This is a genomic window from Amycolatopsis sp. NPDC003861 (assembly GCF_053605405.1).
The window spans coordinates 1-53,633 of the sequence record NZ_JBSGJD010000030.1; the positions used below are offsets into that span (position 1 = coordinate 1).

At 71.9% G+C, this 53,633-nt stretch carries 44 protein-coding genes; 19 read left to right on the top strand and 25 right to left on the bottom strand.

Annotated features, from left to right (window positions below):
- Positions 1-88 precede the first annotated feature (88 nt).
- The 4 genes from ACWEVN_RS10790 to ACWEVN_RS10805 all read right to left on the bottom strand — a co-directional run bounded on the left by ACWEVN_RS10790 (position 89) and on the right by ACWEVN_RS10805 (position 3,369).
- Positions 89-715 carry a response regulator transcription factor gene (locus ACWEVN_RS10790; RefSeq protein WP_043785945.1) on the bottom strand — a complete coding sequence of 209 codons (627 nt, stop codon included), beginning with the start codon at positions 713-715 and terminating at the stop codon, positions 89-91.
- 105 nt (positions 716-820) lie between these two features.
- Positions 821-1,471, bottom strand: a complete 651-nt coding sequence (locus ACWEVN_RS10795; protein ID WP_449687279.1) for a response regulator — start codon at positions 1,469-1,471, stop codon at positions 821-823.
- 3 nt (positions 1,472-1,474) lie between these two features.
- Positions 1,475-2,152, bottom strand: coding sequence for a sensor histidine kinase (locus tag ACWEVN_RS10800; RefSeq protein ID WP_449687278.1), 678 nt, complete (start codon positions 2,150-2,152; stop codon positions 1,475-1,477).
- A 428-nt stretch (positions 2,153-2,580) separates the two neighbouring features.
- Complete coding sequence (locus tag ACWEVN_RS10805; protein WP_452051074.1) at positions 2,581-3,369, bottom strand: alpha/beta fold hydrolase; 789 nt, start codon at positions 3,367-3,369, stop codon at positions 2,581-2,583.
- 88 nt (positions 3,370-3,457) lie between these two features.
- Between ACWEVN_RS10805 and ACWEVN_RS10810 the strand changes: the two genes are divergently transcribed.
- Together ACWEVN_RS10810 and ACWEVN_RS10815 are read left to right on the top strand one after the other, a co-directional pair.
- Positions 3,458-3,880 (top strand): MarR family winged helix-turn-helix transcriptional regulator, encoded by a 423-nt coding sequence (locus ACWEVN_RS10810; protein ID WP_452051075.1) that lies wholly within the window; start codon positions 3,458-3,460, stop codon positions 3,878-3,880.
- Between the two features lie 112 nt (positions 3,881-3,992).
- Positions 3,993-4,505, top strand: a complete 513-nt coding sequence (locus ACWEVN_RS10815) for a VOC family protein (protein ID WP_452051076.1) — start codon at positions 3,993-3,995, stop codon at positions 4,503-4,505.
- Positions 4,506-4,662: 157 nt separating this feature from the next.
- Here the strand turns inward: ACWEVN_RS10815 and ACWEVN_RS10820 are convergent, their stop codons facing one another.
- Positions 4,663-5,532 carry an NAD(P)H-binding protein gene (locus tag ACWEVN_RS10820; RefSeq protein ID WP_452051077.1) on the bottom strand — a complete coding sequence of 290 codons (870 nt, stop codon included), beginning with the start codon at positions 5,530-5,532 and terminating at the stop codon, positions 4,663-4,665.
- 79 nt (positions 5,533-5,611) lie between these two features.
- On the opposite strand from ACWEVN_RS10820, the gene ACWEVN_RS10825 reads away from it, so the two are divergent.
- Positions 5,612-6,166 carry a TetR/AcrR family transcriptional regulator gene (locus ACWEVN_RS10825; RefSeq protein ID WP_449687273.1) on the top strand — a complete coding sequence of 185 codons (555 nt, stop codon included), beginning with the start codon at positions 5,612-5,614 and terminating at the stop codon, positions 6,164-6,166.
- Positions 6,167-6,213: 47 nt separating this feature from the next.
- On the opposite strand, the gene ACWEVN_RS10830 is transcribed toward ACWEVN_RS10825, so the two are convergent.
- The 5 genes from ACWEVN_RS10830 to ACWEVN_RS10850 are packed head-to-tail and all read right to left on the bottom strand — an operon-like array spanning position 6,214 to position 10,109.
- Positions 6,214-6,492, bottom strand: coding sequence for an HPr family phosphocarrier protein (locus ACWEVN_RS10830; RefSeq protein WP_310972865.1), 279 nt, complete (start codon positions 6,490-6,492; stop codon positions 6,214-6,216).
- Between the two features lie 11 nt (positions 6,493-6,503).
- Entirely contained in the window at positions 6,504-7,955 is a 1,452-nt protein-coding gene (locus ACWEVN_RS10835; RefSeq protein ID WP_452051078.1) for a PTS fructose transporter subunit IIC, read from the bottom strand.
- Positions 7,952-8,410: a PTS sugar transporter subunit IIA gene (locus tag ACWEVN_RS10840; protein WP_449687272.1), complete on the bottom strand. Its 459-nt coding sequence runs from the start codon at positions 8,408-8,410 to the stop codon at positions 7,952-7,954. The genes ACWEVN_RS10835 and ACWEVN_RS10840 overlap by 4 nt, the downstream gene beginning before the upstream one ends.
- Positions 8,407-9,351, bottom strand: coding sequence for a 1-phosphofructokinase (gene pfkB / locus ACWEVN_RS10845; protein WP_452051079.1), 945 nt, complete (start codon positions 9,349-9,351; stop codon positions 8,407-8,409). Before pfkB ends, ACWEVN_RS10840 begins: the two co-directional genes overlap by 4 nt.
- On the bottom strand, positions 9,348-10,109 hold the full coding sequence (locus ACWEVN_RS10850; RefSeq protein WP_310972861.1) for a DeoR/GlpR family DNA-binding transcription regulator: 762 nt from the start codon (positions 10,107-10,109) through the stop codon (positions 9,348-9,350). The genes pfkB and ACWEVN_RS10850 overlap by 4 nt, the downstream gene beginning before the upstream one ends.
- A gap of 103 nt (positions 10,110-10,212) precedes the next feature.
- Here ACWEVN_RS10850 and ACWEVN_RS10855 point away from each other — a divergent pair, with 103 nt between their 5' ends.
- Positions 10,213-11,823 carry a phosphoenolpyruvate--protein phosphotransferase gene (locus tag ACWEVN_RS10855; protein WP_452051080.1) on the top strand — a complete coding sequence of 537 codons (1,611 nt, stop codon included), beginning with the start codon at positions 10,213-10,215 and terminating at the stop codon, positions 11,821-11,823.
- On the opposite strand, the gene ACWEVN_RS10860 is transcribed toward ACWEVN_RS10855, so the two are convergent.
- Entirely contained in the window at positions 11,765-12,736 is a 972-nt protein-coding gene (locus ACWEVN_RS10860) for an SEFIR domain-containing protein (protein WP_452051081.1), read from the bottom strand. The two genes, ACWEVN_RS10855 and ACWEVN_RS10860, sit on opposite strands and share 59 nt — an antisense overlap.
- A gap of 242 nt (positions 12,737-12,978) precedes the next feature.
- Here ACWEVN_RS10860 and ACWEVN_RS10865 point away from each other — a divergent pair, with 242 nt between their 5' ends.
- Genes ACWEVN_RS10865 through ACWEVN_RS10885 form a run of 5 tightly spaced genes read left to right on the top strand, consistent with a single transcriptional unit; the run spans position 12,979 to position 19,456 of the window.
- Entirely contained in the window at positions 12,979-13,548 is a 570-nt protein-coding gene (locus ACWEVN_RS10865; RefSeq protein ID WP_452051082.1) for a TIR domain-containing protein, read from the top strand.
- 3 nt (positions 13,549-13,551) lie between these two features.
- Positions 13,552-15,165, top strand: a complete 1,614-nt coding sequence (locus ACWEVN_RS10870; protein WP_452051083.1) for a CATRA system-associated protein — start codon at positions 13,552-13,554, stop codon at positions 15,163-15,165.
- Positions 15,162-15,791 (top strand): hypothetical protein, encoded by a 630-nt coding sequence (locus tag ACWEVN_RS10875; RefSeq protein WP_452051084.1) that lies wholly within the window; start codon positions 15,162-15,164, stop codon positions 15,789-15,791. The genes ACWEVN_RS10870 and ACWEVN_RS10875 overlap by 4 nt, the downstream gene beginning before the upstream one ends.
- Before the next feature lie 2 nt (positions 15,792-15,793).
- Positions 15,794-18,883 carry a helicase HerA domain-containing protein gene (locus ACWEVN_RS10880; protein WP_452051085.1) on the top strand — a complete coding sequence of 1,030 codons (3,090 nt, stop codon included), beginning with the start codon at positions 15,794-15,796 and terminating at the stop codon, positions 18,881-18,883.
- 24 nt (positions 18,884-18,907) lie between these two features.
- Complete coding sequence (locus ACWEVN_RS10885; RefSeq protein WP_452051086.1) at positions 18,908-19,456, top strand: dihydrofolate reductase family protein; 549 nt, start codon at positions 18,908-18,910, stop codon at positions 19,454-19,456.
- 40 nt (positions 19,457-19,496) lie between these two features.
- Here ACWEVN_RS10885 and ACWEVN_RS10890 read toward each other — a convergent pair whose 3' ends face one another.
- From ACWEVN_RS10890 to ACWEVN_RS10915, 6 genes are all read right to left on the bottom strand, one after another.
- Entirely contained in the window at positions 19,497-20,447 is a 951-nt protein-coding gene (locus tag ACWEVN_RS10890; protein ID WP_452051087.1) for a 3-oxoacyl-ACP synthase III family protein, read from the bottom strand.
- The gene (locus tag ACWEVN_RS10895) at positions 20,444-22,276 is read right to left on the bottom strand and encodes a ThiF family adenylyltransferase (RefSeq protein ID WP_452051088.1); all 1,833 of its coding nucleotides are present in this window, start codon (positions 22,274-22,276) and stop codon (positions 20,444-20,446) included. The genes ACWEVN_RS10890 and ACWEVN_RS10895 overlap by 4 nt, the downstream gene beginning before the upstream one ends.
- 383 nt (positions 22,277-22,659) lie before the next feature.
- Positions 22,660-23,496: an Asp23/Gls24 family envelope stress response protein gene (locus ACWEVN_RS10900; protein WP_452051089.1), complete on the bottom strand. Its 837-nt coding sequence runs from the start codon at positions 23,494-23,496 to the stop codon at positions 22,660-22,662.
- 227 nt (positions 23,497-23,723) lie between these two features.
- A complete protein-coding gene (locus ACWEVN_RS10905) occupies positions 23,724-24,947 on the bottom strand; it encodes an SGNH/GDSL hydrolase family protein (RefSeq protein WP_449687260.1) in 1,224 nt (407 codons plus the stop codon).
- Positions 24,944-27,241: a beta-xylosidase/alpha-l-arabinosidase gene (locus ACWEVN_RS10910; RefSeq protein ID WP_449687259.1), complete on the bottom strand. Its 2,298-nt coding sequence runs from the start codon at positions 27,239-27,241 to the stop codon at positions 24,944-24,946. Before ACWEVN_RS10910 ends, ACWEVN_RS10905 begins: the two co-directional genes overlap by 4 nt.
- A gap of 44 nt (positions 27,242-27,285) precedes the next feature.
- A complete protein-coding gene (locus ACWEVN_RS10915; protein ID WP_449687258.1) occupies positions 27,286-28,296 on the bottom strand; it encodes a LacI family DNA-binding transcriptional regulator in 1,011 nt (336 codons plus the stop codon).
- 135 nt (positions 28,297-28,431) lie between these two features.
- Between ACWEVN_RS10915 and ACWEVN_RS10920 the strand changes: the two genes are divergently transcribed.
- From ACWEVN_RS10920 to ACWEVN_RS10935, 4 genes are read left to right on the top strand one after another with little or no spacing between them, the layout of a single operon-like run.
- Positions 28,432-29,727: an extracellular solute-binding protein gene (locus tag ACWEVN_RS10920; RefSeq protein WP_449687257.1), complete on the top strand. Its 1,296-nt coding sequence runs from the start codon at positions 28,432-28,434 to the stop codon at positions 29,725-29,727.
- A complete protein-coding gene (locus tag ACWEVN_RS10925) occupies positions 29,724-30,695 on the top strand; it encodes a carbohydrate ABC transporter permease (protein WP_452051090.1) in 972 nt (323 codons plus the stop codon). Before ACWEVN_RS10920 ends, ACWEVN_RS10925 begins: the two co-directional genes overlap by 4 nt.
- Positions 30,695-31,519, top strand: a complete 825-nt coding sequence (locus tag ACWEVN_RS10930) for a carbohydrate ABC transporter permease (protein ID WP_449682576.1) — start codon at positions 30,695-30,697, stop codon at positions 31,517-31,519. The genes ACWEVN_RS10925 and ACWEVN_RS10930 overlap by 1 nt, the downstream gene beginning before the upstream one ends.
- A gap of 14 nt (positions 31,520-31,533) precedes the next feature.
- Positions 31,534-34,569: a glycosyl hydrolase 115 family protein gene (locus ACWEVN_RS10935; protein WP_452051091.1), complete on the top strand. Its 3,036-nt coding sequence runs from the start codon at positions 31,534-31,536 to the stop codon at positions 34,567-34,569.
- 176 nt (positions 34,570-34,745) lie between these two features.
- Here ACWEVN_RS10935 and ACWEVN_RS10940 read toward each other — a convergent pair whose 3' ends face one another.
- The gene (locus ACWEVN_RS10940) at positions 34,746-35,816 is read right to left on the bottom strand and encodes a LacI family DNA-binding transcriptional regulator (protein ID WP_449682574.1); all 1,071 of its coding nucleotides are present in this window, start codon (positions 35,814-35,816) and stop codon (positions 34,746-34,748) included.
- A gap of 173 nt (positions 35,817-35,989) precedes the next feature.
- Between ACWEVN_RS10940 and ACWEVN_RS10945 the strand changes: the two genes are divergently transcribed.
- Complete coding sequence (locus ACWEVN_RS10945; protein WP_449682573.1) at positions 35,990-36,913, top strand: endo-1,4-beta-xylanase; 924 nt, start codon at positions 35,990-35,992, stop codon at positions 36,911-36,913.
- A 55-nt stretch (positions 36,914-36,968) separates the two neighbouring features.
- Here the strand turns inward: ACWEVN_RS10945 and ACWEVN_RS10950 are convergent, their stop codons facing one another.
- The 7 genes from ACWEVN_RS10950 to ACWEVN_RS10980 form a co-directional block, all read right to left on the bottom strand.
- Positions 36,969-37,565, bottom strand: coding sequence for a polysaccharide deacetylase family protein (locus ACWEVN_RS10950; RefSeq protein ID WP_452051092.1), 597 nt, complete (start codon positions 37,563-37,565; stop codon positions 36,969-36,971).
- Entirely contained in the window at positions 37,514-38,446 is a 933-nt protein-coding gene (locus tag ACWEVN_RS10955) for an acyl-CoA desaturase (protein WP_310972845.1), read from the bottom strand. The genes ACWEVN_RS10950 and ACWEVN_RS10955 overlap by 52 nt, the downstream gene beginning before the upstream one ends.
- A gap of 289 nt (positions 38,447-38,735) precedes the next feature.
- Complete coding sequence (locus ACWEVN_RS10960) at positions 38,736-38,939, bottom strand: cold-shock protein (RefSeq protein ID WP_004558414.1); 204 nt, start codon at positions 38,937-38,939, stop codon at positions 38,736-38,738.
- Between the two features lie 101 nt (positions 38,940-39,040).
- The gene (locus tag ACWEVN_RS10965; protein ID WP_449682571.1) at positions 39,041-40,336 is read right to left on the bottom strand and encodes a class I SAM-dependent methyltransferase; all 1,296 of its coding nucleotides are present in this window, start codon (positions 40,334-40,336) and stop codon (positions 39,041-39,043) included.
- A complete protein-coding gene (locus tag ACWEVN_RS10970; protein WP_452051093.1) occupies positions 40,318-41,700 on the bottom strand; it encodes an FAD-binding oxidoreductase in 1,383 nt (460 codons plus the stop codon). The genes ACWEVN_RS10965 and ACWEVN_RS10970 overlap by 19 nt, the downstream gene beginning before the upstream one ends.
- Before the next feature lie 91 nt (positions 41,701-41,791).
- Positions 41,792-42,331 (bottom strand): hypothetical protein, encoded by a 540-nt coding sequence (locus ACWEVN_RS10975; RefSeq protein WP_449682569.1) that lies wholly within the window; start codon positions 42,329-42,331, stop codon positions 41,792-41,794.
- Positions 42,328-42,765 (bottom strand): DUF6292 family protein, encoded by a 438-nt coding sequence (locus tag ACWEVN_RS10980; RefSeq protein WP_452051094.1) that lies wholly within the window; start codon positions 42,763-42,765, stop codon positions 42,328-42,330. Before ACWEVN_RS10980 ends, ACWEVN_RS10975 begins: the two co-directional genes overlap by 4 nt.
- Before the next feature lie 197 nt (positions 42,766-42,962).
- Here ACWEVN_RS10980 and ACWEVN_RS10985 point away from each other — a divergent pair, with 197 nt between their 5' ends.
- The 5 genes from ACWEVN_RS10985 to ACWEVN_RS11005 all read left to right on the top strand — a co-directional run bounded on the left by ACWEVN_RS10985 (position 42,963) and on the right by ACWEVN_RS11005 (position 53,433).
- The gene (locus tag ACWEVN_RS10985; RefSeq protein ID WP_452051095.1) at positions 42,963-43,376 is read left to right on the top strand and encodes a DUF6292 family protein; all 414 of its coding nucleotides are present in this window, start codon (positions 42,963-42,965) and stop codon (positions 43,374-43,376) included.
- 24 nt (positions 43,377-43,400) lie between these two features.
- Entirely contained in the window at positions 43,401-45,239 is a 1,839-nt protein-coding gene (locus tag ACWEVN_RS10990; protein ID WP_452051096.1) for a S9 family peptidase, read from the top strand.
- 44 nt (positions 45,240-45,283) lie between these two features.
- Positions 45,284-46,240: a magnesium transporter CorA family protein gene (locus ACWEVN_RS10995; RefSeq protein ID WP_452051097.1), complete on the top strand. Its 957-nt coding sequence runs from the start codon at positions 45,284-45,286 to the stop codon at positions 46,238-46,240.
- A 327-nt stretch (positions 46,241-46,567) separates the two neighbouring features.
- Positions 46,568-51,112: a HAMP domain-containing protein gene (locus tag ACWEVN_RS11000; protein ID WP_449682583.1), complete on the top strand. Its 4,545-nt coding sequence runs from the start codon at positions 46,568-46,570 to the stop codon at positions 51,110-51,112.
- Positions 51,109-53,433 (top strand): SpoIIE family protein phosphatase, encoded by a 2,325-nt coding sequence (locus ACWEVN_RS11005; protein WP_449682565.1) that lies wholly within the window; start codon positions 51,109-51,111, stop codon positions 53,431-53,433. Before ACWEVN_RS11000 ends, ACWEVN_RS11005 begins: the two co-directional genes overlap by 4 nt.
- Positions 53,434-53,633: the final 200 nt, after the last annotated feature.

Below are 53,633 nucleotides of genomic sequence, written 5' to 3' on the forward strand. Positions count from 1 at the left end.
GGCGGGTTCTAACCCGCCTTACCACTCACGACCGGCCGCGGCGGACCACCTGGCCGGGCCGCGGTCGGTGCGGTTCGGCCACGCGGCGCTAGATGAGCCCTTCGCGCATCGCGAACGCCACCGCGTGGGCGCGGTTGCGGAGCTGGAAGCGGTTGGTGATGTCGTGCAGGATCGACTTCACCGTCCGCTCCGAGTAGCTCAGCTGGTCGGCGATCTCCTTGGTCTCGAAGCCGTCGGCGACCAGCCGCAGCACCCGGGTCTCCCGCTGGGACATCCCGGCGAGGTCCCACCCGTTGGGGCGCAGCACGTCCCGCTGCAGCCGGGACACCCGCGACAGCAGGCGGCCCAGCAGGTCGGGCGGCAGCGCGCCTTCGCCGACGGCCGCGGCCTTCACCAGCCGCACCAACGTGTCCGGGGTGGCGTCGGCGCGGCGGATGATCGCCGAGACACCGTTGCCCACGACGTCCAGCAGTTCCGAATCCTCCACCTCGCCGGCGACCAGGACGACACCCGCGTGGCCGGCGCACTGGAGGCTGCGCAGCAGCTGCCGGGCCTCTTCGTTGAGCCGCTCCACGATGACCAGCACCACCGCGGGCTCGCCGGAATCTTCGTCGGCGAACCGGATTTCGGGACGTGACCGCAGCGCGGCCGTGACGCCCGCGTGGGTGATGGTGTCGGTGGCGTGCAGCAGCACCGGAACCTGGTCGGTGATCATGGGTGTGGCCCTCCCTCGAACGACGTCGGATCGCTCCACCCCCAAGGATCGGGGTGCGGACGCTCGCCGAACAGGGACATGGAGTCCCGATTCGTCCCGCTTTCGCTACTCCGATCGGGCAATGCCGGCCTCTTTGGCCTTGGCGATGGCCTGGGTGCGGTCGGTGACCCGGAGCTTGCGGAAGATGTGGGACACGTGGTTGCGCACGGTCTTCTGGCTCAGCACCAATTCTTCGGCGATCGAGGCGTTGCCCATGCCCTGGGCGACGAGCCGCAGGATCTCCTTCTCCCGCAACGTCAGCCGCGGGAACGACTCGTCACGCGGGGTCGCCGTCCCGAGCAGCGACAGGACCCGGGTGGCGATCGCCGGGCTGAAGATGGCTTCGCCATCGCCGATCACCCGGACCGCGCGGATGATCTGCTCGTTGCGCGCGCCCTTGAGCAGGTAGCCGCGGGCGCCCGCGCGCATGGCGGCGAACACCGCGGCCTCGTTCTCGAACATGGTCAGCATGAGGACGCCGGTGTGCGGGCTCGCGCTCACGATCCGCCGCGTGGCCTCGACGCCGTCGAGGTCGGGCAGGTTGAGGTCCATCAGGATGACGTCGGGCTCCAGCCGGCCCGCATCGGCGACCGCGGTCAGGCCGTCGGCCGCCTCGCCGGCGACCTCCAGCCCGTCGGTGGCGTCGATCATCGCGCACAGCGCCGCCCGGAAGACCGGGTGGTCGTCCACCACGAGGACGCGCAGGGAACCGAACACGGCTCACTTCCCCGCGGCGAGCGGCAGCCAGGCGGCGATCCGCGTGCCCCCGGAGGAAACCGGCTCGACCCGGCAGCCGCCGCCGAGGTCGCCGGCGCGTTCCCGCATCGACCGCAGCCCGGTGCCGCCCACCGCGGGCAGGGCTTCGCCGTCGGTGCCGACGCCGTCGTCGACGATCTCCACGTGCAGGTCGCCGTCCCGCGGCCAGAGGTGCACGGTGCATTCGCGGGCTCCGGAGTGGCGGGCGACGTTCACCAGCGCCTCGCGGATGATCCGGTAGGCGGTGACCTCGACTTCGGCCGACAGCGGCGGCAGCTCGCCGCGCACCTCGACGGCCACCCGCAGCGGCCCGTGCTCGGCGGGCACCCGCCCGGTGAGCGTGGCGGCGTACCGGCGCACGGCCAGCACCAGCCCGGCCTCGTCGAGCGCGGGCGGCCGCGCGTCGGCCACGATCCGCCGCAGGTCGGTGATCGCGCCGTAGAGCTCGTCTTCGAGCCGGGCCAGCAGGTGCTCGGTGCCGGCCCGGTCCCGCGCGATCAGGTCCCGGGCGGCGCGCAGGCCGAGCACGGCGGCGGTGAGCGTCGGCCCGAGCCCGTCGTGCAGATCGTGGAGCACCCGTTTCAGCCGGTCTTCGTACCCCGCGGGACGACCGAAGTCGGCGACGACGAATGTCCGGCGCATTTTCTCCCCGTCCGCCAGAAATGGTCCGGAACCCCCTGGTGAACCGGGGGAACCAGGTCTCGTGCGGGTAGCCCAGCCGGCTGCTCCGTTGCGCGTAGCGGGATGGTCACCCGCTGTACTAATCGCCGCATGCGGCCCCGGTGTTTCAGCGGGGACCCCCGCCCCAGGTAACGGTATGGTTCCGATGCGGAAACCCTCGTAACGGCGCTGGTCGAGGTGATGATCCGTTCGGCTCAGCGGGTCCGGCCCGGGAAGAACGATTCATGAACTGCGCGGTGAACCGGTGGAAATTCGACAGAGCCGGGACGCTGCACTTTCGGGAAGTCGCACGGCGGATGGCGCAAAAGGCGGATGACAATTGGCGGAATGGCAACAGAGCCATTCGCTGTCGTCGTGGTTGAGCCCGTCGCGGGGAGTGTCGGCGTGGCTCAGGAGATCAGGTCGAGCAGGGCGCCGAGCAGGTCCCCGGGCGTTTCGACCTGCGGCAGGTGGCCGGTCCGGGGGAGCGGGGTGAACGTCGAGCGCGGAATCGCGGCGGCGTAGGCCTTCCCGTACTCCGGGCCGGCGATGCCGTCGCTCTCGCCCCAGAGCACGTGCACGGGGATCTCGATCCCGCCGAGCCGCCCGGCCAGGCCCGGGTCGGCCATCGTGGGGCCGGTGTAGCCGATCAGGGCGCGCACGTCCGGGCTCGGCCCGGTGCCCCCGCCGGCCGGCGGTACCGGAGCCCGGCCGGGGTCGTGAAAGGACAGTGCCCGGATCTCGGGGAGGGACATGCCGCTGATGTCGGTCATCGGGTGCCCCTCGACCTCGATGCCGATCCCGTCGACGATCACCGCGCCGCTGACGCGCGGGCTCTTCAGCAGGGCGATCTCGGCGGCCAGCCAGCCGCCGAAGGAGTTGCCGACCACCGTGACGTCCACGAGGTCGAGCCGGTCCAGCAGGTCGACGTACAACCGGGCCAGCGCGGTCACGTCGGTGAGCGTGTCGGCCTTCGGGGTGCCGGCGAAGCCCGGGTGGGTGGGCAGCAGGACCCGGGAGCGGGTGCGTTCGGCGAGCAGGTCGGCGAACCCGGCCATGGTCGCGACGCCGCCACCCCCGTGCAGGAGCAGGAAAGTGCGGGTGCGGTCGCGGTCGGCGACGGTCACCTCGGCGGCGCCGAGGGAGTGGGTTTCGGTGCGGGTGGGCCGGGGCGAGCCGGCGGCGGGGAGAGTCGTCATGGTTCCTTCTCGATCTCAGGCTACCTAAGAAACCTTATATAAGGATGTTTAGATAAGCAACCTGATTTCGATGGGTTAGGGTGACCGCATGAAGTACCGCCCCGGCGACGTCTCCTTGGCCGTGAAGCGCCTGCAGCACCGCCACCACCGGGCGCTCACCCGGGCGCTGGCGCCGCTGGGCCTTTCCCTGGTGCAGTGGGACACCCTGCGCCACCTGCACCGCAAGCCGGACGCCTCCCTGCACGAGCTGGCCGTGCTCACCTTCCAGACCGACCAGTCCTTCGGTTCGCTCGCGACCCGGATGGCCGAGCGCGGGCTGATCGAACGCGTCCCCGGTCCGGGGCGGGCCGTGCGGCACCGGCTGACCGAGGAAGGCGCGCGCCTGCGGGCCGAGGGCCAGGACCTCGTCGACGGCGTCGTCGAGTCGTCGTTCCGCGACCTGTCGGAGGCCCAGGTCGACCAGCTGGGCGAGCTGCTGGACCGCGCGCTGGGTCCCGATCCGACCGCATAGGACGAAAGCCGCGGCCCGGCGGACCGGCGGCTGAAGAAGCGTCGCCTTGCGGACAGGTCCTGGCCTATATCGCGGTTAGCGTGACGTCATCGACTCGCGAAAGGGACTCATGATGACTGCCACCCCCGACGGCTACACCTCGGTCGCCCCCTGGATCGTCACCAAGGACACCGGTGCGCTGCTGGACTTCGTCACCGCGGCCTTCGACGGCGTCGAACTGGGCCGGGTGCCGCTGGCGGACGGCAGCATCGGGCACGCCGAGATCCGGATCGGCGACACCGTCGTGCTCGCCTTCGACCAGCACGACGACTGGCCGGACCTGCCGTCGCTGCTGCGCGTCTTCGTGCCCGACGCCGACGTCGCGTTCACGGCCGCGCTGAAGGCGGGCGGCCGGGAGGTGACCGCGTTGTCGGACAACGCCTTCGGCCAGCGCGGCGGCCGGGTCCGCGACCCGTTCGGCAACATCTGGTGGATCACCGCGGCCGTCGAAACCGTGGCCCCGGAGGAAGGCCTGCGCCGGCTGGAGGAACCCCGGTACCAGGAACAGATGCGGTTCGCCCAGGAAACCCTCGACGCCGAACTCAGCGGCCGGGCGCGGGGACGGGCCAGCGCGGTGCTCCGGTAACGGCCCACCTCAGCGTGGACTGGGCGGCGCGGCCACCTCGACCCGGGCCACTGCGAGCGTCGACCAGCAAGGTGTCCCGGGTCTCGCCGCGGACGATCGCGGCCTGGATCGCCGCGCCGCAGCGGTGCCGTTGCTTCCCGGTTCTCGGCCGACCCGCTCAGAGGGCGGGCACCAGCACCTCCCGGCACCAGGTCCGGAAGCTCGTCGGTGCGATCGCCGCCTCGGCCCAGTCGGCGTCGTAGATGCCTTCGTCCTGGGCCGCGAACATCTCGACCGCGTCCGCGACCACGCGCTCGCTCGCGCCCTGGGTGCGGCGCATGGCAGCGAAGTCGGCCAGGGAGATGCGCTGGTAGGCCACCGGCCGGCCGAGCTCCTCGCTCAGCACCCCGGCCATGCCGTCGGGGGTGAGCCGGTCCGGGCCGAACAGGGGGACGTCGGCCTGCCCGGTCCAGGAGCGGTCCGTCAGCAGGCCGGCGGCGGTGGCGGCGATGTCGCGGGTCGCGATCGTGGCGAGCGGCTGGTCGCCGGCGCAGGTCAGGGCGAACGTGCCGCGCTCGCGGATCGCGGCGAGCTGCCCGAGCAGGTTCTCCAGGTAGAAGGGTGGGGACACGGCTCGGTAGGCCGCCCCCGAACTGCGGAGCTCGGCGTCCATGGCGAACGCCGCCGACAGCACGCCGGCCGGCTTGGGCCAGCCGTGTCCGGCGCTGCTCACCGCCACGACGTGCCCGACGTCGTGGCGGCGGACGGCCGCGGCGCCGGCCCGGGCGAAGGCGAGGTAGTGGTCTTCCGCGCTCGCCGCGGCCGGATCCGGCGGCACCAGCCAGAACAGCGCATCGGCGCCGGACAAAGCCGCGTCGAGGACGGCCGGGTCGTCGTGGGCTCCTTCGACCACGTCGACCTGCTCGCGGACGTCGTCGTCCAGGCGGGCGGCATCGCGGACGACGACCTCGACCTTGCTGCCCCCGGCGAGCAGGTGCCGGACGAGCCGGCGGCCGACCTTGCCGGTCGGGGTGGTCACGACGATCATGGCGGCTCCTAAGCTGAAGGTGAATTCCGGTTCCGAATATAGTCCGGAAGTCGCCGTCGTCAAGTACGCTGAGGCCACCATGACCGCTTCCCGACGTGTGCTGCGCGCCGACGCCCGGCGCAACCGCGACGCCATCCTCGACGCCGCCGGCGAGCTGTTCGCCCAGCGCGGTGACGCCGTCCAGATGGAGGAGATCGCCGAGCGCGCCGGGCTGGGCGTCGGCACCCTCTACCGGCACTTCGCCGACAAGCGAGCCCTGCGTGCGGCGATCATCGGCCGCCGGTTCGAGGAGATGACCTTCCTCGCCGAGGCCGCCGAGGCCGCGGCGGACCCCTGGGCGGCGTTCGAGGCGCTGCTCTACGGCTACCTGGAAGCGGCCGAGCCCGACGCCGCGTTCCGGTTCGCCATCCTCGGCCCGGACGAACCGAGCTGGGCCGACATCGAGGAACAGAAGGTGGTGTTCTCGGCGATCGTCGAGCGCATCGTGCGACGCGCGGTCGAAGCCGGCCGGCTGCGCGCCGACTTCGGCCCCGGGGACTTCGTCCTCATCACCCGCGCGGCCATGGCCAACATGGCGGGCGAGGGCCGGTGGCGCCGGCTGCTCGACCTTCAGCTGGAGGGGATCCGGGCCTGAACACGCGGCGAGGGCGCGGCACCCGCGTGCCGCGCCCTCGTGGTGTGTTACGCGTCCAGGTCCCGGGCGATCAGCTCGGCCAGCGCGTCCACCGACGTCCGGGCCTGATCGCCCTCGGCGCTCAGCTCCACCTCGTCCCCGAAGCCCGCGCCCAGCGTCATGAGGCCCAGGACGCTCGCGGCATCGACGGCGTCACCCACGACTCCGTCACTGACCTTCGCGATCCGGACCTTCACGGGCTGGTCGGCCGCGGTCCGGGCGACCAGGCCCGCGGGCCGGGCGTGGAGCCCGACGCTGCTGGCGACGAGCGTACGGCGTTGGTACACAGTGGACTCCTTCACGCGTTGACGGGTTGACCGGACACGGTGGCGGAACGTTCGACGGCCCGGAACCGCACCTGCTTGAGCGCGATCACCGACCCCGCCGCGACCAGCGTCCCGGCGATCAGCGCCACCAGGAACAGCAGCGGGTTGCCGATCAGCGGGAGCACGAAGATCCCGCCGTGCGGGGCGCGCAGCGTCGCTCCGAAGGCCATCGACAGCGAGCCCGTGACCGCCGAACCGAGCATGATCGAGGGGATCACGCGGAACGGGTCCGCCGCCGCGAACGGGATCGCGCCCTCGGTGATGAACGACGCCCCGAGCAGCCAGGCCGCGCGGCCGTTCTCGCGCTCGGCCTCGGTGAACAGCTTCTTGCGGACCGTCGACGCCAGGGCGAGCGCCAGCGGCGGCACCATCCCGGCCGCCATCACCGCGGCCATGATCTGCAACGAGCCCGTGGCGCCGGTGGTCAGGCCGCCGACGGCGAAGGTGTACGCCGCCTTGTTGACCGGGCCGCCCATGTCGAACGCCATCATCAGGCCCAGCAGCGCGCCGAGCAGCAGGGCGCTGGCTCCGCTGAGGCTGTTGAGCCAGTTCGTCAGCCCGCTCGTCGCGGCCGCCATCGGCTTGCCGACCACGACGTACATCAGCACACCGACCACAATGGACCCGAGCAGCGGGTAGACGACCACCGGCATGATGCCGCGCACCGCCTTCGGCACCTGGATCCGCTTCAGCGCCAGCACCACCCCACCGGCCAGGAGACCGGCGACCAGGCCGCCGAGGAAGCCGGCACCGACGGTGACGGCGATCGCGCCGCCCACGAACCCGGGGGCGATCGCCGGGCGGTCGGCCATCGCGAACGCGATGAACCCGGCCAGCACCGGCACCAGGAAGTCGAACGCGGCACTGCCGATCTGGAACATCAGCGCGGCCCAGCCGGCCACCGACCCCGCGTCGAAGTGCTCGGTGACCTTCGGCGCGTCGACGATCTTGTAGCCACCCAGGGCGAAGCTCAACGCGATGAGCAGGCCGCCCGCGGCGACGAACGGGATCAGGTAGCTGACACCGGTCATCAGCCACTGCCGGACCTTGGTGCCGGCCTTGTCGTTGGCGCCGACCTTCGACGTGAGCTCCGGGGCGGCAGCGGCGGCGGGGGCGGGTTCCCGGGCCGCCGCCTTGGCGCGCTCGAACAACCCGGCCGCGTCGTTGATCGCGGCCTTGACCGGCGCCTCGACGATCGGCTTGCCGGCGAACCGGTCCCGGCCCTGCACCGCGAGGTCCGCGGCGAAGATGACGGCGTCCGCGCTCGCGATGTCTTCGGCGGACAACGGCTCGGACCCGGCCGAACCCTGCGTCTCGACGACGATCTCGTCGCCGTTGGCCTTGGCGGTCTGCTCCAGGGACTCGGCCGCCATGTAGGTGTGGGCGATCCCGGTGGGACAGGCGGTGATGGCGACGAACTTCACGAGGGGGACACCTCCTGGCGGATGTAGCCGGCGACGGCCGCGGCATCGGTGGCGTCGAGCAGGTGCTGCTTGAACTCCGCCCGGACGAGCCGCCGGGCGAGGGCGGCCAAGACCTTGAGGTGGTCGCTGCCGCCGCCTTCCGGCGCGGCGATGAGGAAGATCAGCTTCGCCGGGCCGTCCGGCGCGCCGAAGTCGATACCCGCGTCGCTGCGGCCGAAACCGAGCGTCGGCGCGGTGACCGCGGCCGAGCGGCAGTGCGGGATGCCGATGCCGCCTTCGAGCCCGGTGGCCATCTGCTCCTCGCGGGCGGCGACGTCCTCGAGGAACAGGTCGAGGTCGGTCACCCGCCCGGCGGAGACGAGCCGCTCGGCGAGCGCGCGGACGGCGCCGTGGGAGTCGGTCGCGGCCAGGCCGAGGTCGACCAGGTCGGCGGTGATCAGGTCTGGGGTGGTCATGCGGCGGCTCCGCTGAGGGTGAAGGTGGGATCGGCGTCGAGCACGCGCACCAGGTCGGGGTGCACGTCCTCCGGCGTGGGCATGCGGCTGCCCTCCTGCGTGACCGCGGCGGTGCCGTAGGCGACCGCGGTCCGCAGGGCTTGGGGGCCGGTTCCTCCCGCGTGGAGGAACCCGGCGAGTGCGGCGTCTCCGGCGCCGACAGTGCTGCGCACGGCCACCAGCGGGCCGAGCGCGTGGTGCGTCGCGGACTCCTCGACGAGGACCGCGCCGCGCGCGCCCAGGCTGACCAGCACGCGGCCGACGCCGCCGGAGATCAGCTCCCGGCAGCACGCGACGACGTCGCCGAGCAGCGGCAGCGGGCGGCCGGCGAGCTCGATCAGCTCGTCGAGGTTCGGCTTGAGCAGGTCCGGGCCGCTCGCACAGGCAGCGGCGAGCGGTGCGCCGGAGGAGTCGACGGCGACCTTCGCCCCGGCTTCGCGAGCGAGCTTCGTCAGCCGCGCGTAGAAGTCGTCGGGCACGCCGGCCGGCAGACTTCCGCAGCACACCAGCCATTCGCCGCGTACGGCGAGTTCGACGGCGCGGCGTTCGAGGGTGGCCAGCTCGGCGGGGGAGAACTCCGGGCCCGGCTCGTTGATCTTCGTCGTGGTCCCGTCGGCCTCGACGAGCGTGATGTTGCTGCGGGTCGACCCGGCGATCGGCACGGCGACGACCGGGACGCCTTCCGGGGCGAGCAGGTCGGACAGCCGCTCGCCGACCGGGCCGCCGGCGGGCAGCAGCGCGACGGTCGGGGTCCCGGCGGCGGCCAGCGCACGGGCGACGTTCACGCCCTTGCCGCCGGGGTCGAGCCGGACGGCTTCGGCCCGGTTGACTTCGCCGCGGTGCAGGCCGGTCAGCCGCAACGTCCGGTCGAGGCTGGGGTTGGGGGTCACGGTGACGATCACGCCAGCACCACCTCCGGGCCCGCTTCCTCGAGTTCGGCCACCGCACCGGCGTCGATGCCGCTGTCGGTGACCAGGACGTCGATCTCGGCCAGCCGCGCGAACCGGCTGAGCTGGTCGGTGCCGTACTTGCTGTGGTCGGCCAGCAGCACCCGCTTGCGCGCCGCGGCGACGACGGCGGCCTTCACGGCGGACTCGGCCATGTCCGGCGTCGTACAGCCGTGCTCGGCGGAAAAGCCGTTGGCGCCGAGGAAAGCGACGTCGACGAGCAGGCCTTCGAGCGCGCGGAGCGTCCAGGCTTCGACGGCGGCGAGCGTGGTCCCGCGGACCCGGCCGCCCAGGATGTGCAGCGTGATGCCCGGGCGGGTGGCGAGGATCGAAGCGACCGGGATCGAGTTGGTGATCACCGTCAGCTCGCGGTCGGCCGGCAGCAGCGTCGCGAGCCGGCTGGTGGTGGTGCCCGCGTCGAGCAGGATCGAGCCGCGGTCGGGCACCAGGTCCAGAGCGGCCCGGGCGATCGCGTCCTTCTCCGCGGCGTTGGTCTGGTCCCGCTGCGCGACCTCGGGTTCGAAGTCGAGCCGCTCGACCGCGACCGCGCCGCCGTAGACGCGGCGGACCACGCCCTGGCGTTCGAGGACGCCGAGGTCGCGGCGGATGGTCTCGGGGGCGACACCGAGTTCGGCGGCGACGTCACCGACGTCGACGCGGCCGTCACGTCGTGCGCGTTGCGCCAGGAGCTGATGCCGTTCGGCGGCGTACATGCCCGTTCCTCTCCGATGTTTGCCCGTTGCCGTTTGATTGTGCCCGTTGTTACCGTACTGTCAATCCCCCGTTACGAGATCCTTTGCTCCTGGAGGTCCTGCAATGCCGCTGTCCGGAGTCGGAGTCAGCCCTGGCCGGGTCGACGGCCCGCGCGTCCTCGTGGCCGCTGACCTGCCCGAACCCGCTTCCACGCCCGCTCCGGCAGACCTCGAGGTCGAAGCGGGCAAGATCGGGCAGGCGGCGGCTTCGGTGGCGGCCGCGTTGTCCGATCGTGCCCGTTCCGTGTCCGGAGATGCCCGATCGGTGCTGGAGACGACGGCCGCGATGGCCGCCGACCCGGCGTTGACCGCGTCCGCCGAAAAGCTCGTCCGCACGCGCTCGCTCCCGGCGACGCGGGCCGTATGGGAAGCCGCGGGGGACTTCATGACGGCGCTGCAGGCCGCGGGCGGCTACCTGGCCGAACGCGCCCGGGACGTCGCCGACGTCCGAGACCGGATCATCGCGGCCCTGCTCGGCGTGGCCCCGCCGGGCGTGCCGGACCTGACGTCGCCGAGCGTCCTGGTGGCCCGCGACCTCGCCCCGGCCGACACCGCCGGCCTCGACCCGGACCTGGTCCTGGCGCTGGTGACGGCGGAAGGCGGCCCGACGAGCCACACCGCGATCCTGGCCCGGGCGCTGGGTATTCCCGCCGTGGTGGCGTGCGCCGGAGTGCTGGAGCTGGACAGCCCGGGCCTCGCGGTCGACGGGTCGGCGGGCACGGTGACGCCGTCGGACGGCACGGTCCGGCCGCCGGCCCGGACGTCCCGCCCGGTGTGGGACGGCGTCGGCCGCCTCGCCGACGGCCACCGCGTCAAGCTGCTCGCCAACGTGGGCTCGGCGGCGGACGCCTCGGCTGCCGCGGCGGCCGGCGCCGAAGGGGTCGGGCTGTTCCGCACCGAATTCTGTTACCTCACCGCGGCTTCCGAGCCGACGGAGGCCGAGCAGCGGGCGGCGTACGCGGCGGTGCTGGCCCCGTTCGCGGGCCGGCCGGTCGTCGTCCGCACGCTGGACGCGGGGTCCGACAAACCCTTGGCGTTCCTCCCGATGGGCGAGGAACCCAACCCGGCGTTGGGTGTCCGCGGCCTGCGCGTGGCCTTCGACCGCCCGGACCTGCTGGACCGCCAGCTGTCGGCGATCGCGGCGGCGGCCGGGGACACCGGGGTGGAGCTGTCGGTGATGGCCCCGATGGTGGCCACGGCGGCGGAGGCGGCGTGGTTCGCTTCGCGCGCCCGCGCGGCGGGGATCGCCCGGGTGGGCGTGATGATCGAGATCCCGGCGGCGGCGTTGTGCGCGCAGGAGATTCTCGCGGAGATCGACTTCGTCTCGCTGGGGACGAACGACCTGGCGCAGTACGTGTTCGCGGCGGACCGGCAGCTGGGCGCGGTGGCGGCGCTGAACGACCCGCACCAGCCGGCGTTGCTGCGCCTGGTGGGCCTGGTCGCGCGGGCCGGCGCGGAGGCGGGCAAGCCGGTGGGAGTGTGCGGCGAGGCCGCGGCGGATCCGGCGCTGGCGCCGGTACTGGTGGGGCTGGGGGTGACGTCGCTGTCGATGAACGCGGTGGCCCTGGCGGGCGTGGGCGCGGCGTTGCGCGAGGTGGACCTCGAGACCTGCCGCGTCAGGTCACGGTCGGATCACCCAGACCCAGCTCGGGTGGCCGGGCGTTCCGCGGGGTGACGACGACCGCCGCGGAACGGAGTGGTGATGCCTGTTGCGGCCGGGACAGCTCCAGCCGCAGCAGGCGGGCGCCGGTCACCTCCAGGTCGATGACGGCGGGTTTGCCGGCCGAGACGTCGTGTTCGGACCGCGGGGTCCCGTCGAGGACCACGCGGACCCGGCCGACCTGGAACGCGTCCGCGGCGTCGTCGAGCACCCCGGCGACGGTGGTGAACCGCCGGTAGTTGCCGCCGAGGTCCAGTTCGACGAACCCCGGCCCGGCGACCGACGGCGCACCCGGCCGCACGACGATGCTCTGTTCGTAGCGCACGCCGCTGATGTCCGCGGCGGCGCGTTTCACGCCGTTGCCGGCGCACAGCCACGGCAGTTCACCCGCGGGCACGTGGTGTTCCTCGCGGGTTCCGCCGAGCCATTTCCCACGCCGGGGCATCGGGTACTGGCCCTGCCCGGTGATCGCGGCGAGGAGGTCCGCCACGCCGGCCGGGGTGAACTCGTCGACGTGGTACCGCGTCGTCGAGTGGCCGTTGAGGAACAACGGAATCTCGTCGACCGAGCGGCCGGGCAGGACGACGGGCAGCACCCGTTCGGTCTCCCGGCGCAGGTCCCGGGTGAGGTTGTCCCGGATGATCGCCGCCTCGAACTGGGCGCCCCGCCCCTCGTGGGGCAGCGCGGTGCCGTCGGCGCGGCGCTTGTAGTCCGGGGAGGCGATGACCACGATGAAGTCCGCCTTCTCGAGGTTCTCGGTGGCCCACAGCGACCAGTCCCGGCGCGTGTTGTCGTACCAGGCGTCGAGGTGCACGTCCAAGCCGATCTCCACGCGGAGGAACGAGGCGAACTTGTGCACGAGTTCCTTGTGTTCCGGGGTGTCGTGCGAATAGGTCACGAACACCCGGGGCGCGGCACGGTCGGGCATTGGCGCCCCTTCTCGTCGAGTCGGTGAATCACCGATCTCGGTGATCGGCATTCGCAATGCTGCCCTGTCATTTATCGGCCGGATGCGCGTTTGTCAAGTTTTTCGGAGTGGGCGGCGACGTTGTCCGCCGGTGGCCAGGTATTGGCATCTTTCTGTCCGGTTTCGAGCCTTCTCGCGGTGTGCGGGACCGGCCTAGGATGGGCCGTTGCCTGGTGGGGAGCGGTGAAGGAGCGAAAGCACGCGTGTACGAGTACGACGTGTTCATCAGCTATCAACGCGCCGGCCGGGACATTTCGGCGTGGGTGAAGAATCATTTCCGGCCCCGGCTGGCCGAAGTGCTCGACAACAACTTCTACCGGGACGTCCGGATTTTCTGCGACGACCAGGTCCGCACCGGCGCGAGCTGGGCGGGGGAGGTGCGCACCGCGTTGCTGCGCACCCGGGTGCTGGTGCCGGTGTGCTCGCCGAAGTACTTCCGGGACGAATGGTGCCTGGCCGAGTGGCATTCCATGGCCAAGCGGGAAGCGCTGACCACGCGCACGCGGCCGCTGATCTACCCGGTGATCTTCTGCGACTCCCGGAACTTCCCCGGATGGGCCCACGAGCGGCGCATGCGTGACCTGCAGCAGTGGAACCACCCCTTCGAGCACTTCCAGGCCGCGCCGGCGTACCTCGACTTCAACCGCAAGATCACCGAGATCGCCGGCGAACTCGAGGAGCTCATCGAACGAGCGCCGGACTGGCGGCCGGACTGGCCGGTGGACACCCCGGCCCCCGAGCCGTCCCCCACGGCGCGGATGCCGAGGTTCTGACGGATGCCGGGGTCGGTGTTCACCTTCTACTCCTACAAGGGCGGCGTCGGCCGCAGCTTCACGCTGGCGAACATCGCCGTGCTGCTCGCCCGCTGGGGGCACCGGGTGCTCTGCCTGGACTGGGACCTGGAAGCCCCCGGCCTCGGCGACTACTTCCGGCCGCGGCTGCCGGGCAAGCCCCGCGGTGGTGTGGTCGACCTCGTCACCGGCTTCCGGGAAGGCCGGTTCGCCCCGGAAGCCCACGTGCTGAGGCTGCGGAAGGCCGGCGCGCTCGACTTCATCGCCGCCGGGCGCGAAGACGAGGGCTACATCGGGCAGGTCCAGGCGATCGACTGGGAAGGCCTGTACGACGAGGGGTTCGGCGAATACCTCGAGAAGTGCCGCGAGCAGTGGACGAACGACTACGACTTCGTGCTCATCGACAGCCGCACCGGGATCTCCGACATCGGCAGCATCTGCACCGCGCACCTGCCGGACCACCTCGTGGTGCTGTTCACGGCGAACCAGCAGAGCATCCGCGGGGCGATGGACCTCGCCGGACGCGCGGACCGGGCGCGGAACCTGCTGCCCTACGACCGCTCGCGGCTGACGGTGCTGCCGGTCCTGTCGCGCTTCGACAGCCGGGAGGAGTACGGCCGGTCGGAGGAGTGGCGGAAGACGGTCGTCGCGGAGACGGCCGAGCTGTACCAGGCGTGGCTCGACCAGAGTGTCGCCCCGGAGACGATGTCGCGGCACCTGACGCTGCCGTACGTGTCGTACTGGAGTTTCGGCGAGCAGCTGCCGGTGCTGTCGGAGAAGACGCCGAGCGCGGACCAGATCGGCTTCGCCCTCGAAACCGTGGCGGCGGTGATCGCCTACCGGCTCGACCGCACGGAACTGCTGGCGGAGAACCGCGATGCCTACGTGGCCGCCGTGCGCGCGAGCCACCGGAAGTTCAAGCACGAACTGCGGGTCAGCATCCCGCGGCCGTTCGTCCAGCCCGGCGGTGAGCTGATCGCGGAACTGGGGAAGCTGGGCGTCCGGGCGGTGAAGTCGCTGTCGGGCGACCAGTCGCTGCTGGAGCGGACCGAGGACGACGCCCGGCACCTGTGCCTGATCGTCGACGGCAAGGTGAGCCGCTGGCAGCAGGCCGAAGTCGAGCTCTTCCTCCAGCGGTCGCTCGGCCAGGACCGCCGCGTGATCCCGATCCTGACGCCGGGCACCGAGGCGGCCGGGCTCTCCGGGTACGTGGGCAACCTCCGCTACCTGCGGCTCGGCGCCCGCGGCCCGGCCGGCGTCGCCCAGGACCTGGTCGCCCAGCTCCGCGGCGGGACCCCGCCGGCCGAGGAGGACTCACCCCTTCCGGCGCTGCTCGCCCAGGTCCGCGGGGCACGGCTGAGCCCCTCCCGCTGGGTCCTGGTCGACGAGCTGGTGACGCACCTGCAGGCGACGGTCGAAGCGGGTGACGACCGCCACGTCGACGAACTGGCCGCGGACCTGGCGGTGGCGGCCCGGCCCCGTTCCCCGAGCGGCGTCCCGACCCCGATCCTCGCGGACACCCGCCGGTCGATCGACCTGCTGCTGCGCACGCTCGCCCAGACCGCGACGAAGGCGAACCACCGGAAGGAAGTCGGATGACCGACCGCTTGGGACACAAACAGACCGCGGCGATGTTCACGCTGATGGTGCTGGGCCGCGAAGTACCCAACCCGGAGCTGAAGGAGCTGGTGGGGTTCACGCTCACCGGCAAGGAGCGCACGCAGCTGAAGGACGCCGGGTACATCACCAGCGAGCAGGTCGGCCGTCCGTTCGTCCACGAGCTGACCGACCGCGGCTGGGCCTGGTGCGAGAAGGAGCTCGGGGCGAAGACCCCACCGCCGCCCCGGCCGCAGAGCACCCTCTGCTCGGTGCTGTACCTCGTCCTCGGTGGCTTCGACGAGTTCCGTCGCCACCGGAACCTGCGCCTCGCCGACATCTTCGGCTCGTCGGCGGCACCCGAACCGGTCGAAGACCTCGAAACCCGCATCCGGGTCGCCTACCGCGAACTCGTGAAGGAACCGCGCGGCTGGGTCGGGCTGGTCGACCTGCGGCCGAAGCTCGGCGCGCCGGCCGCGGAAGTCGATGCGGTGCTCAAGGAGCTGAGCCGCACCGGGAAGGTGCACCTGGTCCCGGAGGACAACCGCAAGGCCCTCGAGCCGGCCGATCACGCGGCGGCGATCCGCATCGGCGGCGAGGACAACCACTTCGTTTCGTTCGAGGCGTGATCATGGACGAGCTCAAAGCACTCGCGACGCTGAGCTTCGACTGGGCGGACACCCCCGATCACGTCTGGCGGGACTCGCCCTACCACGTGGACGGTCTGCACGCCGACGCGCTCGCGGCCCTCGACACCGGCATCCGCGATGCCGTCGCCAGTGACGGGCCCAGCCCGATCGGGCTCGTCATGCGCGGGCTGAAAGGGGTCGGCAAGACCCATCTGCTCGGTCTCGTCCGGCGCCGGGTCCACCGCGCGCGCGGCTACTTCTTCCTCGACGACGTCACCGCGGCCGAGGCGTTCTGGGACAACACGGCCGAGGCGTTGCGCCGTGGGCTGGCCCGCCCGGACGATTCGGGTGAGTCGCAACTGCGGCGGTTCCTGCTCCGGGTGTGCCTGCGGGCCCACGTCGACGCCGAGGTCGAGGCGAGGATCCGGCGCGGCCGAGGGCTGACCGCCGGGGACGTGGAGGCCTTCGTCGACGGGGTCGGGTCGCTCGACGAGATGGTCGCCGACGAATGCGGGGACACCGCGCGGGCCCTCGTGCTCATCGCGAGCCGGGACCGCGGCGCCAAGTACATCGGCGAGGACTACCTCGACGGCGACACCGAACTGACCTCCGAAGCTCGTCAGTGGAACATCTACTCGCGACCGAAACCCGCCCGGGTCCTCGTCCAGGAGATCACCCGGCTGCTCGCTCTCACCGGGCCGGTCGTGATCGCCGTCGACCAGCTCGACACGCTGGTCGCGCGGTCGAAGCAGGGCATGCTGGGCGACGGCGTCGGCGACGACCTGCTCGTGGCGCAGATCGCCGACGGGCTGATGGGCCTGCGCGAAGTCACCCACAAGACCCTCACCGTGCTGGCCTGCCTGCCGTCCACCTGGGAGCAGATCCGGTCGAAGGCGGCGGGCACCGTCCCCGACCGGTTCCGGGAAACGGTGACGCTGGGCCGGATCACCGATGCCGCACTGGGCCGGGCGCTGGTCGAGAAGCGGCTAGGGGTGGCGTACGAGTCGATGGGCTTCACCCCGCCGCACCCGACCTGGCCGGTGGCGCCGGCGGCGTTCGAGGGTCCCTGGGAACAATGGACGCCGCGGGAACTGCTCAAGCGCATCGGCGCGCACATCGACGGGTGCCTGCGGGCCGGGCAGGTCCGGGAGCTCACCTCCTTCGACGAGAAGGCTCCGGTGCCGGTCGCGCCCCCGCGCACCGAGGTCGAGAACGACCGGTTCGCCGAGCTCGACGCCGAGTTCGAGAAGCTGCAGGCGGAGGTCGATCCCGGGAAGCTGCTCGGCGAGTCGATCGTGGACCGGATGATGCCGGGGCTGCTGTCGGCCGCCCTGCGGTGCTGGGTCACCGAGGTCGGCGACGACGACATGGAGTGGTCCTGTGAGCGCCAGGCCGGGCTGAGCGAGGTGCACGCATGGCTGACCCGGACCCTCGACGAAACCGCGGACCTGCAGGAGCACTGGGTGTTCCGGGCGATCGCGGCTCGCGACCCGCGGGCGGCGCTGAGCCGGTTCCGCAAGGCGCGGTCCGAGGCGGGACAGCGCCAGGGCGTGGACAACCGGCACCTCGTCATCCTCCGCGACGCCTGGGGACGCGGGGCCAAGACTCGCGAAGAGGTCGAGAAGTTCACGGCCGCCGGCGGCCGGACGATCCGGCTGTCCGACGCCGACGTGCGGACCTTCTGGGCGTTGCAGAAGCTGCTCGCCAACGGCGGCCGGGAGCTGCACGAGTGGCTGTACGACCGGCGGCCCGCCAGCCGGTCCGAGCTGCTGTCCGCCGTGCTGCCCGAGAAGCCGGGCGAACAGCGGCCCGGTGAAGCCGCCCACCCGCCGCCCGCCGAAGGGGAGATCACGCTCGGGACCGTCGTCGGCTCCGGTGAGCCCGTGCGGATCGAGCTTTCCGCCTTGCGCAAGCACGCCGCCGTCTTCGCCGGTTCCGGATCCGGGAAAACCGTGCTCCTGCGGCGGATCATCGAGGAATGCGCGCTCCTCGGCGTCTCCGCGATCGTCCTGGACCCCAACAACGACCTCGCGCGCCTCGGGGACGCCTGGCCCGAGCCGCCGGGCGGCTGGCGGAACGGTGATGCCGAACTCGCCCAGCAGTACCTCGCCGAGACCGACGTCGTCGTCTGGACGCCGGGGCGGGTGACCGGGCGGCCGCTGGCCTTCCGGCCCCTGCCCGACTTCGCCGGCGTCCTCGACGACACCGACGAGTTCACCGCCGCCGTCGAGGTGGCCGTGGCGACGCTGGCCCCTCAGGCGCGGCTCACCGGGAGCACCGCGAAGGCCGGCATCGGGCTCGCGGTGCTCCGGCAGGCCGTCGTCCACCACGCGCGGACCGGGTCGCGCAGCCTGCCGGAGCTCGTCGAGCTCCTGTCCGACCTGCCCGAGGACGTCAGCACCCTCAACGACGCCAAGCGGATCGCCGCCGACCTGGCCGAAGTCCTCAAGGCCGCGATGGTCAACGATCCGCTCTTCGCCGGCGGTGGCGAGCCGGTCGATCCGGGCACGCTGCTCACGCCGGCCGAGGGCAAACGCGCTCGTGTCTCGGTGATCAGCTTCGTCGGCCTGCCCGCCGAAGAACAGCGGCAGAACTTCGTCAACCAGCTGCAGATGGAACTGTTCGCCTGGATCAAACGCCACCCCGCGGGCGACCGGCCGCTGGGCGCGCTGTTCGTCATGGACGAAGCCCAGACGCTGGCGTCGTCGGGGAGTCTCACGGCGAGCACGCGCAGCACGATCGTCCTCGCTTCCCAGGCCCGCAAGTACGGCCTCGGCCTGCTGTTCGCCACCCAGGCCCCCAAGGGGCTGCACAACCAGGTGGTCGGCAACGCGATGACGCAGTTCTTCGGCCGGCTCAACAGCCCGGCCCAGATCGCGGCGGCCACCGAGCTGGCCCGCGCGAAGGGCAGTCCGGTCGCGGACATCTCCCGGCTCGAGCGAGCGCAGTTCTACGTGGCGGGGGAGGCGTTCGGGTTCCGCCGGGTGGCGACGCCGCTGTGCCTGTCCCACCACCCGGCCGGCCCGTTGCGGCTGGAGGAGGTGATCGCGCGGGCCGTCGATCCGGACGGGGCTCGTTCGACGCGTCGGTAGTGAAACCGACCGGAGGAGTTCCCGATGATCCGCCTCTACATGACCATGTCCCTCGACGGCTTCGTGGCCGGGCCGGAGGATCGGCCCGGCCAGGAGCTGGGCCGCGGTGGTGGCCGGCTGTTCGACTGGCTGGACCACCGGCACGGGGACGGCGCCAGCGCGCAGATCTACCGGGAGGCCCTGGCGACCGGCGCGCTCATCTCCGGCCGCCGGACCTTCGAGCTGGCCGGCCGGTGGGGCGGCGACCACCACGACGGGGTGCCGATCCACGTGCTCACCCACCACATCGATCCCGCCGACACCCCGCCGGGCAGCGCGCGGTTCTTCACCGACGTCACCGCGGCGGCGGAGGAAGCCCGTGCCGCGGCCGGTGATCGCGCGGTGATGGTGCACGGGGCCGGGGCCGCGCAAGCCTTGCTGGCCGCGGGTCTGCTGGACGAACTGGAACTGCACGTCGTCCCGGTGCTCCTCGGCGAAGGACGGCGGTTGTTCGACGGCACCAAGGCGGAACTCGAGCTCGTCCGCCGCCTCGACGACCAGGGCGTGCTCCACCTGCGCTACCGGGTCCGGTGACGCGGGTGGCTCCGGCGCGGAGGCCGGAGCCACCCTCAGCTCAGCCGTGGCGGAAGCACAACGTGCCCCACTGGAAGCCGGCGCCGATCGACGACACCACGTACGTGTCGCCCGGACGCACCTCGCCCGAGGCGAACCGGGCGTGCAGGGCCGTGAACACCCCCGCCGATCCCGTGTTGCCCAGGCTGTCCACCGTGATCGGGGCACGGGACCGGGACACGCCCAGCTTGTCCAGCGCCGCCGTCAGGATGTTCAGGTTCGCCTGGTGCAGGAAGAAGTGGCTCACCTCGTCCACCGGCACGTGCGCGTCGTCCAGCGCACGCAGGATGCTGTCCGGCAGGCAGCGCGTCGCCGTGTCCCACACCGCCCGGCCGTTCATCTTCAGGGAGGCGCCGGGCGCCGGGATCTCCACCTCGTAGGACAGTTCCGCGCCGAAGTCCCAGCCCAGCAGGCCGGCGCCCGGGGCGGCCCGGGTGAGGACCGCCGCGCCCGCCGCGTCACCGAAGAACACCCTCGTCGTGCGGTCCGCCGGGTCCGTCACGCGGGACGCGCAGTCCGCCGCCACCACCAGGACCGTGCGGGCCGCCGAGGTCTGCAGCAGGTGCGCGGCCAGGAACAGGGCCTGGACCCCGTTGGCGCACGCCGCCTGGGTGACGTCGAGGGCGAGGGCCCGGTCGGCGCCCAGCAGCTCCTTGACGATCAGCGCCGTCGAGGGCAACGGCTGGTCGGGGGTGTACGTCCCGACGATGACCGCGTCGACGTCGCGAGCGGAGACGCCGGCCGCCGCGAGCGCGGGGCGGGCGGCGGCCGCGCACATGTCCGAGGTCCTGCGGTCCGCGGCCAGGCGGCGGCGGGTCCGGATCCCGGTGCGGCCGACGATCCACTCGTCCGAGGTGTCCAGCGTCGCCGTCAGTTCGGCGTTGGTGACGACCTCCGGTGGCAGGTGCACGCCGGTGCCCGTGATCGCCAGCGGAACGGCCAGCGCGCTCACGCCGTCCCGCCCGCGTAGACGTTGCGCGACGGGTGCAGCTGCTGCTCGAGATCGGTGTAGAAGCGGCCGGACTCGCACGGCAGGCCGAGCAGGATGCGGCGGGCGGCCTCGCCGCACAACGCGCCACCGAGGGCCACGCCGGACGCGAGCTGGGGCCAGCTGCTCAGCGTGCGGCCCAGTTCGCCGAACGACGCCTTCAGCTCCGGGCTGATCCGGTCCGCGTCCACCATGGCCAGGATCAGCTCGGTCCTGGCCGCCGGCGCCGGCTCCAGCAGATCGACCGACTTGACGTCGCCGAGCAGCCCGTGCAGCAGGGGCCGGTCGGGCTCGCGGTCGAAGCGCTCGACGTCGAGCATGCCGCGGTCGTTGCAGTCCATCACGACCGGGATGCCGAGGTCGCGGGCGTACTCGCGGGCCGCGATCTTCACCCACGGCGTGTCGCACTCTTCGACGAGGAGGTCGAGACCACCGGCGAAGAACCGCTCGATGGTCTCCGGGGTCAGCCCGGCCGGCTCGATCTCGACGTCGAGGTACGGGTCGATCTCGGCCAGCTGCCGGGCCGACAGCACCGCCTTGTTGACGCCGAGCTCGTGCACCCCGCCGCGCAACCGGTTCAGATTGGACAAGCCGAAGTCGTCGAAGTCGGCCAGCCGGAACGCTCCGCCGATGCCTTCGAGCGCCAACGTCAGCGCCGCGCTGTTGCCGACCGACAGGCCGATGACGCCGATCCGCTTGCCGAACAGCCGCCGCTGGTCGGGCCGTTCGATGCGGCCCCGGTTGCGGTCGGTGCGGACCAGCCGGAACTCCTCGCGCGGCAGCACGTGCACCAGCCGCCCGGACCACGGGTACCACGCCCACGTGCCGTACTCCCACGGCGGCGCGCCGGCCAGTTGCTCCCGCTTCTTGCGTTCGATCTCGCCGCGGTCGCGGCACGCCGGTTCGCGGCTGCGGACCAGTTCGGTGAGCTGGTCGTCGATCGTGTCGTGCAGTTCGCGGACGTTCCCGGACGCGAGCAGCGCCTCGACGTCGGCGGCGGTGTGCAGGACCGGCCGGTACGTCGTCCGGTCGGGCGAGGCGGCGCCGGACGGGGTGACCGGTGCCCCGCGGCGCACCGGCGGCACGGGCAGCAGCGGGGCCGCCCCCGCCGCCGCGATGACGGGGAATTCGTCGCGCAGCCGGGTGACCAGGTCGTGCTGCCGCCCGCCGCCGTCGGCGACGCGGTGCAGCATGATCACGACGTCTTCGGTGTACTGCGGGACGTACCGGCGGGTGCCGGTGACGGGCCGGAACCCGAACCGTTCGTGGAACCGGTCCTGGCCGTCCTTCGTGCCGGAGGTGCCGATCATCGCCCGGGCGCCCAGGTGGTGGGCCGCGCCGATCGCCAGCGCGTTGAGGTGGAGCCCGAGACCGAGCTTGCGGGCGCGGTGCTCGACGACGAGCCTGCTGTGTTCGAACACCTCCCCGGCCGCGAAGCCCTCGGCGGCCAGGAGTTCCTCGTAGCGCTCGTCGCCGAGGAAGTCGCGGGACTGGAACAGCACGCCCGAGTCCGGTGTGGACAGCCGGATGTACCCCAGCGGCGGGCCGCCGGGGCTGCGCCGCGCGAGGAAGTGCCAGGCGCCGAAGTCCAGCTCCTGGTCGTCGGTGTGGGTGCCGTCCGGGCGGAGGAACGCCGGACGGCGGCCGTGGTCGAACAGGATGCGCGCACGCAGCGCGCGGACGGCGTCGAGCAGCGGGTGGCCGTCTTCGCCCGGCTGCGGTCCGCGGAACGCGGTGACGTGCCAGTCGGGCGTTTCCGGCGCGGGCGCGCCGGGGTGGTTCAGCGGGGTCAACTGTCGCCTTTTCTCCGGAAGTGCCGGACGGCAACGGAAAGCCGCCCGGGAGAGGCCTCGGCCGGGGCGTGGGTGGGGACGCCGACCAGGGCGGCGGAACGGTAACAGCGCCCGGGGGTACCGGTCCGATAACGGCGGCCCGGCCGGGAAAACCTTTACCGAGCCGGGAAGATCGACTTCGCGTGACCGCGGCGCCCGGTTCCGGTGAAGCGTGGCCGCGGTGACCCACACGAACGAGTGGCAGCATGCTGCCCGTGCGCAATCGGGGATGGGAACGCCGGGGTTTCCGGGGGCGGCGTGCTCGGAACGCTTCACCCCGGCGGGGGAGACGGGCGGCCGCACCGGGTGCCCGGTCCCGCGTCCGGGACCGGGCACGGCGGGGATCAGTCCGCTTCGGGGAAGTGGATGTCGGTGACGTGGACGTCGACGACCTCGACGTCGAGACCCAGGTACTGCTCGACCGCGTCGATCACCGCGACGCGGATCTGCTCGCCCAGCGCCTTCACCGCGTGGCCGAACTCGACCACCACGGGGATGGTCACCCAGGCGACGTCGTCGGCGAGCTCGACCGTGATGCCGTCCTCGGCGACGCTGTGCACGCCTTCGGTCTGCGCGGCGATCCGCACGACGATCTTGCCGACGACGCCGTCGGCGATCGTGGTGCTGCCGCGGCTGCCCGCGGCGGGCCGGGCCGCGGCCGCTTCGGTCTCGGCGGCCACCACGACCGGGGCGGCTTCGGCCACCGGCTCGGTCTCCGCGACCGGCTCGGTCTCGACGGTCTCGGCGACCGGCTCGGTCTCGGCGGCCTCGGCGACCGGCTCAGCCGCAACAGTCTCGGCCACCGGCTCGGCTTCGGCGGCGTACTCGACCGTGTCCGAGTCGGTGTCGTCCCCTTCGGTGTCCTCGGCGGCCGCCTCCTCGTCGGTCCCGGTGACGTCCTCGTCGCTCTCGTCAGCCTCGGCCTCGTCGGCTTCGGACTCCTCGGCGGACTCGGCCTGGTCGCTGTCAGCGGCTTCGTCTTCGGCGGTTTCCGCGGCGGTTTCGCTGTCGGTTGCGGAATCCGCCTCCTCGGCAACCGTCGCCTCGTCGGTATCGGGAGCGCTTTCGGCGGGCGCCTCGGCGACCTCCGGGGCGGGCTCGGCCGCGCCGTAGGAGTACCCGCCCGCGCCGGCGGTTTCGTTCTTGGGGCGGCCGAAGATGCTGTTGATGACGTCGGACATGTTTTCCCTTTCCGGGAGCGACGACTACCTGTGGGGACAGCAGACGGGCGACATGTTAGGGGACGGCCCGTGACGTGCGTCACGGGCCCCCGTCTTCGAGACTCGCTTGTGTCCCAACAGATATCCGGCCGATCACGGTCCGTCAGACCGCGTTCGGCGGTCGGTGATCACGCGGCGGGAGGTACGTCCTGGAATTGTCTTCTTTTTGGCGCTTGACTATTCTGCGGTCATTTCCGGAAAAGGACGGCCGGAACGCTGGACCCGAGGGCCTGGTACCCCGCCGGGTTGAGGTGCAGGTGGTCGCCGACGTCGTAGGCGGGCAGCAGCTGGGCCGGCTTCGCCGGGTCGCGGGCCACCTTGTCGAAGTCCAGCAGCGCGTCGAAGTGGCCCGGCTGGCGGATCCACGCGTTGACGCGCTGACGTGCTTCTTCCCGGGCCGGGTCGTCGTAGCCGGTGTTGCCGCCGAACGGCGTGATCGTCGCGCCGTACACCTGGATGTCCTGGGCGTGGGCGCGGACGAGGATCTGGTCGTAGGCGTCGATCAGCTGCGCCGCCACGTCGGCGGCGGCCTCCGGGGTGGCCGTGCCGATGTCGTTGACGCCCTCGAACACGATGGCCCAGGAAACCCCGCTGGTGGACAGCAGATCGCGGTCCAGGCGGGCCAGCACGTTCGGGCCGAGGCCGTCCTGCAGGACGCGGTTGCCGCCCGCCGCCTGGTTCACCACGGACACCCCGTGCAGGCGCGCGGCGAGCACGTTCGGCCAGCGGTCGTTGCCGTTGGTCGTCGAGCCGCGGCCGTCGGAGATCGAGTCGCCGATCACCGCCACCGCGGACGCCGGGGACAGCACCTCGATGCCGCTGAGGAAGTACCAGTGGTCGACCGGGGTCGCGCCCGGCAGTTCGAGGTCGGAGACGTGGTTGCCGGCCAGGAGGTACGACGTCGTGCGCGAGCCCGGGTGCGAGGTGATCGACGTCGAGGCCTGGCCGTGCGCCAGGTACGCCGTCACCGCGATGTTCTCCAGCGACCGCACCGGGAACGGCAGCGGGTCCGACACGACCTGCGCGCCCTGCGGCACCGTGGTCGACGGCTTGCCGTGGAAGGTCACCGGGAGGACGCTGCCCGGCACCACGGAGGAGACGCCCGCCGCGCCGGCGACCGGGCGCGCCACCGTCACCGCGGTCAGCGGCAGCGGCGCGCCGCCGAAGGCGTTGGAGAACCGCAGCCGGATCCGCGGGCCGCCCACCGTCACCTGCGCCGTCTCGCGCAGCGATGCGTTGTCGAGCACGCGATCGGTGCCGGTGAAGGGCGCCGGCGGCAGGTTTCCCGGCTCGGTCAGCTGGGGCATCGACGTCCACGTCGCCACCCAGCCCGACGGGGCGGGGCGGCCGGAAGCGCCGACGAAGAGCACGGTGAGCACGGCCAGGCAGAAGATCACCAAAGGACGTTTCACAACGAGAACTCCGGGGTCAGGACCCGGTCCGCGCCGACGACGCGGCGTGCCCCGGTCAGCGTGCAGTGCAGGGTCGTGACGATCTGTTCGCTCGACGTGCCCACCCGCAGCTCGACGTCGCCGGGGTCGACCTGCCGCTGCCGCGCGCGGCCGGTGTAGGACGTCAGGTCGGCGTGCAGGGCGATCTCCAGGACGCAGGTTTCGCCCGGCGGCAGGGAAACCCGGCGGGCCGCGATGAGCTGGCGCTCCGGCCGGGCCACCTCGGCCACCGGGTCGTGCAGGTAGACCTGGACGACTTCGGACGCCTCGCGCCCGTGGTCGTTGCGCAGCGTCACCCGGACCCGGCAGACGCCGTCGGTCGGCCACAGCGAGCCCGTCGCGCTGACGTCGAGCCAGGTCACCGGCCGGTAGGACAGCCCGTGCCCGAACGGGAACAGCGGCGAAGGATCCACTGTGGACACCTCGCTGCGCCGGCCGAGCGGCGCGGCCAGGTAGGTCGAGGGCTGGCTCGCCCCGGCCGCCGGGAAGCTGACCGGCAGCCGGCCGGCCGGGTCGAGCCGGCCGCTGAGGACGTCGGCCAGCGCGCCCGCGCCTTCTTCGCCGGGGTAGAAACCGCAGACGACCGCGGCCAGCCGCGGCAGCTGGCGGGACAGTTCGTACGGCCGTCCCGAGAGCAGCACGACGACCACCGGCTTGCCCGTGTCCAGCAGCGCGTCCAGGAGTTCCTCCTGACGGCCCGGCAGCCGCAGGTCGGCCGCGTCGCAGCCTTCGCCGGACGTCCCGCCGCCGAACAGCCCGGCCCGGTCGCCCAGCACGGCCACACACACCGACGCGTCCTCGCACGCGGCCACGGCCTGCGCGATTCCGTCGTCGTCGCCACCGGTGACCGGGCAGCCCAATGCGTAAGTCACGTCGTAGGTGGAGCTCAGTGCCTCGAGCACGGTCGGCACCGAGACCCCGAACGGCACGTCGGGGTGGTGGACGCCGACGTGCAGCGGGAACGAGTAGCAGCCGAGCATCGCGCCCGGGGTGTCCGCGCGCGGCCCGACCACGGCGACGCGGGTGCCGGGGGAGAGCGGAAGCGTGCCGTCGTTGTGCAGCAGCACGATGGACCGCTCGGCGACCTCGCGGGCCAGCGCCCGCGATTCGGCGTCGTCGAGGTCGATCTCCTCGGGGACCTCGGGTGCCCAGTCCGCGTCGAGCAGGCCGAGCTCGCACTTCTGGCGCAGCACGCGTTCGAGGGCGCGGTCGACGGCGGCGACATCGACCGCGCCCCCTTCCACCGCGGCGAGCAGCGGCTCGCCGTAGCAGTCCATGGTCGGCAGCTCGACGTCGATGCCCGCGGTGAGCGCCTGCCGGGCGGCGTCGGCGCGGTCGGCCGCGACACCGTGCAGGCGGTGCAGGAACGCCACCGAGAAGTAGTCGGCGACCACCGTGCCGTCGAAGCCGTAGGTGTCCCGCAGCAGCTCGGTCAGCAGGGCCGGGTCGGCGGCCCCCGGAACGCCGTCGACGTCGGTGTAGGTGTTCATCACCGACCGGGCGCCGGCCCGCAGGGCCTGTTCGAACGGCGGGAGCAGGACGTCGGCGATTTCGCGCGGGCCGGCCGAGACCGGGGCCAGGTTGCGCCCGGCGCGTGAGGCGGAGTACCCGACGAAGTGCTTCAGCGTGGCGACGATGCCGGCCGATTCGAGCCCGGCGACGTACGCGCTGCCGATCGTCCCGACCAGGTAGGGGTCCTCGCCGATGGTCTCCTCGACCCGGCCCCAGCGCAGGTCGCGCGCCACGTCGAGGACCGGTGCGAGGCCCTGGTGCACCCCGATCTCCCGCATGGTCCGCCCGATCTTCTCCGCCATCCGGCGGATCAGGTCCGGGTCGAAGGTCGCGCCCCACGACAGCGGGGCGGGGAAGATGGTCGCCTGCCACGCGGCCAGCCCGGTCAGGCATTCTTCGTGCACCACCGCGGGAATCCCGAACCGGCTGCTGGTGACGATCTGCCGCTGGGTGCGCGCGAGGCTGTGCGCGCCGATCACCGGGTCGACCGGCCGGGTGCCGAACGCGCGGGTCAGCTGCCCGATGCCGTGCCGGACCAGGTCGTCGAGGTCCACCGCCGCGTCGACGAAGTCGTGCTGGTGCGGCGCCATTTCGCCGCCGGAGTCGATGCCGACCCAGACCCCGTAGAGCTGGGCGAGCTTCTCGCGCAGGGTCATCCGGGCCATCAGGGCGCGGACGCGCTCGCCCGGGTCGGCCGCGGGGTCGCGCCACGGCTCTCCGGCCGTGGTGGGCTGCGTGGTCAAGGCTGGTCCGCCCTTCGTCTGGGGAGGAGTGAGGAGGGGGAGGTTCAGGGGAGGGCGCGGGTGGAGTGCCGCACCACCAGGCCGGTGTCGAGCGTGACGTGGGTCCGCTCGACCTCGTCGCCGTTGATCAGCGCGATGAGCATCCGGATGGCCCGGTGCCCCATCTCGCGGATCGGCTGGTCCACTGTGGTCAGTGGCGGGCTGCAGAGCGCCGACTCGGGCACGTTGTCGAAGCCCACCACGGAAAGGTCGTCGGGCACGGCGAGCCCGAGCTCGCGGGCCGCGCCCACGGTCGCGATGGCGGAGATGTCGTTCGCGGCGAACACCGCGGTCGGCCGGTCCGGGCCGGTCAGCAGGGCGTGCGCCGAGGCCGCGGAGACCTCCGGGTCGTAGGCGCCGATCCGGATCAGGTCCTCGTCGGGCGCGATGCCCGCCGCCGTCAGAGCCCGCAGGTACCCGGTCTTCCGCAGTTCGGCCGACTGCAGGTCGGGCCGGCCGGCGAGGAACGCGATCCGCCGGTGGCCCAGGTCGAGCAGGTGCTCGGTGGCCAGCTGGGCGCCGCGCAGGTTGTCCGAGTCGATGGTCGGCAGGTGCGACGGCCCGGTGTGCGGGTCGACGGCGACGACCGGCGTGCCCGGCACCGCTTCCAGCGAGACGGCGGGGGTGACCAGCACGGCGCCGTCGACGAGGGTGCCGCTCAGCCGGGAGAGGTAGCGCTTCTCCCAGCCCACCGGGTCTCCGGTGCGGCCGCCCGCGGAGTAGACGACGAGTTCGAAGCCGCTGCCGCGGATGGCGTCCGCGGCTCCCTTGAGCAGCTCGGTCGAGAACGGTTCGAGGTCGGCGACCAGGATGCCGATGACGTTCGTCCGGTGGTTTCTCAGGCTCTGCGCCACCAGGCTCGCTTCGTAACCGAGCTCTTCGATCACGGCGCGGACTCGCGCGAGCGTCGCGGCGGAGACGCCGTAGCGCTCGTTGATCACCTTCGAAACCGTGGCCACCGAGACGCCGGCCCGGGCGGCGACGTCACGGATGGTCACCCTGGAACTGGGCTGCATCGGCTCAGACTAGCCATAGAAAACGTTATCGACAACGATTGACACGGCATTTGTCCCGGGAGCAGACTCTTCGCCAACCCGGGCGCGGAAGCCGCCCCGTCCAACTCGGCCGAAGCTGTCAGGAGTGGACCCACGATGTTTGTGAAACGCCGGATCACCGTTCTCGCCGCCCTGGCGGCCATTGCCCCGCTGGCGCTGTCCGCGTGCAGCGGGGGGAGCGAAACCCCCGCTCAGCCGAGCGGCCCGGTCACCTTGACCTGGTGGCACAACGGCACCACCGACCCGATCAAGTCGGTCTGGGCCCAGGTGGTCGCCGACTACCAGAAGGCGCACCCCGAAGTCACGATCAAGGCCCAGCCGCTGCAGAACGAGGACTTCAACACGAAGGTCCCGCTCGCCCTGCAGTCGGCCGAGCCGCCGGACATCTACCAGTCCTGGGGCGCGGGCGACCTGGCTGGGCAGATCACCTCGGGCAAGGTCGCCGACATCACCGAAGACACGAAGTCGTGGATCGAGCAGGCCACCGGCAAGTTCGGCGAGAAGTGGCAGGTCGACGGCAAGCAGTACGGCGTGCCGTTCACGCAGCACTTCGTCGGCTTCTGGTACCGCAAGGACCTGTTCCAGCAGGCGGGGATCACCACCCCGCCGAAGACCATGGACGAGCTGAACGCCGCCGTCACGGCGTTGAAGGCCAAGAACATCGCGCCGATCTCGGTCGGCGGCAAGGACCGCTGGCCGGATGCCTTCTATTTCAACTACTTCGCCATCCGCGAATGCTCGACCGCGGTGCTCCAGCAGTCGGTGAAGGCGGTCAAGCTCGAGGACCCGTGCTGGACGAAGGCCGGGCAGGACCTGAAGAACTTCCTGGCCACCGAACCGTTCCAGACCGGGTTCGCCGGCACACCCGCCCAGCAGGGCGCGGGCAGCTCCGCCGGCCTGGTCGCCAACGGCAAGGCCGCGATGGAACTGCAGGGCGACTGGGAGCCCGGCACGATGTCGTCGCTGACCGAGGACAAGGACCTGGACTCGAAGATCGGCTGGTTCCCGTTCCCGACCGTGGCGGGCGGCCAGGGCGACCCGGCGGCCGCGCTCGGCGGCGGTGACGGATACGCCTGCACCACCCGGGCCGCCAAGGCGTGCACGGCCTTCCTGCAGTACCTGGTCAGTGAGCCGGTGCAGACCGAGCTCGCCGCGAAGGGGACCGGCCTGCCCGTGAACGCCGCGGCCGCGAAGTCGCTGAAGACCGACGTGCTCCGGCAGGTCAACGACTACGGCACGAAGGCGCCGTACGTGCAGATGTACTTCGACCGGGCCTTCCCGACGGCGGTCGGCGCCGCGCTGAACGACGCGGTGGCCAACATGTTCGCCGGCCAGGGCACCCCCGAAGGCATCGTGACCGCCGTCAACCAGGCCGCGGCGGGCAACAAGTGACCACGGCGACGACCCCGGCGCGGGCGGCGGCGCGGCCGCCCGCGCCGGCGGTCCACGCCCGGGTGAAACGCTCCGGTCTCGGCAAACGCCTGGAACTGGTGGTGCTGCTCGGGCCGGCCCTGCTGGTGTTCATCGGGTTCGTCCTGGTGCCGATCGGGATCGCCGCCTTCTACAGCCTGTTCAAGTGGAACGGCTTCGGCGCGCTCGACGACTTCGTGGGCTTCGACAACTACGCCGACGCGTTCAACGGCTCGGTGTTCCAGAGCGCGATCGTGCACAACCTGATCATCGCCGGGTTGTCGATCGTGGTGCAGCTGCCGCTGTCGATCGGGCTGGCGATGTTGCTCAACCGGAAGCTGCGGGGCCGCACCGTGCTGCGCGCCCTGGTGTTCGCTCCCTACGTGCTGTCCGAAGCGATCACCGCGGTCATCTGGTCGCTGATGTTGCAGCCGGGCGCGTTCGCCGACCAGGTGCTGAAGGGTGCCGGGCTCGGTGGGCTGGTGCACAACTGGCTGGCGGACCCGGGCATCGTGCTCTACACGATGTTCGCGGTGATCACCTGGAAGTACATCGGCTTCGGCATCATCCTGCTGCTCGCCGGCCTGCAGGGCGTGCCGGCCGAACTGCGCGAAGCCGCGGCGCTCGATGGCGCGTCGGCGTGGCAGACCACCCGGCACGTCGTGCTGCCGCTGCTCGGCCCGACGATCCGGATCTGGATCTTCCTGTCGGTGATCGGCTCGCTCCAGCTGTTCGACCTGGTCTGGATCATGACCCAGGGCGGCCCGGCCAACGCGTCGACGACGATGGCGACCTACCTGATCGACCACGGCTTCAAGCGCTACGAGTTCGGGTTCGGTTCGGCGGTGGCGGTGATCCTCTTCGTCATCTGCTTCCTGTTCGCCCTGCTCTACCAGCGGTTCGCGCTCCGCCGCGACACCGAGGGCGCCCTGACCAGGATGGTGGGCTGATGCGGTCCGGCAAGTTCGGCCTGTCGATGGGCTACCTCGCGGCGATCGTCGTCATCGGCGTGACGGTCGTGCCGCTGCTGTTCGTCGTGCTCGGCGGGTTCCGCACCAACGCCCAGATCAACTCCGACCCGGCCGGGCTGCCCGGCCCGTGGGTGACCGACAACTACGCCTCGGTCCTGGGCTCGAGCGCGTTCTGGACGTTCCTGGGCAACAGCGCACTGATCGCCGTGATCGCGACCGCGGTCGCGGTCGCCCTCGGGTCGATGGCCGGGTACGCCCTGTCGCGGTACCAGTTCAAGGGCCGCGAGGCGTTGTACACGCTGTTCACCATCGGCTTGCTGTTCCCGCTGACGGTGGCGACGCTGCCGCTGTACCTGTGGCTTCGCCAGCTGGGCATGCTCGAGAGCTTCTGGGGGGTGGCGATCCCCGAGGCGGCGTTCTCGCTGCCGGTGACGATCGTGATCCTGCGGCCGTTCATGCACGCCATCCCGGGCGAGATCGAGGACGCGGCCGTGCTCGACGGCGCCACCCGGCTCGGGTTCTTCTGGCGGATCCTGCTGCCGCTGTCGACGCCCGCGCTCACCACGGTCGCCGTGCTCGCCTTCGTCACCAGCTGGAACGCCTACCTGCTGCCGCTGCTCGTGTTCAACGACTCCGGGCACTTCACGCTCCCGCTCGGCGTCGCGATGTTCCAGTCCCAGTTCTCCCAGGACACCGCCAGGGTGCTCGCGTTCACCGCCCTGTCGGCGATCCCGGCGCTCGCGTTCTTCGTGCTCGCCGAACGGCGCATCGTCGGCGGGCTGACCGGATCCGTGAAGGGCTGACTCAGGAGGTCTCCGTGCCGTCCGAGGTACATCGCCGTGCCTTCCTGCAACTACTCGCCGTGGCCGGGGCGGCGGGGTCCGTCACCGTGCCGGGCCTCGCCGAGGCCGGGACCGGCTTCCCGCTGGTGGCACGGGGAAAGGCCGCGACGATCGTGGTCGGCTCGGGCGACCTCCCCGGCGTGCGGCGGGTCGTGGGCGACCTGGCCGCCGACATCGAGCGAGTGACCGGCGTGCGGCCCGCCGTGTCGGCCGACGTCGTCCCCGCGCACGGTCCGGTCGTCGTGGTCGGCACGCTGGGCCACAGCCCGCTGGTCGACGACCTGGTCGCGGCGGGCAAGCTCGACGTCACCGGGATCGCCGGGAAGTGGGAGACGTCGCTGAGCCAGGTCGTCGACGGCCGGCTCGTGCTCACCGGCAGCGACCAGCGTGGCGTGATCTACGGCGTCTACGAGGTTTCCCGGCGCATCGGCGTTTCGCCCTGGTACTGGTGGGCGGACGTGCCGCCGCGCAAGCAGGCGGAGCTGCACCTGCCGGGCGAGCGGTTCAGCCTCGGCACCCCGCACGTGAAGTACCGCGGGTTCTTCATCAACGACGAGAACCCGGCGCTGGGCACCTGGGCCCCGGCGTACTTCGGCCCGGGCCAGGCGCCCGGGTTCCCGAACGGCTTCAACCACCTGTTCTTCGCCAAGGTCTTCGAGACCATGCTCCGGCTGCGGGCCAACTACCTGTGGCCGGCGGTGTGGGGGCGGGCGTTCGCCGAGGACGACCCGCTCAACCACGCGACGGCCAAGGAGTACGGCATCGTGATGGGCACCTCGCACGAGGCGCCGATGATGCGCGGGATCGAGGAGTGGAACCGGCACGCGGTGCCCGCGGTCCGCGACGCGGCCGGGAACATCACCACGCCGGGCCACGACCCGTACGGCGGCACGGGGGAGTGGAGCTTCCGCCGCAACGGCGAGGCGATCAAGGCCTACTGGACCGACGGCATCCGCCGGATGGCCCGCGAGGACTTCGAAGGCGTCGTCACGCTCGGCATGCGCGGCAACGGCGACGTCGGCCTGCCCGACGGCGACGGCATCGAGCTGATGCGCGAGATCATCGCCACCGAGCGGGAGATCCTGGCGCGCGAGCTCTCGACGGACGTCCCGCAGGTCTGGACGCTGTACAAGGAAGTCCAGCGGTACTGGGCGAAGGGCCTGCGCCCGCCGGACGACGTCATCGTCGTGTTCACCGACGACAACTGGGGCAACATCCGCAAGATGCCCGACCGGTCGCTGCCGCCGCACCCCGGCGGGTACGGGCTGTACTACCACTTCGACTACGTCGGCGGCGGCCGCAACTACAAGTGGGTCGACACCGCGCTGCTGGCGAACACCTGGGAGCAGCTGCACCAGGCGTTCGCCTACGGCAACGACCGGCTGTGGGTGGCCAACGTCGGGGACATGAAGGGCAACGAGCTGCCGCTGCAGTTCTTCCTCGACTACGCCTGGGACCCCGCTTCGCTGCCGGTCGAGCGACTGTCCATTTGGGAGCGTTCGTTCGCGTCGGAGAACTTCGGTGCGGGGCTGGCCGGCGACGTCGCCGGAGTGCTGCACGACTACGGGCGCCTGCAGTCCCGCCGCAAGCCGGAGCTGCTGAACCGGCGGATCACGGTGGACCCGGCCGGCACGATCACCTACGACGACCAGATGACGCCGTTCAGCCGGGTCAACTACCGCGAGCTGGACCGGGTCACGCAGGAGTGGCAGGACCTCTCGGCCCGGGCGGAGAAGATCTCCGCGCGGCTGCCCGCGGCCTACCGGGATGCCTTCTACGAGCTGGTGCTCTACGCGACGAAGGCGACGGCGAACCTGTACGCGCTGCGGCGCGCCGAATTCACCAACCTGCTCTACGCCGCTCAGGGGCGGGCTTCGGCGAACGGCCTCGCCGCCGTCACGGAGGCCCGCTTCGCCGACGATCTCGCGCTGGCGGAGAAGTACAACACCGGGATCGCAGGCGGAAAGTGGAAGGGCTTCCAGACCCAGCCGCACATCGACTACGGCGACGTCGAGCGCTACGGGCCGAACGCGCCGTGGCAGCAGCCGGAGAAGGACAACGTGGCCCTGCCGGACGTGATCTTCCCGGCGGTGAAACGCCTCGACCTGCCGGCGGCGGCGTCGCTGGCGGTCGCCGTCGACGGCTCCGAGCAGGCGTGGCCGGGTGCGCCCGGGCGTCCGGTGCTGCCGGAGTTCAGCCCGTACCAGAGTGCGCCGCCGCAGTATGTCGACGTCTTCAACCGCGGCCGGGAACCGTTCCGCTGCACGGTTTCCGCCGGAGTGCCGTGGGTGCTGATCGAGCCGCGCGGCGGCCGGGTGACCGAGGAGCTGCGGATGACCGTCCGGATCGACTGGGCCCGGGCTCCGAAGGGCGCGACGACGGTCCCGATCACGGTGTCGGGCGCGGGCGGCTCGGTGGTGGTGGACGCGGTGGTGCGCAACCCGGCGCTGCCGCCGTCGTGGCGGCGCGGGTTCGTCGAGGCCGGCGGGTACGTGTCGATGGAGGCCGAGCACTGCAGCGCCACCATCGGGACGGCGGACGCCGGCTGGCGGCGCATCCCGGACATCGGACGGACCGGCGCGGGGATGACCCCGTTCCCGGTGACGGCGGGGAGCCGCGCACCGGGGACGGGGCCGCGCCTGGAGTACCGGGCGACGCTGTTCACGACCGGGCCGGTGACGGTGTGGGCGTACCTGTCCCCGCGCAGCAACGTGCTCCCGGGCGACGGGCTGAGGTACGCGGTCTCGTTCGACGACGCGGAACCGCAGGTCGTCAACATCACGACGGCCACGGGCGCGGACGACACGGCCATGAACCGGCAGTGGGAACGGACCACTTCGGACAACGTGAACCTGACCTCGACGCGCCACACGATCGAGGCCGCGGGGCCGCACGTGCTGAAGTTCTGGATGGTCGACCCGGCGGTGGTCCTGCAGAAGCTGGTGATCGACACCGGCGGGCTGAGGCCGAGTTACCTGGGGCCACCGGAGAGCACACGGTGGCCGTGGTGAGCGGGAGTGGCCCGGGTCCGCGCCGTCGGGCAACGCTGCCGGACGCCCGCTCGAACGCCCGCCCGCCGGGGGCGCCCCCCGAATTCCACTCTACCGGTGGGCACCGACAGTTCCGGGGCCCGGAAGCCGCTGATCGACCGGCGCCGCGCCCGCCGGCCGTGGATCAGCCGCGATCGCTAGCTCGCGCCGCCGGTCAGCACCCGGTAACCCCGGTGGGCCGGCGCCGCCGTGCTGTGCCGGACGACCAGGCTGGTCGCCAGCTCCAGGCGATGGCTCTCCGGATCGACCCCACGGGCCAGCGAAATCGCCAGCCGGGCGCCGGCCGCCGCCATCTCCTGCAGGGGCTGGCGGACCGTCGTCAGCTCCGGGGTCAGCCAGCGGGCGATCGGCAGGTCGTCGAAGCCCACCACGGAAAGGTCGTCCGGGATGCGCAGCCCCGCGTCGCGCGCCGCCTCGTACACGCCGAGGGCCTGCAGGTCGCTGCCGGCGAACACCGCCGTCGGCCGGTCCGGGAGGGTGAGCAGTGATGCCAGTTCCCGGTAGCCGGCCCGGACGTGGAAGTCGCCGCGGCGCACCAGCGCCGGGTCGAAGGCCAGGCCGGCCGTCTCCAGCGCCGTGCGGTACCCGTCGATCCGGGCCCGGCTGCACAGCACCCCCTCCGGTCCGCCGATCATCGCGATCCGGCGGTGGCCCAGGTCCACGAGGTGCCGGGTGGCCGTCAGCCCGCCCTGCCAGTTCGTCGCCCCGATCGAGGGCGTCTCCGGTCCCGGCGCACCGGCCGGGTCGACCACGACCAGCGGGATGTCCCGGGCCCGGAGCTTCGCCAGCTGCCCGCCGGTGAAGTCCGAGCACACCGAAACGATGCCGACCGGCCGCCGGGCGAGGACGCTCTCCAGCCAGCTCTGCCCGGGCGTGTGCCGGCCCGACGATTCCGCCAGCACGACCGCCATTCCGTTTTCGCGGGCGACGCACTCGACGCCGCGGATGATTTCAAGAGCCCAGGTGCTTTCGAGTTCGTGGAACATCAGTTCCAGGAGCCGGGAACGGCGGGAACGTTCGTCGGCGCGGCGCCGGTACCCGTATTTCCCGATGACGGCTTCGACGCGGGCGCGCGTGCTTTCGGCGACGTCGGGACGCCCGTTCAACACTTTCGAAACTGTCGGGACGGAGACACCGGTCTCGGCGGCGATCCGGGCGATGGTCACCCGGGTCTCGGTCGGCTCGAGCTCGTCAGACTTCGTTGTCATGGAGGAGATTCTAGGTCATCGAAACCTGATTTGAAACGGTTGGAAAGTTTCGGAGCACCATTGTCTCGCGGAGGATGAAGATGCTGGGAAGAATTCCTAAGAAACGGCTCATGCTGGCGGTGGCGGCCACTCTGGGTATTGCGGTGTGGCAGGCGCCTGCGGCATCTGCGTCAGTGCCGCTGCAATACACCACGAACCGTTACGTCGGCAGCGCGGTGGCCGCCGCGTACCTCGCTTCGGAAACCGATTACCGGGCGGTGCTCACCCGGGAATTCGACAATGTGACGCCCGAGAACGAGATGAAGTGGGGCACGATCGAGGCCGTGCGGGGCCAGTACGACTGGTCCGGTGCGGACGCGATCGTCAAGTATGCGCAAGCGCACCACAAGACCGTCCGCGGGCACACGCTGGTCTGGCACTCCCAGCTTCCGGACTGGGTCGGCGCGCTGCCCGCCGACGAGCTGCGCCGGGTGCTGCGCGACCACATCACCACGGAAGTCAAGCGGTACAAGGGAAAGATCCGCGCCTGGGACGTCGTCAACGAGATCTTCAACGAGGACGGCACCCGGCGTGACACGGTCTTCCGGCAGAAGCTCGGCGACGGCTTCGTCGCCGACGTCTTCCGCTGGGCGCACGCGGCCGACCCGCACGCGAAGCTCTACATCAACGACTACAACATCGAAGGGATCAACCCGAAGAGCGACGCGGTGTACGACCTGGTGAAGACGCTGCGCCGGCAGGGCGTGCCGATCGACGGCGTCGGCATCCAGGGGCACCTGTCGATCCAGTACGGCTTCCCCGGCCAGTACCGCGAAAACCTGGCCCGCTTCGCCAAGATCGGCGTGGAGACCGCGGTCACCGAGGCGGACGTCCGGATCCCGACCCCGGCCGACCCGGCCAAGCTCGCGACCCAGGCGAGCTACTTCGGGCAGCTGTGGGACGGCTGCCACGCCGTCCGCAAGTGCGTCGAGTTCACGACGTGGGGCTTCACCGACCGGCACTCGTGGGTCCCGGACGTCTTCCCGGGCGAAGGGGCGGCCTGCCTCTTCGACGAGAACCTGCGCCCGAAGCCCGCGTACTTCGCCCTCAACCCCTGACCCACCTCCGGTCGCCGGTGCCGCGAATGAGTCAGTCGCGACCTCCGGGCGGCGGTCACCGGCGGGGGACCGGGCCGGGCCGCAGCCCGCGCTCGGTGAGCGCGGCGAGGATGCGGGGGACCGCATCGAGGGTGGCCGGGCGGCCTTCGTGCATCAGCACGACGCCGCCCGGCTGCGCTTCCCCGGCCGCGGCGACGATCTCGTCCGCGGGGCAGCCGGCCCAGTCGCGGGTGTCGACCGTCCACAGCACCTCGGTGAGCCCTTGCGCCGCAACGGTTTCCGCGACCTCCGGGCCGGTGTCGCCGTAGGGCGGCCGGAACAGGACCGGGCGGGTGCCGGTGAGCTCGGCGAGGAGGTCCTGCGTGCGCCGGACCTCCTCGGCGCGGGCCTCCGGGCCAAGGGTGGTCAGCCGCGGGTGGGTCCAGGTGTGGTTGCCGATCACGTGCCCGGCCGCGGCGATCGCCCGGACCAGCGCGGGGTGCGCCTCGGCGTGCTCGCCCCACAGGAAGAACGTCGCCGGTGTCCCGTCGAGGGCGGCCAGCAGCGCGGGGGTCGTCTCCGGGTACGGGCCGTCGTCGAAGGTCAGCGCGACGGTGTCCATCAGCGGGCCAGCGCGGCCAGCCGCTTCGCCGTCGGCCAGCGGACGTTCCACGCCCAGCCCAGCTTCTCGAACACCCAGATCACCCGCGCGGAGACGTCGAGCTGGCCGCGCAGCACGCCGTGCCGGGCCGACGTCGGGTCGGCGTGGTGGGTGTTGTGCCAGGACTCGCCCATCGACAGGATGGCCAGCGGCCAGAAGTTCGCCGAGCGGTCGCGGCTGGCGAACGGGCGCTCGCCGATCATGTGGCAGATCGAGTTCACCGACCACGTCACGTGGTGCTGGAACGAGATCCGCGCCAGGCCCGCCCACAGGAACGCGGTCAGCGCACCCCACCACGACAGCGTGATCAGGCCGCCGAGCAGCGGCGGGAGCAGCAGGCTCAGCACCACCCACAGCGGGAAGAGCCGGTCGACGACGCGCAGGTCGCGGTCGGCGGCCAGGTCCGGGGCGAACCGGTCGACGTTGGTCTTGTCGCGGCCGAAGAGCCAGCCCATGTGCGCGTGCCAGAACCCGCGGGCCAGCGCCAGCGGCGAGGTCCCGAACAACCACGGCGAGTGCGGGTCGCCTTCGCGGTCGGAGAAGGCGTGGTGGCGCCGGTGGTCGGCGACCCAGACGAGCACCGGACCCTGCGCCGCGAGCCCGCCGGCGACGGCCAGCGCGATCCGCAGCGCCCGCTTCGCGCGGAAGGAGCCGTGGGTGAAGTAGCGGTGGTAACCGACGGTGATCCCGAGCGTCGAGACCACGAAGAACGCGCCGGCGATGGTGAGGTCGAGCCAGCTGACGCCCCAGCCCCAGAACACCGGGACGGCGACGGCCAGCGCGAGGAACGGGACCAGCAGGAACGTGCGGATGGTGATGAGCTCGGGGATTGTCTGCTTGCCGGAGAGGACGGGCTTCGGGGCCGGCCGGGCTGCCTTCACGGAGGCGGTCATGCACTACTCGATTCGAGGTCTACGCCGCGCGGGGGCGCGGGAGGCCGGGGAGCGGAACACCCGGCGGTCAGCGGTCTGCGGGTGGCCGGGCGCGTCACCGCTCCTGCCGGTGATCTGCCTCGGATGGCCACGGTGCGAGAGTGAGGCCGACCGGACGCCGGCACACGGGGGGTGCTCTCGTACCCGGTCCACGTTACCTGATCGTTGTGAATCCGCAGTGTGGTCGGAGCCCGGAACGAGTAAGGCCCCCGCCCCTGGTCGGGGCGAGGGCCTCAGGCTGCCTCGTGGCTCAGATGACGCTGACGCGCTGGGCCTGCGGGCCCTTCTGGCCCTGGCCGATTTCGAACTCCACGCGCTGACCCTCGTCGAGCGACTTGAAGCCGCTGCCCTGGATCTCGGAGTAGTGGACGAACACGTCCGGACCCCCGCCGTCCTGCGCGATGAAGCCGAAGCCCTTTTCGCCGTTGAACCACTTGACACTGCCCTGAGCCATACCAATACCTACTCTTTGTAGTGAGCCTGGGCGTCCCGTTCGGACACCCGGTCTCACCCCCCATCCTTCCATTGCGCGTCCGGAGTGGCCACCCCCGGTGGTCAAACTCCCCAATCGGGTCGCAGCGGCATGCCCATTCCGCCGTCGCTGTCGGTCCGCACGCCCAGGATGTGGTGCAGTTCGATCTCGCGGCGTTCGAAGGCCAGCCGGCAGGCCGCGAGGTAGAGCGCCCACACCCGGCTGCGCCCGGCGCCCGCCTCGGCGACGGCCTCGTCCCAGTTCGCGTCGAGGTTGGCGCACCACCCGGCGAGGGTCTTCGCGTAGTGCTCGCGGAAGTTCTCCGCGTGCCGCACCTCCAGGCCGGCGTCGTGCATGGCCGTCATCAGCTCGCCGGGGGCCTCGAGCTCGCCGTCGGGGAAGACGTAGCGGTCGATGAACCCGCGCGAGCGGTGCGCGACGCTGGTGTCCGGGTTGGTGATGCAGTGGTTGAGCAGCCGTCCGTGCGCCTTGAGCTTGCCGGCCAGGAAGCGGAAGTAGCCGGGCACGTTGCGGGCCCCGATGTGCTCGGTCAGGCCGATCGAGGAGATCGCGTCGAACCCGGTCTCGGTGACGTCCCGGTAGTCCTGGTGGCGGATCTCGGCGCGGTCGGCGATACCCAGCGCGACGATGTTCTTCTGCGCCCACTGGGCTTGTTCACGCGAAAGGGTGACGCCGATGGCTTCGACGCCGTAGTGACGGACGGCGTGCGCCACCATCCCGCCCCAGCCGCAGCCGACGTCGAGCAGCTTCATCCCGGGCTTGAGGCCGAGCTTCTTGCAGACGAGGTCGAACTTGTGCGCCTGCGCCTCCTCCAGGGTGGCGTCCTCGTGCGGGAACACCGCGCACGTGTAGGCCATCGACGGGCCGAGGACCAGCTCGTAGAACCGGTTGGACACGTCGTAGTGGCTGGCGATGGCCTCGCTGTCGCGCTCCTTCGAGTGCCGCAGCGCGGTCAGCCCGCGCCGGAACCGGCTCGGGTGCTCCTCGGCCGGCGGCTTGACCAGCCGCAGGTGGCGCGGGCCGAGCTTGCGCAGCAGCCACAGCCGGTCGGCCGGGGTGAGCTGGTCGACCTGCGCGGCCAGCGCGTGCAGCGCCGTGTAGAGGTCGCCGGTGACGTCGAGCGCGCCGGCGACGTACGCGCGGGCGAGACCGAGGTCGCCGGGGGAGGACATGAGGTAGTCCAGGGCCAGCGGCGAGCGCACCTCGATGGCCACCGGCGCGTCGGCCGGGCCGCTGCGGCTGCCGTCGTAGGCGGTGATCGACACCTCGGCGCGGGGTCCGAGCAGCCGCTCGAAGACGGCGCCGACGGTGATGTTCTCCTGGGTCACGTTCGTTCCTTTCACCGGCGGCGGACGCATTTTTCGTAGAGGCCGAGCAGCCGCTCGCGCGGGTCGTAGGCGCGCTTCAGCTCGCGGTAGGCGTCGCCGTTGTAGAGCCGCCAGAACTCGTCCTCGGTGTAGAAGCTGTCCGAGTAGAGCGACTTGTGCCCGCCGAGGCGGGTGACCTCGGCTTCGATCATCCGGTTGTGCACGCCGTCGCGCTCGCCGGGGTCGAGGGGCACGGCCGACCAGAACCCGAAGTTGACGTAGAGCTCTTCGGGGTCCAGTTCGTACAGCGGCCAGCGGACGCCACCGGGCCGCTGGCGCAGCGGACAGATCCAGACCGGGCTGATCGGGATTTCGCGTTCGAAGAACTCGAGGAACTCCGCGGCCCGGTCGAGCGGGACCTCGATGTCCTGCACGATCGTCTCCTCCGGCGGCAGCCGCCGGAGCTTCAGCAGCCGCTCGGCGATCCGGAACCGGCGATCGAGCGCGACGGCCTTCCAGTACACCGAGGACCGCAGGAACCGGCGGCCGAGCAGCAGCCGCGGCAGCCGGTGCTGGACGCCGAACGCGCGCGAGCACCAGAACCAGTCGGTGTCCCAGCGCCAGAGGTAGTCCCGGACCGTGAGGTGGTCGGTCCCGCGGCGCTGGATGGACCGGTAGTAGATGTCCAGCCAGGTGTAGTCGCTGGTGGCGGGCGCGGTGTCGGTGAACGTCCCGAGCGTCAGATACAGCTCGTCCGGCCCGAAGACGGTGCCGTCGACGAAGTCGTTCTCACCGCTGTCGCAGGCTTCGCGCAGGGCGGTGAAGTAGGTGGCCCGGTCGTGAAAGCGGACGTGGCGCAGCTCGACGAACGGTTTGACCGGTTCGAGCAGGATCTTCAGCCGGAGCGCGTAGCCGAGGGTGCCGTAGGAGTTCGGGAAGCCGTGGAACAGGTCGCGGTGCTCGTTGTCCGGCGTGGCGACGACGATCCGGCCGTCCCCGGTGAGCACCTCGAGCTCCAGCACCGACTCGTGCGGCATGCCGTTGCGGAAGGACGAGGACTCGATGCCGAGCCCGGTCACCGCGCCGCCGAGCGTGATGGTCTTCAGCTGCGGCACGACCAGCGGCATCAGCCCGTGCGGCAGGGTGGCGTCGACGAGCTGCTCGTAGGTGACCATCCCTTCGACGTCGGCGGTGCGGGCCCCGGGGTCGACGTGCAGCACGTGGGCGAACCCGGAGACGTCCAGCCCGGGGTGCTTCGCGGCGGCCCGGGAGCGGAACAGGTTGGAGGTCCGCTTCGCGAGCCGGACGGTCGCTTCGCCGTCGATCGCGGTGAGCTGCCGTCTCAGTGCGTCGACGCGGGCTTCGTGCGCGGGGAAAGCCGGGGCTTCCGGCGCCCCGGCCTGATCGATGGTCACCCCCTGATCCTGCCTCACCGGGGGCCGTGGTGGCGCGCCGGACGTCGTGAAAGACTCATTCCCGTAAGCGGTTCACGACGCCGGACGCGCATCAGGCGACGGCGCGGAGCGGCGTTTGCTCCCCGAGGACCGATTCGGCCTCGGCGAGGAAGGCGTCGATCCGCCGCAGCCGGTCGGCGGTGCGCCGTTCGACGGCGGCCAGCCGGTCGGCCCGGCGGCGGGCGTCGTCGACGATCCGGTAGGCCCGCGCGCGGGCGTCGGCGGTGCGCCGCTCGGCGGCCTCATCCGCTTCGGCGACGATTGCGGCGGCCCGCTCCCGAGCCGTGACCACGATCTCGCCGGCTTCCGCGTGCGCCAGTTCCAGCAGGTGCCGGACGCGGTCGCCGACGGCGGCCGGGTCGGCGGGTTCGCGGCACAGCCGGTCGGCGCGGGCGCTCAGCTCGGCGTGGTCGGTGCGGGCCCGCTCGAGCTGCCGCGCGAGGTGTTCGGCCTCGGCGACGGCCGCGTCCCGGTCGGTGGTGAGCAGGCGGATTTCGGCGAGGAGTTCGTCGATCCGCTCGTCGACCTGCGCGCGGTCGTAGCCGCGGAAGGTGAGCGCGAAGCTCTCGGGCAGCGGCAGCGGCGCCGTCATCGGGCCGCGGCCGGCCGGCGCAGCAGGGCGGCGAGTTCGGCGGCGTCGCCCGCGGTCCGGAGCTCGACGGGGTCGGGACGGCCCACGGTGTGGTCGTCTTCGTGCAGAGCGGTGACGAACTGCGCGACCCGGCGCGGCGACGGGACGACGGTGGGGCCGCCCAGGTGGCGCAGGACGATCAGGTCCTCGCCGGAGTGCGTCTCGATCGCGGCCGCCCAGCCGCGTTCCTCGTCCCACAGCAGGGCCACGTCGCGGTCGGGGTAGTGCGGCAGCCGGGTGTCGAGGGCGACGTAGGCCGAGACCGGGCGGTCGTGGTCGAGGGTGCAGGACTCGAGGCCGATCCCGAGCTCGGCGGTGACGTCGCGGAGGTAGCCGAGCAGCGGGGGGACGGCGGGGTGCTGGTAACCGGTCGGGAGTTCGATCGATGCGGTCACGGGGTCATGGTGCCTTTCTCTCGGGTGGTTCCGTTCTAACATGTCGTCATTTCGATGACAAGAAAGATGTCGCCGGATGGACGACATCTCGCCTGGCGGGAGCTGTCCGGTTCGCCGGATTGAGCGGCGGTACCCCGGGGTACCCGATCGGGCGACCGCGGAAGATCCCGCGGCGCAATGGGGAAAGCGAGGCGGCGTTGAGCATTCTGATCGACTTCGGGCGCGACACGGAGTTCTCGTTCGAGCGGCGGTTGCGCGGCTACGTGGGGGCGGTGGCCCGGGCCGTGGGGGTGGGCCTGGAGTCCTGCACGCTCGACGCGGGCACCCCCGCGGCGGCCTACATCGCCCTCGACTGGCGCCTGTCCCGCTTCCCCGGCCACGACCTGGCCCTGGTCTGGGACGAAGTCCACGGCTGGGCGGCGGCGATCGAAGACACCACCGGGGCGACGGTCCTGACCTACCTGGGTGGCGAGGTCTTCCCGGAACCCCGCGCGGTGGTCCGCTTCCTGGCGGCGGTCCGCGCGGACGACCCGGACGCGGGGACGCCGGAGGCCCCGGTCCTGCGCGAAGCGGGCGGCCACGAGCACCTGCTGGCCGCGGGCCGGAGTTGATCGGTTTCGGGCACACTGGGGCCCATGGGGGAACTGACGGCGGAAGCCGTGGTCGACCGGATGGTGCCGAAGACGCCGCGGGTGTCACCGGACGGCCGGTGGGTGGTGTTCGCGAGTTCGCCGGTGGGGCAGCCGGGGCAGCACCCGGTGAGCGAGGTGCGGGCCGGTCCCGTGGACGCGAGTGCGCCGCCCCGCGAGCCGGCGCCGAGTGCGGCGGAAGACCGGGAACCGCGGTGGTCGCCGGATTCCGCGTCGGTCTGCTTCCTCTCCGACCGGGCTGAGCGCGGGACCGCACAGCTGTACCGGGTGGCCCGGGAAGGCGGCGAGCCGGAGCAGCTGACGGACTGGCCGGCGGGAATCCACGAGTACGCGCTGCTGCCGGACGGCGCGGTGGTGCTCGTCGCACCGGCGGAGAAGGAAGCGGCCGACCCTCGGGTTCGCGTGGTCGGCGCGGCCGGAGCACCCACGTGGGACAGCGTCGACCCGCCTGATCGCCTGTGGCTCCTCGATCCGTCGACCCGCGGCCTCCGCCCCCTCGGCGACTTCGGCCCGCGGCACGTCGTCGAAGTCGCCGCGCGGCCGGACGGGCACACCCTCGCCGTGCTCACCTGGTCGGTCGCCGATCGGGAGCCGGGGCTCTACAACGCCGCTTTGCACCTCGTCGACGCCGTCACCGGGGCCCGGCAGGAGCTCGGCGTCCCGGCGGCGGAAGCCGCGTCCCCCACCTGGTGGCGCGACGACGCCGGCTGGCGGCTGGCCTACCTCGGCATCACCCCGCCCGGCCTGATCGGCGGCCGGGCGATCTTCGACGACGGCCACCGGAACCTCACCGCCGGGATGAGCGGGTGCCCGGTCGGACTGGCCGGGGCCGGGGACGGCCGGCTGCTCGCCCTGTTCGCCGACGGTCTCGACACGTCGATCCGGCGCTTCGACCCCGCCGCCGGCACCTTCACCGAGCTCGGCGGCGCGACCGGCAGCCTGGTGGACCTGAGCGCGAGCGGGGACACCATCGCCGTCGTCGGGAGCGGCGCCACCGAACCCGACGCCGTCCACTGTGGACCGCCGGGTGGCCCGCTCACCCGCATCGGCGAGCCGCCGGTGCCCGGGATCCGGTGGGGCGCCCAGGAACGCCTGTCCTACCGGGCGGGCGACGGCCTGGACCTCGACGGCCTCCTGGTCCTGCCGCCCGGCCGGACCCGCGCCGACGGGCCCTTCCCGCTCGTCACCCTGGTCCACGGCGGCCCGTACGACCGCTACGCCGACCGGTTCCAGCTCGGGTGGTTCCGCCACGGCCAGTGGCTGGCCGCGGCCGGGTTCGCGGTGTTCCTCCCGAATCCCCGCGGCGGCCTCGGCCACGGTCACGCCTTCGCGGCGAGCGTCGCCGGCGACGTCGGGGGCGCGGAGTTCACCGACCTCCTCGCCGGGATCGACCTGCTCGTCGAGGCGGGCGTCGCCGACGGAGACCGGCTGGGGATCGGCGGGGGCAGCCACGGCGGGTTCATGGCCGCCTGGGCCGTCACGCAGACGGACCGCTTCAAGGCGGCCGTCGTCAACGCGGGCATCGCCGACTGGCCGCTGCTCGCCGCGACCGGGGAGTGCGGCCGGTACGACCGCGCCCTCGGCGGCCGGGAGAACAGCCCGATCACCCACGCCCACCGGATCCGGACACCGGTGCTCATCGTGCACGGCGAGGACGACACCAACGTCCCGCTGTCGCAGGCCGAACTCCTGCACCACGCGCTCGGCGACCGGCCGCACGAGTTCGTCGTCTACCCCCGGGAGGGCCACTCCCTGCGCGAACGCGGCCACCAGCTCGACTACCTGCACCGCGCCCGCGCCTGGTTCTGCGCGTGGCTGGCTTGAACCCCGCCGCCGCGGGGTAACCGGAGGGGGTGACCAGGACCCGGGTGTACCGCGACGGCGTGGTGCAGAAGGAAGACTTCCCCGTCGAGGACGTCTCGGAGTTCCTCGCCGAACCGGGCACCACGGTGTGGGTGGACCTCTGCGCGCCGACCGAGGCGGATCTGGCGGAGCTCGCCGACGAACTGGGCCTGCACCGGCTCGCCGTCGAGGACGCGGTGTCCGAACACCAGCGGCCCAAGCTCGACCGCTACGACGGCCACGCCTTCCTCGCCGCCTACGCGGTGCGGTTCGACGCGGGGAGCGGCGAGGTCACGACCGCCGAGCTCGGCGCCTTCGTCACGCCGCGGGCGCTGGTCACCGTGCGCAAGGACGACGGCTTCGACATCGAGCCGGTGGTGCGCGCCTGGGACCAGGCGCCGGAGCTGGCGAAGTCGGGTGTCCCGTTCCTGCTGCACGGCCTGCTCGACCACGTCGTCGACGGGCAGTACGAGGCCGTCCAGGCGCTCGACGACGAGGTCGAGGCCCTGGAGGACCTGGTCTTCGAGGACCGCCCGGACTCGTCGGAGCTGCAGCGCCGTTCGTTCCGGCTGCGCAAGAGCCTCACCGCGCTGCGCCGCGTGGTGCTGCCGATGCGCGAGGTGCTCAGCTCCCTGATGCGGCCGGACCTGCAGCTGGCCGACGAGCTGACCCGGCCGTACTTCGAGGACGTCCACGACCACGCCCGCCAGGCCGCGGAGCAGACGGAGGCGCTGCGCGAGCTGATCGCGACGGTCCGGGAGACCCAGCTGAACCTGCAGGGCAACCGGCTGAACCTGGTCATGAAGAAGGTGACGGGCTGGGCCGCGGTGATCGCCGTGCCGACCGCGGTCACCGGCTTCTACGGCCAGAACGTGCCGTACCCGGGCAACGGCGCCCCGAGCGGCTTCTGGACGTCGACGGTCGTGGTGCTGGTGCTGTCGCTCGGCCTGTACGGAGTCTTCAAGAAGAAGGACTGGCTCTGAGGTGAACCCGGCTCCGCCCGAGGCGGCCGATCCACTGTGGAGTGTCCACACCGGACGCCGAATGCGGGCGCGGTGAACCTCGGCGACGGCGGCTGCGCGCACGTCACCGGGGCCCGGGACGGCGTTCAGCCGAACGGGTCAACGCGGCCGGATGGCCTGGGAGAGAAGGAAAGGCTTTCGAGCGCCGCCTGAGGAGCGCGCGCGGACACGGGCGCGGCTGGTTGCTCAACCGTTGCCGCTCAGCATAGTGCAGCTGCACTATGCTGAGCCATCCGGTGTGCACCGGAGCGGGACAACCGAAGAAACGGGTGGCGGATGAGCGGGGCAATGGTCGAGGGGACGCGCCCGGGTGCCAAAGTCGCAGGCGTGGGCGAGGCCGGGGAGCAGGAGCTGCGCCGGTTGCTGGCCGGGCTGACCGCCGTCCGGGACGGCGACTTCGGCATCCGGCTGCCCGGCGGGGCCGACGGCCTGCTCGGCGAGATCGCCACGGTCTTCAACGGCATGGCCGACCAGCTGTCGCTGTTCACCTCCGAGGTCACCCGCGTCGCCCGCGAGGTCGGCAGCGAGGGTCAGCTGGGCGGGCAGGCGAAGGTCCCCGGCGTGTCCGGCACGTGGAAGGACCTCACCGATTCGGTGAACGCCATGGCCGGCAACCTGACCACCCAGGTGCGGGACATCGCCCAGGTGGCGACCGCGGTGGCGAAGGGCGACCTGTCCCAGAAGATCGACGTCGACGCCCGCGGCGAGATCCTGGAGCTGAAGGACACCGTCAACACGATGGTGGACCAGCTGTCGTCGTTCGCCGACGAGGTCACCCGCGTCGCCCGCGAGGTCGGCAGCGAGGGCCGGCTCGGCGGCCAGGCCCAGGTGCCCGGCGTCGGCGGCGTGTGGCGCGACCTCACCGATTCCGTGAACTTCATGGCCGGCAACCTGACCGACCAGGTCCGCAACATCGCCCAGGTGACGACCGCGGTGGCGAAGGGCGACCTGTCCCAGAAGATCACCGTCGACGCCCGCGGCGAGATCCTCGAGCTCAAGAACACGATCAACACGATGGTGGACCAGCTGTCGTCGTTCGCCGACGAGGTCACCCGCGTCGCGCGCGAAGTCGGCACCGAAGGACGCCTCGGCGGCCAGGCCGACGTCAAGGGCGTCTCGGGTACCTGGCGCGACCTCACCGACTCGGTGAACTTCATGGCCGGCAACCTGACCGACCAGGTCCGCAACATCGCGCAGGTCGCCACCGCGGTGGCGAAGGGCGACCTGTCCCAGAAGATCAACGTCACGGCCCGCGGCGAGGTCCTGGAGCTCAAGGACACGCTGAACACGATGGTGGACCAGCTGTCCGCGTTCGCCGACGAGGTCACCCGGGTGGCCCGCGAGGTCGGTACCGAGGGACGGCTGGGCGGCCAGGCCGACGTCAAGGGCGTCTCCGGCACCTGGAAGGACCTCACCGAGTCGGTCAACGTCATGGCCGACAACCTCACCGCGCAGGTCCGCTCGATCGCCCAGGTCACGACGGCGGTCGCCCGCGGCGACCTGTCCCAGAAGATCCGGGTCGACGCCCGCGGCGAGATCCTCGAGCTGAAGGACACCATCAACACGATGGTGGACCAGCTGTCCGCGTTCGCGGACGAGGTCACCCGGGTGGCCCGCGAGGTCGGCACCGAGGGCAACCTCGGCGGCCAGGCGACCGTCCGCGGCGTGTCGGGGACGTGGAAGAACCTCACCGACAACGTCAACGTCATGGCGTCCAACCTGACCGGCCAGGTCCGCTCGATCGCGCAGGTCGCCACCGCGGTCGCGCGCGGCGACCTGTCGGGCAAGATCACCGTCGAGGCCAAGGGCGAGGTCGCGGCCCTGGCCGACGTCATCAACACGATGGTCGACACGCTCTCGGCGTTCGCGGACGAGGTCACCCGCGTCGCCCGCGAGGTCGGCACCGAGGGCATGCTCGGCGGGCAGGCGCGCGTGCCGAACGTGGCCGGCACCTGGAAGGACCTCACCGACAACGTCAACTCGATGGCGAACAACCTCACCGGGCAGGTCCGCAACATCGCCCAGGTGACCACCGCCGTCGCGCAGGGCGACCTGACCCGCAAGATCGACGTCGACGCCCGCGGCGAGATCCTCGAGCTCAAGACCACGATCAACACGATGGTCGACCAGCTCTCGGCGTTCGCCGCGGAGGTCACCCGCGTGGCGCGCGAGGTCGGCAGCGAAGGCCGCCTCGGCGGTCAGGCCGAGGTCGAAGGCGTCTCCGGGACCTGGAAGCGGCTGACCGAGAACGTCAACGAGCTGGCCGGGAACCTCACCCGCCAGGTCCGCGCGATCGCCGAGGTGACCAGCGCGGTCGCCGAGGGCGACCTGACCCGCTCGATCACCGTCGACGCCTCCGGCGAGGTCGCCGAGCTCAAGGACAACATCAACTCGATGGTCGAGTCGCTGCGCGAAACCACGCGGGCGAACCAGGAACAGGACTGGCTCAAGTCCAACCTGGCCACCATCACCGGGCTGATGCAGGGCCGCCGCGACCTCGCCGTCGTCGCGGCCGCGGTGATGGACGAGCTCGTCCCGCTGGTCAACGCCCAGTACGGCGCGTTCTACCTGGCCGACGACACCGCCGAGGTGCCCGAGCTGCGGCTCGTCGGCGCGTACGGCCACCCGGACGACGGAGACGGCCCGGCCGTCCGGTTCCGGGTCGGGCAGTCGCTGGTCGGGCAGGCCGCCCGCAGCCGCCGGGCGATCGCGGTCGACGACGTCCCGCCCGGCTACGCCACCATCTCCTCCGGGCTCGGCCGCACCGCGCCGGCCAGCCTGATCGTGCTGCCGATCGTGGTCGAGGACCAGGTGCTCGGCGTCATCGAACTCGCCTCGGTGCACGGCTTCACGACGGTGCACCGCGCGTTCCTCGAACTGCTGATGGAGCAGATCGGCGTCAACGTCAACAGCATCGTCGCCAACGCCCGGACCGACGAGCTGCTCGGCGAGTCCCAGCGGCTGACCGCGGAACTGCAGGCCCGCTCGGAGGAACTCCAGGCGCGGCAGGAGGAACTCCAGTCCTCGAACGCCGAGCTGGAGGAGAAAGCGGCCCTGCTGGTCACGCAGAACCGCGACATCGAGACGAAGAACCTGGAGATCGAGCAGGCCCGGCAGGAGCTGGAGGCCCGCGCCCAGCAGCTGACGCTGGCGTCGAAGTACAAGTCGGAGTTCCTGGCCAACATGAGCCACGAGCTGCGCACCCCGCTCAACAGCCTGCTCATCCTCGCCCAGCTGCTCGCGCAGAACCCGACCCGCAACCTGACCGCGAAGCAGGTCGAATACGCGGGGATCATCCACTCCGCGGGTTCGGACCTGCTGCAGCTGATCAACGACATCCTCGACCTGTCGAAGGTCGAGGCCGGGAAGATGGACGTCACCCCGGAGCAGGTGTCGCTGCGCCAGCTCATCGACTACGTCGAGGCGACGTTCCGGCCGATGACCTCCCAGCGCAACCTGGACTTCCGGATCAGCGTCGCGCCCGGCTCGCCCCCCGAGCTGCTCACCGACGACTCGCGGCTGCGGCAGGTGCTGCGGAACCTGCTGTCCAACGCGGTCAAGTTCACCGAGGTCGGCCTGATCGAGCTGCACATCGAGCCGGTGGACCCCGAGCGGCTGCCCCGGCCGCTGCGGGTGCACGGCCCCGCCGTCGCCTTCCGGGTCACCGACACCGGCATCGGGATCGCCGAGCACCAGCTCGAATCGATCTTCGGCGCGTTCCAGCAGGCCGACGGCACGACCAGCCGCAAGTACGGCGGCACCGGGCTCGGCCTGTCCATCAGCCGCGAGATCGCGCAACTGCTCGGGGGTGTGATCACCGCCGAAAGCACCCTGGGCGAGGGCAGCACGTTCACCTTCGCGCTGCCGGTCGCGCGCCCGGACTTCGCGCCGCTGCCGGCGGGGGAGCACCCCGGCACCGTCGTCGTGACCACCGAGCCCGGTGCCCCCGCCGCGGCGTCGGGCCCGCGGGCGTACCGGCGGCTGCTGGTCGTCGAGGAACGCCAGCACGGGCTGCTGACGCTCGTCGCCGAAAGCGCGGCCGCGGATCTGTCCGACAGCCGGGACATCGGCCTCTCGCCCGCCGACGTCGAAGTCGTGACGGCGGTCGGCACGCAGGAGGCGGCCGCCGCGCTCGCCACCGACGCCTACCACTGCGTGGTGCTCGACCTGGACCTGCCGGAGCGGACCGCGTTCACCTTCCTCGACGCGATGGAGGGCGACAGCGCGCTGCGGCTGGTCCCGGTGCTCGCGCACAACAGCCGGCGGCTCGACGGCGAACTCGAGCAGCTGGTGCAGTCCCGCGCGGACATGCAGTCCCTGGAAGTGCTGTCCGGACTGGACGAGCTGCGCGAGCGGATCGCGCTGCACCTGTCGGCGGAGGAGCCCGGCGCGGTGCTGCCGCTGGTCCGCCCGGACGAGCCGGCCGCCCCGGTGCGCGCGGCGGACGTCGACACGACGCTGGCCGGGCGGACGGTGCTGATCGTCGACGACGACCCGCGCAACGTCTACGCGCTGACCGGGATCCTCGAGCTGCACGGCATGCAGGTGCTGCACGCCGAAGACGGCCGCAAGGGCGTCGAGACGGTGGCGTCGCACCCCGGCATCGACCTGATCCTGATGGACGTGATGATGCCGGAGATGGACGGCTACACCGCGACCGCGAAGATCCGCGCGATGCCGGAGCACGCCGGGATCCCGATCGTCGCGGTGACGGCGAAGGCGATGCCGGGCGACCGGGAGAAGAGCCTCGCCTCCGGGGCGACCGACTACGTCACGAAACCGGTGGACGCCGACGACCTGATCACCCGCATCAAGCGGCACGTGACGGCGTGATCGGCGACGAGCGGCCGGTTTCCGACGTCCCGGCCAACCTCGCGCGGCTGGCCGACACCGTCGCCCGCCTGCGCAGCGAAATCGACCACGCGCACGCCGTCGCCGACGGCCGCGCGCTGATCGAACTCGCCAAGGGCGTGCTGATGGAACGCCTGCAGTGCGCCCCGGCCGACGCGGCACGGCAGCTGGAGACCCTGGCCGGGCGCGCCGGGATGACGCCGCTGGAGTTCGCCGCGGACATCGTCGGCGAGGCGGCCGCGGACCGGGTGACCGAGGTGGCACAGGAGTTCCTGGCCCGCGCCGACGACTCCGGCGACTCGGTCGCGGTCCGGCTGCGGACCGCGGAGAGCGGCGTGCTCGCGGCCGGGGACACCCAGCGCGTGGCGGAGTCCATTTTGGACCATGCGCTGCGGCCGCTGGGCGCGACCGCGGTCGCGGTGTGGCTCGCCGGGTCCGACGGGTCGCTGACCCTGGCCGGCTCCGCCGGGTTCTCGGCCGAGGAGGCGGCGCGCTGGCGGTACGTCCCGCCGGGCGTGGCGACGCCCGCCCGCACCGCGTTGCTCGAGCGCGACACCGTCTGGTGCCCGACGCTCGCCGCGGCCGGCCTGCCGTCGATCGGGCAGCACAGCCTGGCCGGGGGCGGCCGGGTGACGGTGCCGACCGGCACCGGCGGGCGCATCATCGGCGTCGTCGAGATGTGCTGGCCCGACCCGCTGCCCGCGGAACCCGGGCGGCAGCGCCGCCAGCTGGAGGCCCTGGCCGAGCTGTGCGCGTACACGCTGGACACGCGGGAGCTCCCGCCGGCGGGCGACGTGCTCGGCGAGCTGGTGGACTTCATCGACGGCCTGTACGACCCGGCCGTGCTGCTGACGCCGTGCCTGGACGGCGGTGACTTCCGCATCCACCACGCGAACGTCCGGTTCGCCGACCCGGGCGGGCGGCCGCGCAGCCGGATCGTCGGCACCCGGTTGCTGGAGACGTACCCGCTCGCCGCGGAGGAAAGCGGGCTGCTCGACAAGATCCAGCGCGTCTACGCCACCGGCGAGCCGTTCCGGGCCGACAGCGTCGCGATCACCACCCTGGTCGACCAGGTGCCGCTGACCGTCCTCACCGACGTCAGCGTCACGCGCTTCGCCGGGAACGTGCTGCTGATCCTGCGCATCCAGGACGACGCGGCGAAGCTCGCGGTGCTGTTGCAGCACGCCCAGCGGCTCGGGCGGATCGGCGGCTTCGAAGAGAACGTCGTCACCCGGGCGATCACCTGGAACATCGAGCTGTTCGCGCTGTACGGCCTGCCGCCGAACGCGTCGCCTCTGTCGCTGCACAACCTGGCCGAGCACGCGCACCCCGACGACGCCGGGGCGATCGGCCGGTTCCTGCGGGCGGTGCTGCACCACAAGCGGCCGTCGTCGACGGCGTTCCGGCTGCAGCGCTCCGACGGCGTCGCCCGGCACATCCGGGTGGTCGCCGAGCCGGTCGTCGACGGTCGCGGCGAGCTGGTCGCGGTCCGCGGCGCCTACCAGGACGTTTCGTCGCAGCACTGGACCGAGGTGGCGCTGGCCGCGACGCGGGACAGGCTGGCCGAGACCGAGCAGCAGGCGATCGAGCGCAACCGGCTGGCGCTGCAGCTGCAGCACGCGATCATGCCGCCGGCCAAGGGCCCGATCGACATGCCGGGCCTGCGCGCGGCCGTCCGCTACCGGCCGGCGGAGAAGGAGCACCTGGTCGGCGGCGACTGGTACGACGCGGTCGCGTTGCCGACGGGCGAAGTCCTGCTGTGCGTCGGCGACGTCGCCGGCCACGGCATCGACGCGGCGACGGGCATGGTGAGCCTCCGCAACGCCCTGCGCGGCCTCGCGGCGACCGGCGCCGGCCCGGCCCAGCTGCTGACGTGGCTGAACCTGGTGGCCTACCACCTGACCGACCACGTGACGGCCACCGCGGTGACGGCGGTCTACGACCCGGCGCACCGCAAGCTGCGCTGGGCCCGGGCGGGCCACCTGCCCCCGATCGTCCGCCACCGCGACGGAACGGCGACGACCCTGCCCCTGATCCGCGGCTCGCTGCTGGGCGCGGTCCGCGACGTCGTCTACGAGGAGGACGAGCTCCAGCTCGCGGAGGGCGACATCCTGCTGATCTACACGGACGGCCTGATCGAGCGGCGCGACCGCCCGGTCCAGGATTCGGTGTCCCGCCTGGTCACCTTGGTCCACGGCCACGACGGCGGCCTCGAGCACCAGCTGGACAGGTTGCTGACGTACAGCACCGCGGACACCGACGACGACACCTGCGTGGTCGGGATCGAGGTCACCACCGCCTGACCCGAGATACGTCTTCAATCACGCGAGTTACGCCCCCAATCACGTGAGATACGCCTTCAACCACGCCAGGCGCGTCTCTGATCACGGAGATGCCCTTTGTCGCCTGGGCCTGTCTCGTGATCGGTGTGTCCGGCGTTGTTGATCAGTAGGTTTCGGCGCCCGGCCAGCGGTCACCGAAGGTGATGGCGAAGGCGTTGATC

Bases quoted from the DNA above. Each gene is read 5' to 3' on its own strand.
- ACWEVN_RS10790 (WP_043785945.1), bottom strand. From the start codon at position 715: ATGATCACCGACCAGGTTCCGGTGCTGCTGCACGCCACCGACACCATC.
- ACWEVN_RS10800 (WP_449687278.1), bottom strand. From the start codon at position 2,152: ATGCGCCGGACATTCGTCGTCGCCGACTTCGGTCGTCCCGCGGGGTAC.
- ACWEVN_RS10805 (WP_452051074.1), bottom strand. From the start codon at position 3,369: ATGACGACTCTCCCCGCCGCCGGCTCGCCCCGGCCCACCCGCACCGAA.
- ACWEVN_RS10810 (WP_452051075.1), top strand. From the start codon at position 3,458: ATGAAGTACCGCCCCGGCGACGTCTCCTTGGCCGTGAAGCGCCTGCAG.
- ACWEVN_RS10815 (WP_452051076.1), top strand. From the start codon at position 3,993: ATGACTGCCACCCCCGACGGCTACACCTCGGTCGCCCCCTGGATCGTC.
- ACWEVN_RS10820 (WP_452051077.1), bottom strand. From the start codon at position 5,532: ATGATCGTCGTGACCACCCCGACCGGCAAGGTCGGCCGCCGGCTCGTC.
- ACWEVN_RS10825 (WP_449687273.1), top strand. From the start codon at position 5,612: ATGACCGCTTCCCGACGTGTGCTGCGCGCCGACGCCCGGCGCAACCGC.
- ACWEVN_RS10840 (WP_449687272.1), bottom strand. From the start codon at position 8,410: ATGACCACCCCAGACCTGATCACCGCCGACCTGGTCGACCTCGGCCTG.
- ACWEVN_RS10850 (WP_310972861.1), bottom strand. From the start codon at position 10,109: ATGTACGCCGCCGAACGGCATCAGCTCCTGGCGCAACGCGCACGACGT.
- ACWEVN_RS10855 (WP_452051080.1), top strand. From the start codon at position 10,213: ATGCCGCTGTCCGGAGTCGGAGTCAGCCCTGGCCGGGTCGACGGCCCG.
- ACWEVN_RS10860 (WP_452051081.1), bottom strand. From the start codon at position 12,736: ATGCCCGACCGTGCCGCGCCCCGGGTGTTCGTGACCTATTCGCACGAC.
- ACWEVN_RS10870 (WP_452051083.1), top strand. From the start codon at position 13,552: ATGCCGGGGTCGGTGTTCACCTTCTACTCCTACAAGGGCGGCGTCGGC.
- ACWEVN_RS10875 (WP_452051084.1), top strand. From the start codon at position 15,162: ATGACCGACCGCTTGGGACACAAACAGACCGCGGCGATGTTCACGCTG.
- ACWEVN_RS10880 (WP_452051085.1), top strand. From the start codon at position 15,794: ATGGACGAGCTCAAAGCACTCGCGACGCTGAGCTTCGACTGGGCGGAC.
- ACWEVN_RS10885 (WP_452051086.1), top strand. From the start codon at position 18,908: ATGATCCGCCTCTACATGACCATGTCCCTCGACGGCTTCGTGGCCGGG.
- ACWEVN_RS10900 (WP_452051089.1), bottom strand. From the start codon at position 23,496: ATGTCCGACGTCATCAACAGCATCTTCGGCCGCCCCAAGAACGAAACC.
- ACWEVN_RS10915 (WP_449687258.1), bottom strand. From the start codon at position 28,296: ATGCAGCCCAGTTCCAGGGTGACCATCCGTGACGTCGCCGCCCGGGCC.
- ACWEVN_RS10920 (WP_449687257.1), top strand. From the start codon at position 28,432: ATGTTTGTGAAACGCCGGATCACCGTTCTCGCCGCCCTGGCGGCCATT.
- ACWEVN_RS10930 (WP_449682576.1), top strand. From the start codon at position 30,695: ATGCGGTCCGGCAAGTTCGGCCTGTCGATGGGCTACCTCGCGGCGATC.
- ACWEVN_RS10940 (WP_449682574.1), bottom strand. From the start codon at position 35,816: ATGACAACGAAGTCTGACGAGCTCGAGCCGACCGAGACCCGGGTGACC.
- ACWEVN_RS10955 (WP_310972845.1), bottom strand. From the start codon at position 38,446: ATGACCGCCTCCGTGAAGGCAGCCCGGCCGGCCCCGAAGCCCGTCCTC.
- ACWEVN_RS10960 (WP_004558414.1), bottom strand. From the start codon at position 38,939: ATGGCTCAGGGCAGTGTCAAGTGGTTCAACGGCGAAAAGGGCTTCGGC.
- ACWEVN_RS10965 (WP_449682571.1), bottom strand. From the start codon at position 40,336: ATGCGTCCGCCGCCGGTGAAAGGAACGAACGTGACCCAGGAGAACATC.
- ACWEVN_RS10975 (WP_449682569.1), bottom strand. From the start codon at position 42,331: ATGACGGCGCCGCTGCCGCTGCCCGAGAGCTTCGCGCTCACCTTCCGC.
- ACWEVN_RS10990 (WP_452051096.1), top strand. From the start codon at position 43,401: ATGGGGGAACTGACGGCGGAAGCCGTGGTCGACCGGATGGTGCCGAAG.
- ACWEVN_RS11000 (WP_449682583.1), top strand. From the start codon at position 46,568: ATGGTCGAGGGGACGCGCCCGGGTGCCAAAGTCGCAGGCGTGGGCGAG.